The sequence below is a fragment of the Bradyrhizobium sp. UFLA01-814 genome, from assembly GCF_046718885.1.
GTDB lineage: Bacteria > Pseudomonadota > Alphaproteobacteria > Rhizobiales > Xanthobacteraceae > Bradyrhizobium > Bradyrhizobium elkanii.
Map to the genome: position 1 here is coordinate 1 of NZ_JAQOSR010000004.1, position 57,671 is coordinate 57,671.

The 57,671-nt window shown below is 65.1% G+C and carries 49 protein-coding genes, 1 pseudogene and 1 riboswitch (1 of these 51 running past the window's edge); of the genes and pseudogenes, 31 read left to right on the forward strand and 19 right to left on the reverse strand.

All coding sequences use genetic code 11. The features are described from left to right. Positions 1-195: 195 nt before the first annotated feature. Positions 196-423, reverse strand: a complete 228-nt coding sequence (gene rpmE, locus PMN64_RS01945; protein ID WP_016845230.1) for a 50S ribosomal protein L31 — start codon at positions 421-423, stop codon at positions 196-198. 194 nt (positions 424-617) lie between these two features. Here rpmE and PMN64_RS01950 point away from each other — a divergent pair, with 194 nt between their 5' ends. The 6 genes from PMN64_RS01950 (at position 618) to PMN64_RS01975 (ending at position 9,916) form a co-directional block, all read left to right on the forward strand. Further along, complete coding sequence (locus PMN64_RS01950; protein WP_411779493.1) at positions 618-2,474, forward strand: ABC transporter ATP-binding protein/permease; 1,857 nt, start codon at positions 618-620, stop codon at positions 2,472-2,474. Between the two features lie 152 nt (positions 2,475-2,626). Then, a complete protein-coding gene (locus PMN64_RS01955) occupies positions 2,627-3,019 on the forward strand; it encodes a hypothetical protein (RefSeq protein ID WP_411779494.1) in 393 nt (130 codons plus the stop codon). A 153-nt stretch (positions 3,020-3,172) separates the two neighbouring features. Continuing rightward, complete coding sequence (locus tag PMN64_RS01960; protein WP_411779496.1) at positions 3,173-4,663, forward strand: amidohydrolase family protein; 1,491 nt, start codon at positions 3,173-3,175, stop codon at positions 4,661-4,663. 1 nt (position 4,664) lies between these two features. Continuing rightward, complete coding sequence (locus PMN64_RS01965) at positions 4,665-5,594, forward strand: CobW family GTP-binding protein (RefSeq protein ID WP_411779498.1); 930 nt, start codon at positions 4,665-4,667, stop codon at positions 5,592-5,594. A gap of 235 nt (positions 5,595-5,829) precedes the next feature. Next, positions 5,830-6,026, forward strand: a riboswitch (cobalamin riboswitch). A gap of 105 nt (positions 6,027-6,131) precedes the next feature. Beyond that, entirely contained in the window at positions 6,132-8,414 is a 2,283-nt protein-coding gene (locus PMN64_RS01970; protein ID WP_411779500.1) for a TonB-dependent receptor, read from the forward strand. A 2-nt stretch (positions 8,415-8,416) separates the two neighbouring features. After that, positions 8,417-9,916: a PepSY domain-containing protein gene (locus PMN64_RS01975; protein WP_411779501.1), complete on the forward strand. Its 1,500-nt coding sequence runs from the start codon at positions 8,417-8,419 to the stop codon at positions 9,914-9,916. A gap of 7 nt (positions 9,917-9,923) precedes the next feature. Here PMN64_RS01975 and PMN64_RS01980 read toward each other — a convergent pair whose 3' ends face one another. Continuing rightward, positions 9,924-10,397, reverse strand: a complete 474-nt coding sequence (locus tag PMN64_RS01980) for a tetratricopeptide repeat protein (protein WP_411779502.1) — start codon at positions 10,395-10,397, stop codon at positions 9,924-9,926. 76 nt (positions 10,398-10,473) lie between these two features. Beyond that, positions 10,474-12,855 (reverse strand): type II secretion system secretin GspD, encoded by a 2,382-nt coding sequence (gspD, locus tag PMN64_RS01985; protein WP_411779503.1) that lies wholly within the window; start codon positions 12,853-12,855, stop codon positions 10,474-10,476. 336 nt (positions 12,856-13,191) lie between these two features. Between gspD and PMN64_RS01990 the strand changes: the two genes are divergently transcribed. From PMN64_RS01990 to PMN64_RS02035, 10 genes are read left to right on the forward strand one after another with little or no spacing between them, the layout of a single operon-like run. Further along, positions 13,192-14,868, forward strand: coding sequence for a GspE/PulE family protein (locus PMN64_RS01990; protein WP_411779504.1), 1,677 nt, complete (start codon positions 13,192-13,194; stop codon positions 14,866-14,868). 4 nt (positions 14,869-14,872) lie between these two features. Beyond that, positions 14,873-16,084: a type II secretion system F family protein gene (locus tag PMN64_RS01995; protein WP_411779505.1), complete on the forward strand. Its 1,212-nt coding sequence runs from the start codon at positions 14,873-14,875 to the stop codon at positions 16,082-16,084. Positions 16,085-16,101: 17 nt separating this feature from the next. Next, complete coding sequence (gspG, locus tag PMN64_RS02000) at positions 16,102-16,617, forward strand: type II secretion system major pseudopilin GspG (RefSeq protein ID WP_038386650.1); 516 nt, start codon at positions 16,102-16,104, stop codon at positions 16,615-16,617. A 15-nt stretch (positions 16,618-16,632) separates the two neighbouring features. Continuing rightward, the gene (locus tag PMN64_RS02005) at positions 16,633-17,097 is read left to right on the forward strand and encodes a type II secretion system protein (RefSeq protein ID WP_038386656.1); all 465 of its coding nucleotides are present in this window, start codon (positions 16,633-16,635) and stop codon (positions 17,095-17,097) included. Beyond that, on the forward strand, positions 17,063-17,485 hold the full coding sequence (locus PMN64_RS02010; protein ID WP_411779507.1) for a prepilin-type N-terminal cleavage/methylation domain-containing protein: 423 nt from the start codon (positions 17,063-17,065) through the stop codon (positions 17,483-17,485). Before PMN64_RS02005 ends, PMN64_RS02010 begins: the two co-directional genes overlap by 35 nt. Next, entirely contained in the window at positions 17,482-18,189 is a 708-nt protein-coding gene (locus tag PMN64_RS02015) for a type II secretion system protein J (protein ID WP_411779508.1), read from the forward strand. Before PMN64_RS02010 ends, PMN64_RS02015 begins: the two co-directional genes overlap by 4 nt. After that, a complete protein-coding gene (locus tag PMN64_RS02020; protein WP_411779509.1) occupies positions 18,189-19,103 on the forward strand; it encodes a general secretion pathway protein GspK in 915 nt (304 codons plus the stop codon). Before PMN64_RS02015 ends, PMN64_RS02020 begins: the two co-directional genes overlap by 1 nt. A 5-nt stretch (positions 19,104-19,108) precedes the next feature. Beyond that, positions 19,109-20,176, forward strand: a complete 1,068-nt coding sequence (locus PMN64_RS02025) for a PilN domain-containing protein (RefSeq protein ID WP_411779510.1) — start codon at positions 19,109-19,111, stop codon at positions 20,174-20,176. After that, positions 20,173-20,736, forward strand: coding sequence for a type II secretion system protein GspM (gene gspM, locus PMN64_RS02030; protein WP_411779511.1), 564 nt, complete (start codon positions 20,173-20,175; stop codon positions 20,734-20,736). The genes PMN64_RS02025 and gspM overlap by 4 nt, the downstream gene beginning before the upstream one ends. Further along, the gene (locus tag PMN64_RS02035; protein WP_411779512.1) at positions 20,736-21,380 is read left to right on the forward strand and encodes a hypothetical protein; all 645 of its coding nucleotides are present in this window, start codon (positions 20,736-20,738) and stop codon (positions 21,378-21,380) included. Before gspM ends, PMN64_RS02035 begins: the two co-directional genes overlap by 1 nt. A 20-nt stretch (positions 21,381-21,400) precedes the next feature. On the opposite strand, the gene PMN64_RS02040 is transcribed toward PMN64_RS02035, so the two are convergent. After that, positions 21,401-21,892: a prepilin peptidase gene (locus PMN64_RS02040; RefSeq protein ID WP_411779513.1), complete on the reverse strand. Its 492-nt coding sequence runs from the start codon at positions 21,890-21,892 to the stop codon at positions 21,401-21,403. Between the two features lie 242 nt (positions 21,893-22,134). Between PMN64_RS02040 and PMN64_RS02045 the strand changes: the two genes are divergently transcribed. The 4 genes from PMN64_RS02045 to PMN64_RS02060 all read left to right on the forward strand — a co-directional run bounded on the left by PMN64_RS02045 (position 22,135) and on the right by PMN64_RS02060 (position 27,393). Further along, positions 22,135-22,920, forward strand: coding sequence for an EfeM/EfeO family lipoprotein (locus tag PMN64_RS02045; protein WP_411779514.1), 786 nt, complete (start codon positions 22,135-22,137; stop codon positions 22,918-22,920). Further along, positions 22,917-24,293: a cytochrome c peroxidase gene (locus PMN64_RS02050; RefSeq protein ID WP_411779515.1), complete on the forward strand. Its 1,377-nt coding sequence runs from the start codon at positions 22,917-22,919 to the stop codon at positions 24,291-24,293. The genes PMN64_RS02045 and PMN64_RS02050 overlap by 4 nt, the downstream gene beginning before the upstream one ends. Before the next feature lie 241 nt (positions 24,294-24,534). Then, complete coding sequence (locus PMN64_RS02055; RefSeq protein WP_411779600.1) at positions 24,535-26,586, forward strand: alkaline phosphatase family protein; 2,052 nt, start codon at positions 24,535-24,537, stop codon at positions 26,584-26,586. Positions 26,587-26,706: 120 nt separating this feature from the next. Next, the gene (locus PMN64_RS02060) at positions 26,707-27,393 is read left to right on the forward strand and encodes a hypothetical protein (RefSeq protein WP_411779516.1); all 687 of its coding nucleotides are present in this window, start codon (positions 26,707-26,709) and stop codon (positions 27,391-27,393) included. 12 nt (positions 27,394-27,405) lie between these two features. Here PMN64_RS02060 and PMN64_RS02065 read toward each other — a convergent pair whose 3' ends face one another. Then, positions 27,406-28,836 (reverse strand): cytochrome c peroxidase, encoded by a 1,431-nt coding sequence (locus PMN64_RS02065; protein WP_411779518.1) that lies wholly within the window; start codon positions 28,834-28,836, stop codon positions 27,406-27,408. A gap of 306 nt (positions 28,837-29,142) precedes the next feature. On the opposite strand from PMN64_RS02065, the gene PMN64_RS02070 reads away from it, so the two are divergent. Continuing rightward, positions 29,143-30,912 carry an alkaline phosphatase family protein gene (locus PMN64_RS02070; RefSeq protein WP_411779519.1) on the forward strand — a complete coding sequence of 590 codons (1,770 nt, stop codon included), beginning with the start codon at positions 29,143-29,145 and terminating at the stop codon, positions 30,910-30,912. A gap of 87 nt (positions 30,913-30,999) precedes the next feature. Here the strand turns inward: PMN64_RS02070 and PMN64_RS02075 are convergent, their stop codons facing one another. Then, positions 31,000-35,496 (reverse strand): DUF5801 repeats-in-toxin domain-containing protein, encoded by a 4,497-nt coding sequence (locus PMN64_RS02075; RefSeq protein WP_411779520.1) that lies wholly within the window; start codon positions 35,494-35,496, stop codon positions 31,000-31,002. A 445-nt stretch (positions 35,497-35,941) separates the two neighbouring features. On the opposite strand from PMN64_RS02075, the gene PMN64_RS02080 reads away from it, so the two are divergent. Then, the gene (locus PMN64_RS02080) at positions 35,942-36,595 is read left to right on the forward strand and encodes a FecR domain-containing protein (RefSeq protein ID WP_411779522.1); all 654 of its coding nucleotides are present in this window, start codon (positions 35,942-35,944) and stop codon (positions 36,593-36,595) included. Positions 36,596-36,632: 37 nt separating this feature from the next. Further along, on the forward strand, positions 36,633-37,496 hold the full coding sequence (locus tag PMN64_RS02085; RefSeq protein WP_411779523.1) for a tetratricopeptide repeat protein: 864 nt from the start codon (positions 36,633-36,635) through the stop codon (positions 37,494-37,496). 23 nt (positions 37,497-37,519) lie between these two features. On the opposite strand, the gene PMN64_RS02090 is transcribed toward PMN64_RS02085, so the two are convergent. The 4 genes from PMN64_RS02090 to PMN64_RS02105 are packed head-to-tail and all read right to left on the reverse strand — an operon-like array spanning position 37,520 to position 41,128. Beyond that, positions 37,520-38,386, reverse strand: a complete 867-nt coding sequence (locus tag PMN64_RS02090) for an efflux RND transporter periplasmic adaptor subunit (RefSeq protein ID WP_411779525.1) — start codon at positions 38,384-38,386, stop codon at positions 37,520-37,522. Next, the gene (locus PMN64_RS02095; protein ID WP_028333641.1) at positions 38,383-38,589 is read right to left on the reverse strand and encodes a DUF1656 domain-containing protein; all 207 of its coding nucleotides are present in this window, start codon (positions 38,587-38,589) and stop codon (positions 38,383-38,385) included. Before PMN64_RS02095 ends, PMN64_RS02090 begins: the two co-directional genes overlap by 4 nt. Then, on the reverse strand, positions 38,586-40,637 hold the full coding sequence (locus PMN64_RS02100; RefSeq protein ID WP_411779527.1) for an FUSC family protein: 2,052 nt from the start codon (positions 40,635-40,637) through the stop codon (positions 38,586-38,588). Before PMN64_RS02100 ends, PMN64_RS02095 begins: the two co-directional genes overlap by 4 nt. A gap of 2 nt (positions 40,638-40,639) precedes the next feature. Next, a complete protein-coding gene (locus PMN64_RS02105; protein WP_411779528.1) occupies positions 40,640-41,128 on the reverse strand; it encodes a MarR family winged helix-turn-helix transcriptional regulator in 489 nt (162 codons plus the stop codon). A gap of 212 nt (positions 41,129-41,340) precedes the next feature. Here PMN64_RS02105 and PMN64_RS02110 point away from each other — a divergent pair, with 212 nt between their 5' ends. From PMN64_RS02110 to PMN64_RS02125, 4 genes are all read left to right on the forward strand, one after another. After that, the gene (locus PMN64_RS02110) at positions 41,341-41,535 is read left to right on the forward strand and encodes a hypothetical protein (RefSeq protein ID WP_411779529.1); all 195 of its coding nucleotides are present in this window, start codon (positions 41,341-41,343) and stop codon (positions 41,533-41,535) included. A 16-nt stretch (positions 41,536-41,551) separates the two neighbouring features. Beyond that, a complete protein-coding gene (locus tag PMN64_RS02115; protein ID WP_411779531.1) occupies positions 41,552-41,779 on the forward strand; it encodes a DUF6894 family protein in 228 nt (75 codons plus the stop codon). Between the two features lie 105 nt (positions 41,780-41,884). Beyond that, positions 41,885-42,040 (forward strand): hypothetical protein, encoded by a 156-nt coding sequence (locus PMN64_RS02120; RefSeq protein WP_411779533.1) that lies wholly within the window; start codon positions 41,885-41,887, stop codon positions 42,038-42,040. Between the two features lie 29 nt (positions 42,041-42,069). Then, positions 42,070-42,282: a hypothetical protein gene (locus PMN64_RS02125; RefSeq protein ID WP_028333636.1), complete on the forward strand. Its 213-nt coding sequence runs from the start codon at positions 42,070-42,072 to the stop codon at positions 42,280-42,282. A 58-nt stretch (positions 42,283-42,340) separates the two neighbouring features. Here the strand turns inward: PMN64_RS02125 and PMN64_RS02130 are convergent, their stop codons facing one another. Further along, a complete protein-coding gene (locus tag PMN64_RS02130) occupies positions 42,341-42,898 on the reverse strand; it encodes an HNH endonuclease (protein ID WP_139486795.1) in 558 nt (185 codons plus the stop codon). A 191-nt stretch (positions 42,899-43,089) separates the two neighbouring features. On the opposite strand from PMN64_RS02130, the gene PMN64_RS02135 reads away from it, so the two are divergent. Then, the gene (locus tag PMN64_RS02135; protein WP_283067672.1) at positions 43,090-44,850 is read left to right on the forward strand and encodes a chloride channel protein; all 1,761 of its coding nucleotides are present in this window, start codon (positions 43,090-43,092) and stop codon (positions 44,848-44,850) included. Between the two features lie 162 nt (positions 44,851-45,012). On the opposite strand, the gene PMN64_RS02140 is transcribed toward PMN64_RS02135, so the two are convergent. The 6 genes and pseudogenes from PMN64_RS02140 to PMN64_RS02165 form a co-directional block, all read right to left on the reverse strand. Beyond that, entirely contained in the window at positions 45,013-45,990 is a 978-nt protein-coding gene (locus PMN64_RS02140) for a peptidyl-alpha-hydroxyglycine alpha-amidating lyase family protein (protein ID WP_411779536.1), read from the reverse strand. Between the two features lie 108 nt (positions 45,991-46,098). Continuing rightward, on the reverse strand, positions 46,099-47,886 hold the full coding sequence (locus PMN64_RS02145; protein WP_411779537.1) for a flavin-containing monooxygenase: 1,788 nt from the start codon (positions 47,884-47,886) through the stop codon (positions 46,099-46,101). A 111-nt stretch (positions 47,887-47,997) separates the two neighbouring features. Further along, positions 47,998-49,083, reverse strand: coding sequence for a DUF2855 family protein (locus tag PMN64_RS02150; RefSeq protein WP_411779539.1), 1,086 nt, complete (start codon positions 49,081-49,083; stop codon positions 47,998-48,000). Between the two features lie 105 nt (positions 49,084-49,188). Further along, positions 49,189-50,706, reverse strand: coding sequence for an acyl-CoA synthetase (locus PMN64_RS02155; RefSeq protein ID WP_411779540.1), 1,518 nt, complete (start codon positions 50,704-50,706; stop codon positions 49,189-49,191). Positions 50,707-50,721: 15 nt separating this feature from the next. Continuing rightward, a pseudogene (locus PMN64_RS02160) lies at positions 50,722-51,911 on the reverse strand (ABC transporter substrate-binding protein). 29 nt (positions 51,912-51,940) lie between these two features. Then, the gene (locus PMN64_RS02165; protein WP_028340360.1) at positions 51,941-52,912 is read right to left on the reverse strand and encodes an NAD(P)H-dependent flavin oxidoreductase; all 972 of its coding nucleotides are present in this window, start codon (positions 52,910-52,912) and stop codon (positions 51,941-51,943) included. Between the two features lie 177 nt (positions 52,913-53,089). On the opposite strand from PMN64_RS02165, the gene PMN64_RS02170 reads away from it, so the two are divergent. Then, a complete protein-coding gene (locus PMN64_RS02170; RefSeq protein ID WP_028340361.1) occupies positions 53,090-53,977 on the forward strand; it encodes a LysR family transcriptional regulator in 888 nt (295 codons plus the stop codon). A gap of 9 nt (positions 53,978-53,986) precedes the next feature. On the opposite strand, the gene PMN64_RS02175 is transcribed toward PMN64_RS02170, so the two are convergent. Both PMN64_RS02175 and PMN64_RS02180 read right to left on the reverse strand, forming a co-directional pair. Then, positions 53,987-55,549 carry a glycosyl hydrolase family 17 protein gene (locus tag PMN64_RS02175; RefSeq protein WP_304497363.1) on the reverse strand — a complete coding sequence of 521 codons (1,563 nt, stop codon included), beginning with the start codon at positions 55,547-55,549 and terminating at the stop codon, positions 53,987-53,989. Positions 55,550-55,715: 166 nt separating this feature from the next. Continuing rightward, positions 55,716-56,369, reverse strand: a complete 654-nt coding sequence (locus tag PMN64_RS02180; RefSeq protein ID WP_411779601.1) for a DNA-3-methyladenine glycosylase family protein — start codon at positions 56,367-56,369, stop codon at positions 55,716-55,718. 132 nt (positions 56,370-56,501) lie between these two features. Between PMN64_RS02180 and gluQRS the strand changes: the two genes are divergently transcribed. After that, a complete protein-coding gene (gene gluQRS / locus PMN64_RS02185) occupies positions 56,502-57,389 on the forward strand; it encodes a tRNA glutamyl-Q(34) synthetase GluQRS (protein WP_411779602.1) in 888 nt (295 codons plus the stop codon). Positions 57,390-57,506: 117 nt separating this feature from the next. Beyond that, positions 57,507-57,671, forward strand: the start of a protein-coding gene (locus tag PMN64_RS02190; RefSeq protein WP_411779542.1) for an ATP-binding protein. The gene runs 1,197 nt beyond the window's last position; 165 of the gene's 1,362 nt are visible here — the first part of the coding sequence; its start codon is at positions 57,507-57,509; the stop codon falls past the right edge of the window.

The window sequence follows — 57,671 nt, forward strand, 5'->3', positions numbered from 1 at the left end:
AGCGATCCGATCTCACCAAACAGCTCTTGTGCCACGGGGGCCGTCCACATATGGGTCCTGGCTTTCGCCAGGACGACGCATCGGGAGGCTCGCAGGCTCGTTCAGCCCGCCGATCTGCACCAGCGCCAAAAACAAAAACGCCCCCGAGACGGGGGCGTTTTGCGTGTGATCGCCGGGGCGATTGCGAAGCGGACTTTAGTCCTTCTTGAGGAAGCCCGAAAACTTCTTCTGGAAGCGCGAGACGCGGCCGCCGCGGTCCATCAGCTGCTGGGTGCCGCCGGTCCAGGCCGGGTGCGACTTGGGGTCGATGTCGAGGTTCAGCGTGTCGCCTTCCTTGCCCCAGGTCGAGCGGGTCAGGTACTCGGTGCCGTCGGTCATGACGACCTTAATCGTATGATAATTCGGATGAATATCGGCTTTCATGACAGTTCCTTCGGCGCGCCGGCGCCCGTCTCAAGATGTCTGGAATACGGGATTTGCGCGGGTCTATAACCCATGGAGCCCGCCAAAACAAGCCAAGAAAGGGCCTAAGCCCATCACCGGATTGGGACTTTACCGGATTTGCCAGCCGGGGGTCGGCGGGCCTATGTGGAGGGCGATAGAACCGGTCTAGATTGATGAGCGTAGCCGAACAGCTTGAGACCCCGCGTGGCGCCCCGCAGCCTCCGCGCGACGCGTTGCTCGATGAGGAAGCCTTCATCGAGAGCCAGATCACGGAGCCGGCGAAGAGCCGCGCCCGGTTGCGGCCGTTGCTTGCGCTCGCGCCCTATGTGGCGCGCTACAAGGGCCGGGCGATCCTCGCGCTGATCTCGCTGACGATCGCCGCGATCACCACGCTGATCGTGCCGGTCGCGGTGCGGCGGATGATCGACATGGGCTTCACGCCCGAAGGCATCGCGATGATCAACAGCTATTTCAGCGTGATGATCGCGGTCGTCGCGGTGCTCGCCTGCGCCAGCGCCTCGCGCTATTACCTCGTGATGACGATCGGCGAACGCATCGTCGCCGATCTCCGGCGCGACGTGTTCGCGCATCTGATTTCGCTGTCGCCCTCGTTCTTCGATTCCGCACGAAGCGGCGAATTGGTGTCGCGGCTCACCGCCGATACCACGCAGATCAAGTCCGCGGTCGGCGCGTCGGTGTCGATCGCGCTGCGCAATCTGATGCTGTTCTTCGGCGCCGCCGCGATGATGGTGATCACCAGCCCGCGGCTGTCCGGCTTCGTGTTGCTCGCGATCCCGATCATCGTGATTCCGCTGGTGGCGTTCGGCCGCTGGGTGCGGCGACTGTCGCGCACCGCCCAGGACACGCTGGCCGATGCCAGCGCCTATGCCTCGGAGCTGGTCAATGCGATCCGCACCGTGCAGGCCTATACCGGCGAGCGGCTCGCCAGGACGCGTTTTGCCGGCGAGGTCGAGCAGGCCTATCAAGCCGCGCGCAGCTCGACCAAGGCGCGCGCGGTGCTGACGCTGATCGTCATCTTCATCGTGTTCGCCAGCGTCGTCGTGATCCTCTGGGTCGGCTCGCACGACGTGCTGGTCGGAACCATCAGTCCGGGCCGGCTCGGCCAGTTCATTCTCTATACGGCGTTCGCCGCGAGCGGCCTCGGCCAGCTCAGCGAGGTCTGGGGCGAGGTCTCGGCCGCATCGGGCGCCGCCGAGCGGCTGTTCGAGATCTTGCGCGTCAGGCCGCAGATCGCGGCGCCCGCATCGCCGCGCGCGCTGCCGCAGCCGGCGCGCGGCGATGTCGGCTTCGATAATGTCAGCTTCGCTTATCCGACCCGGCCCAATGCGCTCGCGGTCGACGGCGTGTCGCTGGCGGTGCGATCGGGTGAAAAGGTCGCGATCGTCGGTCCGTCCGGCGCCGGCAAGAGCACGCTGTTCCATCTGCTGCTGCGCTTCTACGATCCGACGTCCGGCACGATCTCGCTCGACGGCGTTCCGATCCGGCAGGCCGATCCGGCCGAGGTGCGCGCGCGCATCGCGCTGGTGCCGCAGGATTCCGTGGTGTTCGCCGCAAGCGCCCGCGAGAACATCCGGTTCGGCCGGCCCGATGCTTCCGATGCCGAGGTCGAGCGCGCCGCCGATCTCGCCCATGCCACCGAATTCCTGCGCCGCCTGCCCGAAGGCTTCGACGCCCAGCTCGGCGAGCGCGGCGTGACGCTGTCCGGCGGCCAGCGCCAGCGCATCGCGATCGCGCGCGCGATCCTTCGCGATGCGCCGCTGCTGCTGCTCGACGAGGCGACCTCGGCGCTCGACGCCGAGAGCGAGACGCTGGTGCAGACCGCGCTGGAGGAACTGATGCGCCACCGCACCACGCTGGTGATCGCGCATCGGCTGGCGACCGTCTTGTCCTGCGACCGCATCCTGGTGATGGACCAGGGCAGGATCGTCGAGCAGGGCACCCACGCCGAGCTGGTCGCCGCGGGCGGCCTCTACGCCCGGCTGGCGCGGCTGCAGTTCGAGGGGATCTGAGCGAATTGAGCCTCGGCGCGTTCCGCCTATGCGATTCCTATACGATCGGGCGCGCGCGCCCCTCGAAAACCTATTCCCGCGCAACGATAGTCGTGCCGCGCCTGACCTCCCTCGACAGCCGAAGGAAGTCGGGCGCGCGGGGTGTTCGACTGATGCGCGAGAATGCGACCGAACCGGAGAGCAAGCTGCTCTGTGCCTGGCAGCTTGCCGTGCTGCGCTTCGCAGTGACGCTCGACGACGACGATCGGATGCACGCGCTCGGTGTGGCCGGCGAGGTCGACCGGCTGGGCGGCGCGGCCGATGACGCCTTCCACTTCTTCCGCAGGACGACCGCGGAGCTGTGCGCGGCGATCTCCGGTCAAAGCGCGGATCAGGATTCCGTCATCCGGCGGTTCCTGGCGCAGATCGACAATGTCAGGCTCAAGCGCGCGGTCGAGGCGGCGATCGCCAAGGATCGCACGCCGCCGAAACTCGTGGCGAGCCGCGTGAAGCCCGGCCCCGATCTCTGGCGCGGGCTGGCGCCGCGGCGTGCAACCGGAACGTAGGAAGGGCCTCACTCTGCAATCGCCATCACGGCGCGGCGGATATTCCGTCACAGCATGTCGCCACAACCCTGGCCGGCTTGCTGCGATCAGTGCGATGCGCTTCTCTGTGCTCGACAAGAGACCGGTCGGTTTCGGAATGCGGGGAGTGGCGAGATGGTTGGCTTGGTGATCAGCGGTGGCCGGGTGGTGGATCCGGCCAGCGGGATGGACGCGATCGGCGATGTGGCTGTGGTCGACGGCAAGATCGCCGCGGTCGGCAGCGGCCTCGGCGGCGCCGAGCGGCAGATCGACGCGACCGGGCTCGTGGTGGCGCCGGGTTTCATTGACCTGCACGCGCATGGCCAGACCATTCCGGCCGACCGCATGCAGGCGTTCGACGGGGTGACGACCTCGCTCGACCTCGAGGCCGGCGTGCTGCCGGTCGCGTCCTGGTACAAGCGCCAGGCCGAGAAGGGCAGGGTGCTGAACTACGGCGCCGCCGCCAACTGGGCCTTCGCGCGCATCGGTGCGATGACCGGTTCGAATTCGGAAAGCTCGCTGGAATCGTTTGGGGCCGCGATGCGCGATCGCCGCTGGATCGAAAACGTCGCGACCGAAGGCGAGGTCGGCGGCATCCTCGACCGCCTCGCCATCGGCCTGAACGAGGGCGGTATCGGCATCGGCATTCTCAACGCCTATGCGCCGGGCGCCGGCGTGCAGGAATTGACCGCGGTGTGCCAGCTCGCGGCGGACCATGCAGTGCCGACCTTCACCCACGTCGCCTACATGTCGCGGATCGATCCCGAGAGCGCGGCGGAAGCCTATATCCGCCTGATCGGCTATGCCGGCGCCACCGGCGCGCATATGCACATCTGCCATTTCAACTCGTCGAGCAAGACGGATATCGAACGCTGTGTTGCGCTGATCGCGAAGGCGCAGGCGCAGGGCCTGCCGATCACGGTGGAGGCCTATCCCTACGGCACCGGCTCGACCGTGCTGGCGGCGACCTTCTTCAGCGATCCGAAATTCGAGGAGCGCAACGGCCTCGGTTATGATTCGGTGCAGCGCGTGACCGACGGTCACCGTTTCGGCAGCCGCGAGGAACTGCTGGCGGCACAGGCCGAAGAGCCCTCGACCTTGGTGCTGTGGCACGTGCTCGACATCGAGAACAACGCGCATCATCGCGATCTGCTCGACATGGCGGTGCTGTATCCGGGCGGCGCGATCGCCTCCGACGCGATGCCGTGGACGCTGTCCGACGGCCGCCCCTACACCGGCGACGCCTGGCCGCTGCCCGACGATGCCACCTCGCATCCGCGCTCGGCGGGCTGCTTCACCCGCTTCATCCGCGAATGGGTGCGCGAGCGCAAGAAGGTGTCGCTGCTTGAGGGCATCCGCAAATGCGCGCTGATCCCGGCCGAGATCCTGTCGGCGAGCACGCCGGCGATGCGGGCCAAGGGCAGGCTGCAGGTCGGCGCCGACGCCGATGTCGTGGTGTTCGACTTCGAGACGCTGAGCGACCGCGCGACCTTCTCCGCGATGAATCGTCCGGCGGAGGGCGTGCGGCATCTCGTGGTCAGCGGCCAGCCGCTGATCAGCGATGGGGTGCTCGATGTCGCGGCGCGTCCCGGCCGGCCGGTGCGCCGGCCCGTCACCGGAGGCTGAAGTGCCGGTCCCGATCCTGCTGGTCGCGGGCTTCCTCGGGGCGGGCAAGACCACGGTCGTCAACCATCTGCTGGCGCATGCGCAAGGGCGGCGCATCGCCGCTGTGGTCAACGATTTCGGTGCGATCAATATCGACGCGGAACTGATCGCGGGCGCCGGCGACGGCGTGGTCAGCCTGAGCAATGGCTGCATCTGCTGCACGCTGGAGGGCGACCTGCTGCGCACGCTCGCCACGCTGCTGCGGCGTGATCCGCGTTCCGAATTCATCGTGATCGAGACCAGCGGGATCGCCGATCCCGCCGACATCGTGCGCAACCTGATGGATCCCGTGATCTGGAAGGAGGCGCCGCTGGAGACCGTGCTGTGCGTGGTCGACGCGACGCAGCCTGCGGCGATGCTGAACGATGCGCTGCTCCGCTCGCAGCTGCGGGCGGCGGACGTGGTGGCGCTGAGCAAGGTCGATCTGGCCGATGCCGCCGCGTGCGCCGCGATCCGCGACGCCGTGCGCGCGGTGCGTCCGGCGGCCGTGGTGGTCGATGCGTTGCATGGCGAGGTGCCGGCCGCGCTGCTGTTTCCGGCGGATCTCGATCACCTGCCGGCGCCGCGCGAGACCGCGCCGCGACGGCCGGCGTCCGACCGGTTCGAGACGCTGAGCTGGACCTCGGAGCGGCCGGTGCTGCTGCCGCGCTTGCAGCAGGCGATCGGCAAGCTGGCGCCGAAGCTGGCGCGGGCGAAGGGATTGTTCGAGACGGTGGAGCAGCCCGGCCGGCTGACGGTGTTTCAATTGGCCGGCGGCCGCGCGACCTTGGCCACGGGCGGCGTGCCGGTACCCGGCGTGCCATGCACGCGAATCGTGTTCATCGCTGAGATGGGTGTTCTGTCGCGGGCGGAGATTGATGACGTGATGCAGGGATGTGTCGAAGCCAAGTGATGCGAACCTACGTTTCCCGTCATCCTGAGGTGCGAGCGAAGCGAGCCTCGAAGGGTGCACGGCCCCGCTGGTGGCCGTCGATCCTTCGAGACGCCGCTGCGCGGCTCCTCAGGATGACGGGATTAGAGGGAGCTCCGCGTCAGCCGCAGCAGATGTCGCTGTGTCGTCGCCGCAGCAGCATCTCGCAAAGCATGTGTGCGACAATCGCATCGAATTGACAGCCTTGCCGGCACCACCTATCGTTTTTGCCGACGGTTCCCTTCGGGGATCAAAAGGGAATGCGGTGCGAGGGTAACCCCAATGCCGCAGCTGTCCCCGCAACTGTAAACGGCGAGCCTTTCGTCAATTTGCCACTGGGCTATCAGGCCCGGGAAGGCGTCGACAGGCGATGACCCGTGAGCCAGGAGACCTGCCGTCAGTCGTGGTCACACGCGAGCACATCGGGCGGGGGCGTCCTGGTGGGATCGGAGCACTGCCTTTTGGGCAATGCGCCAGTCCGCGTTCGCGGTGACGTGCCACGTTACCGCGAGTCCTTTCATGTCTCCGTCCTCTCCCGTTGCGCGCAAATGGCGCCTCGGTCTCGTCTGCTCCCTGTCATCGCTGCTGCTGCCGGCCGAAGGCTCGGCACAAACACCGCCACCAACCAGGCTCGATCCGATCGAGGTCGCGCCTTCCGCTGCGGCAAGGCCGAAGCCTGCGGCGCGCAGCCGTGACATGGCCGCCGCGGCGCGGCCACGGCCGAGGCCCGCGACGGCCGCACCAGCCGGCAACACGCCGCGCGCCGCGGCGTCAGGCGTATCGGGGGCGGTATCGCCGACGCTCAATGCCACCACGCAGGGCGGCACCGGTAGTCGTCTCAATCTGACGCCGCTGCAGACGCCCGCCAGCGTCGAGATCATCACGGCGCAGACCATCGCTGAGCGCGGCCAGCATAATGTGGTCGATGCCGTCACCCAGGACGCGGCCGGCTTCATCGCAACGCCGGCGCCCGGCAATGGCGGCCTGTCGTTCAGCACCCGCGGCTTTGCCGGCAGCAACTCGGTGATGACGCTGTACGACGGCACGCGCTTCTATATCGGCTCCGGCACGCTGACGTTTCCCTACGACACCTGGTCGACTCAACGTATCGAAGTGCTGCGCGGCCCGGCCTCGGTGCTTTACGGCGAAGGCGCGATCGGCGGCGTCATCAATGTGATCCCGAAGAAGCCGCAGAGCACGCCCTATAACGAGGCCGAGGTCTCGCTCGACAGCAACATGACCCGGCGGCTCTCGGTGGACAGCACCGGTCCGATCAATCCCAATGTGTCGTACCGCGTCAACGCCACCGGCAACATGTCGGACGGCTGGGTCGATCGCGACAAGACCTCGAATGCGGTGGTCTCCGCGGCCGTGCGGGTGCAGGCGTCGGACAATCTCGCCTTCACGCTGTCGGAGGACTACGGCGACCGCAGCCCGTCACGCTATTTCGGCACGCCGCTGATCAACGGCTCGATCCAGGACGCGCTGCGCTTCAAGAACTACAACGCATTGGACAGCGCGATCCGCTATCAGGACAGCTGGACCCGGTTCAAGACCGAGTGGGACGTCGCCGACGGCATCAAGGTCAACAACACGCTGTATTACCTGACCAGCGAGCGGCACTGGCGTGACATCGAGAACTACACCTGGAATCCGAAGACCCAACTGATCGATCGCACGAGCTATATCGAGATCTTCCACGACCAGAAGCAGCTCGGCAACCGGATGGATACGACCTTCAGCGGTCACGTGTTCGGACTTGCGAACCAGTTCGTCGCCGGGTTCGACGTCAACCGGATCGACTTCACCCATACCAACAATTCGCCCTTTGGCGGTGCGTCGTCGGTCAATCCATACGTGTTCGATCCGGGATCGTTCTTCGCGACGACGACGGCGACCACGCCGGGCTTCAACGCGATTGTCAATCAATACGCGCTGTTCGCCGAGGATCGGCTCTCGCTGACCGATCAATTGTCGCTGGTCACCGGGGTCAGGTATGACCGCCCCGAGGTGGAGCGCACCGACTACAAGACGCCGGCAAACAGTTTTGAGACGAAGCTATCGGGGACCAGCTGGCGCGCCGGCCTCGTTTACGAGCCGATCAAGAACCTCGCGTTCTATGGCCAGTACGCGGTCGGCGTCGATCCGGTCAGCAACCTGATCTCGCTGCCCGTCTCGCAAAAAACCTTCCAGCTTGCGACCGGCGAGCAGACCGAGATCGGGGTCAAGCAGGCGTTCTGGGGCGGCCGCGGCGAGTGGACGCTGGCTGCCTACGAGATCGTCAAGACCGGGCTCACGATTCCCGATCCCGGCAATCCCACCGGAGGCCTGGCATTGCAGATCGGCCAGCAATCATCGCGCGGGGTCGAAGGATCGATCGGGCTCGCCCTGAGCGACGGCTGGCGGGTCGACGCCAATCTTGCGCTGCTGCGCGCCAGATACGACAACAACAGCCAGGTGGTCGGCGGCAAGATCGTCAGCTTCAACGGCAATGTCCCGGTCAACGTGCCGCAGCAGGTCTCGAACGTCTGGCTGACGTGGGATTTCGCGCCCAACTGGTCGGTCTATGGCGGCGTGCAGATCGTCGGCGCAATGTACTCCGATCTCGCCAACACCCAGCTGCGGCCGGGCTACAACGTGGTCAATGGCGGCGTCAGGTGGAAGCCGGATGACCGCACCACGGTCGCGTTCCGCCTCTACAATCTGTTCGACAAGGTCTACGCGGTGACCTCGAACGGCACCGGGCAGTGGCTGCTCGGCATGCCGCGTACCGCCGAGTTGTCCGTCAACGTGAAGTTTTGACCATGCGCAACGCTCTGATCCGGCGCGGGCGGCGGTGGCTCTATGTCGTCCATCGCTGGATCGGCATTGCGACGTGTCTCCTGTTCGCGATGTGGTTCATCTCCGGCCTCGTCATGATGTACGTGGCCTTTCCGCGCCTCACCGACAGCGAGCGCGTCGCCGCGCTTCCTGTCGTCCTCTGGAGCAAGGTGCGGGTCACACCCGATCGCGCGATGGCGATCGCGGGCGTGGAGCGTTATCCGCGTGACCTGCGGCTCGCGATGATGGACGACACGCCCGTCTATCGCGTCACCGGGTGGAAGGGAGGGACGATCGCCATTTCGGCGACCGACGGCAGCGAGATCGACCGCATCACGCCGGACCAGGCGCTGGCCATCGCTCGCCATCATCCGCGCGCGGTGCAACCCCAATTGCTCGACACCGTGACGCGCGACCAATGGTCGGTGACGGCGCGCTTCGATCCGTTGCGGCCGCTCTATCTGATCGGCCTCGGCGACCCTGATGGCACCGAGCTCTACGTCTCCTCGCGCACCGGCGAGATCGCGCTCGACACCACGCGTCGCGAGCGCATCTGGAACTGGCTTGGTTCGATCCCGCACTGGATCTATCCGACCGTGTTGCGCAAGGACGGCCCGCTGTGGCGGGATGTGGTGCTGTGGATCTCGGGGGTCTGTCTTGTGGTCGCGGTCACCGGCTTCTGGATCGGCATTTTGCGCCTGCGGCTGACGCGCCGCTACGCGAGCGGCGCCGTCTCGCCCTATCGCGGCTGGATGGCCTGGCATCACATCGCCGGCCTGATCGGCGGCATCTGCGTCTTGACCTGGATGTTCAGCGGCTGGCTGTCGCTCAATCCCGGTGGCGCGTTCTCCGCTCGCGGCGTCACCCGCGAGATCGCGGTCGGCTATAGCGGCCATGAGACGCCCGACATCGTCGCCGCCTTCCAGTCGTCGCCATCGATGCCGGCGGTGGAGGCGCGCTTCGTCTGGATCGGCGGACACGGGGTGATGTTGCTTGACGACGGTAACGGCGGCCGCAGCATCGCCGATCCTGTGACCGGTGCGCAGATGACCCTCTCGCGCGACGAGATCATCGCTGCCGCTCGACACGCAATGCCCGGCGCTGCGATGACATCAGCGCGGCAGCTCGATGAACCCGACGCCTACTGGTACACGCTGCACCAGGCGCGCGAGCTTCCCGTCTTGCGGATCGGCTTCGACGATCCCGCCCACACCTGGCTGCACGTCTCTCCCGTCACCGGCGAGATCCTCGACCGCAGCGACGACAGCCGCCGGTCCTACCGCTGGCTGTTCAACGCGCTGCACAGCCTCGACTTCCCGCTGCTGCTACGCATCTCGCCGGCGCGCGACGTCGTGGTGTGGCTGCTATCGGCGGCTGGCACGATTATCTCGATCAGCGGGATCGTGATCGGCTGGCGCCGGTTGCGGCGGCGCAAGGTGCGAGCGAGGCCAGTGTCGGCGAGCCTCGTGCGCACGTCTACGTAAGCCGCGATTACTTGACGGTCAGATGCACGTCCGGCGCCGGCCGATCGGGGGCCCATTCCAGCGCGAACCGCTGACCGGCAATGATCTCATAGGTCGAGAGCTTGGATGCGACCGCATCGCGGAACCGGAGATAGGCATCGCGCTGCCGCCCGTTCGAGCGGGCCGCGGCCACATTGAGCCATTTGTAGGCCAGCACGAAATCCGTCGGAACGCCGTGACCCTTGTCGTACATCAGGCCGAGCTGGGCTTGCGCGAACGGGTCGCCCTGCACGGCGCCGCGATAGTAACAGTCGGCGGCGGCTGCGTAGGCCTGCGGCACGCCGAAGCCGTGCTCGTACAAGAAGCCGAGCATGCCGAGAGCGCGTGCATTGCCGCGCTCGGCGGCCGGCGCGAGTTCCCGAGCCGCCCGGACATAGTCGCCGCGATGGAAGGCGGCCGATCCGCGCGCCACGCTGTCGGCGCTCGCGACAGAGGCGGTCATCGCCCAAACCACGATCGCAAGCGAAGCAGAGAGGCCCGTCCGTCGTGCGAGAACGCGGCGCATCCTGCTGCCCGGCTCAGTGATAGCTGGTGGTGATCGGTGCATTGGTCGATGTCGTGGCGATGCTGCCGCGCAATTTCGATCGAAGCTCCTCGGCCACGGTCTGGGCGTCGGAACCGTTGCGGATGATCTGCGGGCGGATGAAGATGATCAGCTCGGTACGCTGGGTGCCGTTGCTCTGATGCCCGAAGGCGTCACCGAGGCCCGGAATCTGGTCGAGCACCGGAAGCGCATTGCGGGCGCCGCTCTGCTGTTCGCTGATCAGGCCGGCCAGCAGAACGGTCTGACCGTTGGCGACCGAGATCTGGCTCTTGACCCGCCGTTCCGAAACCGTCGGCGTCAGGTTGACGGTGCTGCTTTGGGGAACATTGCTGATCTCCTGCTCGACGTCGAGCCGCACGGTGCCGTTCACGCTGACGCGGGGCGAGACCTTCAGGATGATGCCGGTGTTGCGATAGTCGATGGTGTTGACCACCGTGTTGCTCGTGGTCAGCACCGTCGCGCTGCCGGTCGAGACCGGGACGACGTCGCCGACCTGCAAGGTCGCGACCTGGTTGTTGATCACGACCAGCGAGGGATTGGACAGCACCTTGACGCTGGTGACGGCATGCAGCGCATCCAGGATCAGGCTCGGCTGCGTCGCATTTCCGATCAGGAAGTTGAAGCCCGGGAAGCTCTGGTTGATGAAGGCATTGGTGAGCGATCCCGCGACCGAGACCGCGCCGGTGGTCGCGTCCGTGGTGGTCGCGGGCGCGGAAGTGGCCTGGGTGCCGAGGATCGAGCCGGTGTTCGGCTTCAGGCCGAGGTTCTGGCTGGTGAGATAGGTTTGCACGCCATAGGACAAGGTGTTGTTGAGCGTGACCTCGGCGATCGTCGCGTCGATCGCGACCTGGAGCTGCGGCTCGTCGATCTGCAGCAGGGTCGACTCGATGATGCGGTAGTTGGCTTGGTCGGCATAGATCAGGAGATTGTTATTCACGACATCGGGCGTGATGCGGACGTCCTGCATGACGGGCTGCCCGTTGCCGCCGCCGGCACCGCGTCCGGCATCCAGCGCGGCATTGTTGCCCTGGCCCGGATTGTTGGGATTGTTCGCTTGTCCGCCGGCGCCGAATCCCTGGCCCAGGCCCTGGCCTGTTGCGCCTGTCCCCGACGTGCCGCGGGACGCGAAGCCGCTCATGCCTGAATTCGCGCCGTTGTTGTTGTTGAGCGACAGACGGTCGGCGACGCTTGAGGTCGACGAGGTGCCGGAGCCGGGCGCGAGCTGGCTGTCGGCGCTGTCGAGCAGGTTGCCGGACGATCCGCCAAGGAACATGTCGGTCAGGACCCGCGCGATCTGGCGCGCATCGCCGTATTTGACGCGGTAGACATGGACCGAGGTGCGCGCCGTGTCGTTGCGGTCGAGGCGCTTGATCCAGGTCGCGGCCGTGTGCAGCATGTCGGGCTTCTTGGTCACCACCAGCACCGCGTTCAGGCGCGCAATCGGCATGAACTTGATGACGTTCTGGCTGAGGCCGTTCTCGCCGGAATCGACGATCTTCTCCAGCTCGGCAATAACAGGCGCGGGCGAGCCGCTCGAGATCGGGAAAATGCCGACGGATTGGCCGCGCATCCAATCGACGTCGAAACTAAGTACGGTATCGACGGCGGTGCGGCGCTCGGCGCCGGTGCCCTGGATCAGCAGCAGATTGCGCGTCGTGTCGGCGCGGACCGCGCCGGCCCGGGTGGCGAAGCTGTCGGTCAGCTTCATGAGGGTTTGGGCCGACACATATTGCAGGGGGACCACCGAGATGCCGAATCCGGGTTCGGGATTGGCCGCCGCGGCATCGACGCGGCCGCCGCCGACGGCGTCGCCGAGCGGCGTCAGGCGATAGCCCGCCGTATCCTTGAGCAGCACGACGCCGCTCAGGCGGAGTGCGTTTTCAAGCACGAAGACCATGTCGGACTTCGGCACCGGGCGGACCGAGACCAGGCTGACCGTGCCCTGCACGCGCGGGTCGATGGTGTAGCCGACATGCAGGATGTCGCCGAGCACGACCTTGGCGACGGTCGCCACCGGCGTGCTCTCGAAATTCAGATCGAAGCCGTTGCCGTTGGATGCCGGCTGCGGCCGCGCGTCGGCGACGGCCGTGACTTCGCTTCCGTCATACATCGCCGCGCGGACGCTGCCGCTCTGGCTGCCGCCCGTCGCCGCCTGTGCGTTCACCGGTTGCGGCTGGCGCTGCGCCAGATCCAGCGAGCGCACCTTGTCGGTGACGTCGAGTTGGGATGCGTCCACGCTCTCGCCGACCGTCGCGGAATTGCAGGACGCCAACAACCCCAGTGACGTCAAGGCAAAAATGGCTGCGAGGCCGCCACGGATCGTCGGGCAGCGGCCCACTGTGCCTACGCGTTGCATGAAGGCCCTTCGCTTTGACTAACTGAAATTTCGATTGCTTGCGACGATCGGTCCTACCCCGGAGGGACTCTTAGCGATCGAACATGACAGAAATAAATTGGTTACATGATTGTCGTTCGCGACCTGCCCATCGCATCGCACCTAAATAGTGCAGCCGGCGCGCTGCTTGTGTCCGCGATGCCACCCTCAAAGTTTCTTGAGCGGGACGAATGATGTGACTTCGCACAGCTGTCACACTTCGGATCGATAACCGCACAATTGCCGGGAGCCGAACACGACGGCACGCAGCGGCACTTGGCACGAACTGATCCGGGATAGTGTGGCGGGATATCGAGAATGGCCAACGACCTGTCCGTTCGGTTCGTGGATTATCTGCGTCAGAACAATCACCTGGCGCCGATCGAGGGGCCGGCTGAGCGGACCGGGCAGGGCGCCGACGTCAGGCAATTGAAGCTGTGGGAGGTCACCAGCCTCTCCCCGGCCGAATTCGCCGACGAAGCCGCGCGCTTCTTTGCGCTTCCCCGCCTGACGCTCCAGGACATGACCTCGGCCGAGCCGCTGGTCGGGTCGTTCTCGCCGCGCTTCCTGCGCGAGACCATGGTCTATCCGTGCCGGGCGGCCGACGGGACCACGGTGCTCGCGGTCGTCGATCCGACCGATCAGGCGACGCTGCGGGCCGCACAGATCGTGCTCGGCGCTGATATCGATGTGAAAGTGGCTTCGTCGGAGGACGTCGCCATCGTGCTGAACAACTCTTCCAGTGCCGAGGAGGCCGAGGCCGCCGACAGCGCGGCGGCATTGCCCCGGGAAGACGACATCGAGAGCCTGCGCGATCTCGCCAGCGGCGCGCCGGTGGTGCGCGCGGTCAACGATCTCATCGAGAAGGCGGTCGAGCTTCGCGCCAGCGACATCCATATCGAGCCGTTTTCCGCCGGCCTGATGGTGCGCTTGCGGATCGACGGTCTGCTCCGGCCGGCCGCCGCGCTGTCGGGCGTGCTGCCACAGGCGGTGGTCTCCCGCATCAAGATCATCGCCAACCTCAATATCGCCGAGCGCCGCCTGCCGCAGGACGGCGCGGCGCGGCTGCGGGCCGGTCGCACCGACATCGATATCCGCGTCGCGATCATGCCGACGCAACACGGCGAATCCTGTGTCATCCGCATCCTGCCCAAGGATCGCGGCCTGCTGGTGGTCGAAAAGCTCGGGTTCTCGGAGCCCGACGAAGCCAAGCTGCGGCGGCTCTTGAAGCTGCCGCACGGCATGGTCGTGATCACGGGACCGACCGGCAGCGGCAAGACCACGACGCTGGCGACGATCCTGTCGATCCTCAACGAGCCGAGCCGCAAGATCCTGACCATCGAGGATCCGGTCGAATACGAGCTCCCCGGCGTCAACCAGTCCCAAATCAAGCCCGCGATCGGCCTGACCTTCGCCACCGCGCTGCGGTCGTTCGTTCGCCAGGACCCTGACGTGATCATGGTCGGTGAAATCCGAGACTCGGAGACCGCTCACGTCGCGGTGCATGCGGCGCTGACCGGGCATCTGGTGTTGACGACACTGCACACCGAGATCGCGGCTGCCGCGGTGCCGCGCCTGCTCGACCTCGGGGTCGAAGGCTATCTGCTGCGTTCGGTGCTGCGCGGCGTGATTGCACAGCGTCTGGTCCGGCAACTCTGCGAGCGTTGCAAGACGGCGCGGCCGCTGGCAACAGCGGATTTCACCGAGGATCCACGGCTCGCCGCGCTCGGCTTCAAGGCCGAAGAGATCATTCAGGAGCCATGCGGTTGCGAGCGCTGCGGCGGAACCGGCTATCGCGGCCGCCTCGGCGTGTTCGAACTGCTCGAACTGTCCAATGAACTGCGCGAACTGATCGGGGAGCGAACCGACGGGCTGAAGATCGATACGATGGCGATCCGGGCGGGCATGACCACGATGCTCGACGACGGGGTCGCGAAATGCCGCGCCGGATTGACCTCGCCCGCCGAGATCCTCCGCGTCGCAACGGTGCGGTGACGCCGTGCCGAATTATCGCTATCGCGCGTTGACCCAGGCCGGCGAGATCGTGAACGGCACGATCTCCGCCCCGACCGCGGCCGAGGTGGCGCGGCGGATCGAATATCTCAAGCTGCTGCCGATCGAGACCACTGAGGACAAGCGCGCATCCGGCGCCGCCGGCGGCCGCAGCCTGTTCGGCGGGCCGAGCGCGGCCGAGGTCACCACCTTCACGCGCGATCTCGCGCTGCTGCTCAAGGCCGGTGCGCGGCTCGACGATGCCCTGGAACTGCTGTCCGGCGACGCCGACGTCGGCCGGATGCGTCCGGTGGTGGCGAAAATTCGCGCCGCCCTCCTCACCGGCGAGAGCTTTGCCGACGCGGTCGCCGATCATCCAACCCTGTTCCAGCCGATGTACATCGCCCTGGTCCGGGTCGGAGAAATCTCCGGCACGCTCGATTCGGTGCTGGAGATGCTGGGGACCGAGCGCGCGCGTTCCGAACAGATGCGGCGCAAGCTGACCGACGCCATGCAGTATCCGGCCTTCGTGCTGGTCGCGGCGTCCGGCGTGATGCTGTTCTTCTTGCTGTTCGTGCTGCCGCAATTCTCGACCGTGCTCGGCGATTTCGGCGGCAAGTCGGACACGGCACTCGCCAGCTTCATCGCGGTGTCGGATTTCCTGCGCGCCAACGCCACCGCGGCAAGCCTGATCAGTGCGGCGACGATTGCGCTCGCGTGGTGGCTGCTGCGGCAGGCGGGCGTGCGCGCCGCCCTGGTCAACGCCATCTCGCGTGTGCCGGGTATCAGCAGCGCCTTCCAGTTCTATCGCGCCAGCCTGTTCTGCCGCAATCTCGGCGTCCTGCTCGGCAGCGGCGTCAACCTCACCGCGGCGTTGCGCATCCTGGTCGACATCATGTCAGTGACCGGAAGCGAGGCGAACTGGACCGCCGCCGCCGACCGCGTCCGCCATGGCGGCAAATTATCGGAAGCACTCGCTGTGGCGGACAGCCTGCCGCCGATGGCGGTCCGCATGCTGCGGCTCGGTGAAGAGACCGGGCAGCTGCCGGTGCTGGCCAGGCGGGTCGCGGAATTCTACGAAGCAAAATTGCAGCGCAGCCTGGACCGGGTCGTCGGCATCGTCGGTCCGCTGGCGATCATCACGATCAGCACCGTCGTCGGTGGACTGATCGTGTCGGTCATGACGGCGCTGCTCTCGGTCACGCAGCTAGTCGGTTAGAGCAGGGGTCATCGGCCATGATATCGCGCAACACCATCATAAAGGCATTCGCCACGCGAGCGGAACGCGCCCGCACACCGTCGCAAAGCCAGCGGCGTTCGGGGCAGGAGGGCTTCACGCTGGTCGAGATGCTCGTGGTGATCGCGATCATCGGCCTGATCATGGGGCTGATCGGCCCGCGCGTGCTCAACTATCTCAGCGAATCCAAGGTCAAGACCGCGCGCATTCAGCTGCAGAGCTTCTCCAGCGCGCTCGACCTGTTCTATCTCGACGCCGGACGCTTCCCGTCCACGGCGGAGGGGCTTGCCGCGCTGGTCCGGCGCACGCCGGGGGTCGCGGCCTGGAATGGCCCGTATCTGAAGGGCGGCAACGTGCCGAACGATCCCTGGAACCACCCTTATCTCTATCGCTCGCCCGGCGAGCACGGGCCGTATGACATCGTCTCCTACGGCTCCGATGGTCAGGAGGGCGGCAGCGGCACCTCCGCCGACATCTCGCTCGAGAAGACCACCGCGGCCAACAACGACCAGTAAGGATGCACGGCAAGCATGAATGACGCGACGCAGCGCGGTTTCACCCTGCTCGAGATGGTGTGCGTGCTCGCCATCATCGCGCTGCTGGCGGCCGTGTTGCTTCCGTTCATTCCGCACCAGACCTCGCGATCGCGCCTGCAGGCCTATGCGCTGCAGACCGCGACGCTGCTGAAGGCCGATCGGAATGCGGCGATCGAGCGCAGCACCAGCGTTGCGACGCTGGTCGATGCACCGAGCCGGGTGATCCACTCCGGCGCGTCGCGCATGACGGTGCGGATCCCCGAGGACGTGCGGTTCGATGCCGTGCTGCCGCAGAGCTGTCAGCGCCGCGCCGCACTGTCGACCATCCGCTTCTTCGCCAATGGCGGTTCCTGCGGCGGCTCCATCGCGCTGACGCGGCTCGATGCGGGATATGAGGTCCGCGTCAACTGGCTTACCGGAAGGGTTGAAATCGTTGCTCGCGACGTCGCCGCCAACTGACCGCGCTGATGCGGGGTTCACCATCATCGAGGTGCTGGTGGCGCTGGCGCTGGTGGCCGTCTCGATCGTTGCGATCGGCGCCGTCATGGGCGTCAAGACGCGCGGCGTGCGAGCGCTGGAGCAGCACGTGGCGCTGATGCAGGCGGTGCGCACCTTGATGACGGTCGGAATTCCGCCCCGCGCGGAATTGCAGTCGGGCACCTCGACAGGGCAGGCGGAGGGCTATCGCTGGACCATCGACGTCGCTCCGCTCGGTGGCGACTGGAAGGTGCCCGAGGGTAACAACGTGCCCTGGGCTCCGGAGCTGGTGCGGATCCGCGTCAAATCTCCGGGCGGCGCGCTGTCCGACATTCGCACCGTGCGCCTGATGCCGAGGTCGTCGGAATGACCCGGGCATGGGCAGACCAGCGAACGGGCGAGCGCGGCTTCACGCTGATCGAGACCATTGTCGCGCTGGCGCTGATGGGGCTGTTGCTGTCGGCGCTCGCCAGCATCACGGCGCAATGGCTGCCGAGCTGGAACAGGGGCCTCGACCGGATCCAGCGCAGCGAACTGATCGGGATCGCGCTGGAGCGGATCGGCGCCGATCTTGCCGCCGCGGAATTCGTTGCTGCCAACCGCGACAGCCACAAGCCGCTGTTCGACGGATCGGAACTGTCCGTGATGTTCGTGCGCACGTCGGTGGGACCGAATGCCGGGCCGGGGCTTGACGTGGTGCGTCTTGGCGAGGTCAGGGATCGCGGCGAGTTCGTCACGGTTCGCACGCAGACGCGCTTCACGCCGCTGGCCGACGGGGTGTCGCTGTCGGAGCAGGTCCATCTCGGCAGCCCGGTGGTGCTGCTGCGCGCGCCCTATCGGCTGTCCTTCGCCTATGCCGGTGCTGACCGGGCCTGGAAGAGCGCGTGGAAGGACGCCGACAGGCTGCCGGCGATGATCCGGCTGACCGTGCGCGATGCGGCGAGCCAGCGCGTCCTGTCGGTGTCGACCATCGCGCCGGTCCATGTCCAGATTCCGAGCGACTGCACCAAGCCGGACGGCAATTGCGGCGATAAGCAGGGTTCCGGCAGTGCTACCGATCAGGGGAAGACGTGATGCGCGCGTCCGGCAAAATCGGCCGATCGCCGGCCAATCGCGGCTTCGTCATCGTTGCCGTGCTCTGGATCCTGCTGGCGCTGTCGTCGCTGGCGATCATCTTCTCGGCCTATCTGGCCGCGTCGGCGCGCGCGCTGGCGGCCAGCGACCTGTCGCTGCAGACCGAGGCGCTGGTGTCGGCCGGGCTCGAGCTCACCGCCTATCAGATGACGCTGACGGACGACAAGACGAGGCCGCAGTACGGGACGTTTCAGTTCGGGCTGGACGATGCCAGCGTCGGCGTCACCTTCACGTCGGAGGCCGGCCGCCTGGATCTGAATTACGCATCGAAGGAGATGCTGACCGGCCTGTTCGTCGTGCTCGGCGCCAGGAAGGACGCCGCCAGCGAATACGCCGACCGGATCGTCGGCTGGCGAACCCGGCCCGCGCCGGGCAGCGAGAATGTGGAGGCGGCGCGCTACAACGCGCTTGGCTATTCGCCGCGGCAGGGGCTGTTCACCCATGTCAACGAGCTGGCGCTGGTCGCCGGCATCCCCGAAGCGTTTGTCGATCGCGTGTTGCCGTTCGTGACGGTGTTCAACGGCGGTCCGGATGTTGATCCGACCATTGCCGCGCCGGAAGTCGCTCTCGCCGTCGATAAGGCATCGGGGAAGGACCAGGACGGCTTCGGGGCGCGCCCGGCTTCGCCGAATGGAATCGCTGCCGGGACGCAGGCCCCAAACCAGCAAAGCGCGGCATCGACGGCGCAGAGCCCGTGCTACCGGATCGCAATCTCGATCCGCTTCCGCAATGGTCACCGCACCACATCCGAGGCGGTGATCGCACTCGGCGACAAGGTCGAGCCTTATCGGGTGTTGTCCTGGCAAAACGATGTCGAGCCGCGAAACCCGGTTCTGCTGCGCAAGAGAGGATGATGGCAATGCTTGCCGAAGCACGGCAATGGTTCGAGCAATGGATCGGCGCGGTCGCGACCGCCGTCGACGGCGTCGCCGGCAGGTTCATGCGCCGGCGCAGCATCGAGCTCGACGAGAATGACGACGGCACGTTCACCGCCCGCCTCGCGGTCTCGAAGGACGGCTCGCCTTCGATGCCGGTTTCGTTCCGGCTCGATCACGACGCGCCGCAGCCTCCGCTGCCGGCCGACTGGAAGACCGCGTTCGACGGCAGCCGCGTCGAGGTGCGTTTGCGATCGGATCAGATCGTCAGCCGCGTGCTCGATTTCCCGAGCCAGGCAAGCGACTTCCTCGACGGCATGATCCGCGCGCAGGTCGACCGGCTGACACCATGGAGCGCCGCCGATGCCGTCTTTGGCTGGAGTTCGCCGCAGCCGATCGCCAATGACCGTATTGAAGTGGCGTTCGGCGCGACCGCAGCGACGAAGGTCGATCCGCTGATCCGGATGGCGAGGATGCTCGGCGCCGCCTCCGTTGCGGTCTCGGCGCCGGCGGTTGGCGGCGACGGCGCCGCGCAGCAGGTGACGCTACTCGACAAGTCGCTGCGCGGCCTTGCCGGGCCTTCGGTTCCGCGCCTCTTGCGCGCCGGCCTGGTCTCGACAGCGGCCGCGGCCGCAGTCTCGCTGCTGCTGAACATCTATCTCGGCGGGTGGCTGCAATCGGAGCAGGACGACCTGCAACACCGGATCGCCCAGCGCCGCGCGGCGCTGCGTCTCGATGCCAATGGCGACTCGTCCGGGCTCGGCCTCTTGGCCAAGCGCAAGCAGACGACGCCGTCGAGCGTCATGGTTTTGGAAGCGGTCTCGCGCGTGCTGCCCGACACGACCTATGTGACCGAGCTCCGCATCGAGGGCAACAAGGTGCAGGTGGTGGGACTGACCCAGGATGCGCCGTCCCTAATCCGCCTGTTGGAGCAGTCACCGCAATTCAACCGCGCGACGTTCTTCGCGCCGACGACGCGCGCGGCGAACGAATCGGCCGAGCGGTTCCACGTCGAGGCCAACATCTCAGCCTATTTTGGGTCCGGCTCATGAGCGCAGCATCCCGATCGCTGACGGCTGTCAGCACCTCGCCAATGGTCGCGACCGCAAGCTATCTCGGCCTCTTCGTGCTGCTGCTCTTTGTCGTTATCTCATCGCTCTCGGACATCATCAGCCTGCGCAGCGATGTTGCGGCAGCGGCCGGAATGCTGGAACAACTGGAGGGGCGATCCAGGGCGAATACCGCGCCCGGTCAACCCGCCATGCCGACCGGCTCGGCCTATCTCGAGGGGGCGACCGTCACGGTCGCCGGCGCCACCTTGCTGCAACGTGTGTCGGGCGCGGTGATCAAGGCCGGTGGCAACGTGCTGTCGACGCAGCTCGACGTTCCGAACGCGCCGGCCAAGGCCGGCTTCATCAGCATGGTCGCGAGCAGCGAGATCGAGCAGGCGCAATTGCAGCAGGTGCTCTATGATCTGGAAGCCGGCATGCCGTTCCTGTTCATCGACCAGCTGGTCGTGCAACCCGTCGCCGACGGGACCGCCAAGGGCGCCGATCCCGGCAAGCTGCGCGTGCTGCTCGGCGTCTCCGGACAATGGCGAGGAGCCAAATGATGCGACGCTTCGCAGCGACCATCGTGCTGTTGGCGGTGTCGGCCTATTCGGCGCCGGCTGCGGTGCCTGCCCCATCCGGCGATGCATTGGACGCCGGGATGCTTGACGACACCCGTCTCGGCGGTCCGGTGCTGAGTTCACCGCCACCGTCCGAACCGGCGACGTCGGTCCGGGTGGCTCCGTCGCCGGCACCGCCGCCGCGGCCGCTCAGCGCCAATCCGCTGTGGGGCATCCCGCTCAAGACGCTGTCCAACACGCGCGACCGTCCGGTGTTCTCGCCGTCGCGGCGGCCGCCGCCTGCCGTCGTTGCGGAACCGGAGGTCAGCAAGCCAGCGCCGCCGGCGCCGCGCAAGGTCGCGATCGAGCCACCGCCGCTGTCGCTGGTCGGCACGATCGCGGGAGATGACGAAAGCTTCGGGATCTTTCTCGATCAGTCGAACAAGACGGCGCTGCGGCTGAAGATCGGCGACGACTTCCAGGGATGGAAGCTGCGGTCCATCAACGGCCGCGAGGTCACGATGCAGAAGGACGATCAGGGGGCCGTGCTCACATTGCCCCAGCCCGGCGGCGACGAGAGCGGCGATGTCCGCCTCGTTCCGGTCAGCACGGAGAGGAAGCCTTTGGCCGCGCGGCGCCAGATGTGACTGCGTATCCGGCCGTGGCGCTAGTTCAGCGCAAGCCAGCTCTGAAGCGCCGGCGTCACGAGAAGCCCGAGCGCCAGAAACGGGCCGAACGGGATCGAAGTCTGGCGCTTCATCTCGTGACCGGCGAGTTGCAGACCGCCGGCAACCCCGAGTGCCGCGAGTGCCGCGATCAGCAGCAGGGTCGGAATGCCTGTCGCGCCGACCCAGATCGCCGCGGCGGCAAGAAACTTGACGTCGCCAAGTCCCAATCCGTCGACTTGCCGCAAGGCGAAGTAAACACGCTGCAATAGCAGGAACAGGACGCCGACCAGGACCGCGATTCCCATGGCGGCGAAGGCGGCCATCGTGCCTTCGGTGACGGCGACGTTTGCGAGACCGAGCGCCGCGATCGCAAGGTTCAGCCAATTGGGAATGATGCCGTGGCGAAGATCGATCAGCGCGACGGCGCAGCAGAGTATGCAAAGCGCGCCGTAAGATCCGATAAGATAAAGAGCTTCGCGATCAATCTGCATGGCGACGGACAAGTGACAGGTGCGGGCGTTGTGCTGCAACAACTCACGCGCGTTGAACAGTTCAATTTCAATCGGTCTACAGCAGCGCGAACGAGTTTGCGAGATTGTGATCGTCACCGACGCTGGCGAAGCAGAAAAGATGCGACAAAAAGTCCGCGCTGTCACAAATCCGCATAGGATACCGACAATAGTTCGCCCCGCTACATGCCGCGAGCCCTTCGTGGCAGACGAGTGGGTTGACTATGCACAAGATGCAAGTGGCGGCGTGCCTTGCTTTGCTGGCAGCGTTCGCAGGCGTGCGCGCCGCGAATGCCGGCGCTCTCGAGGAGGGCGCCGAGCGCTACCGGCCATATTTGATCGAGGGCGTCGCCAGTGCGCTGACAGGCGCGCGTGCGTTGCGCGAGCGCGCCGCGGCCGCGGATTTGCCTGGAGCGAAGAAGGCCTGGCTGTCGGCGCGCGCCGGCTGGGAGCGCTCGGAGGTGTTCACCGCAGGCTTCGTGCCTGAACTCGATGCGCAGATCGACGCCTGGCCGAACGCCGACAGCGGGTTCCACGCCATCGAGGCGAAACTGTTCGGAGCTGCCAGCACCGACGTTGCCACCGATGCGACCGGCCTTGTCGAGCATCTGAATGATCTCCACGGCAAGCTCAAGGACATCAAGCTGACGCCGCAGGGCCTGCTGGATGGCACGGTGCGGCTCGCCTACGAGGTCGGAGAGAGCAAGGCCGATGGCGGCGAGTCGCGCATCAGCGGCACCTCACTGGACGACATGCGCAACAACGTCGCCGGCATCGACTTCGCCTACCACACGATCTTCTCGGCCGCGCTCAACACGGTCGACGGCAAGCTCGACGAGATGGTGACCAACCGGATCGAGCAGCTCGAAGCGATCGTCGCCACGCCCGACCTGCCGCATGTCAACATTGCCGATCTGCGCCAGACCAGCGAGGAACTGGTCGTTGCGCTGCAGAGCGCCTCGGCAAAGCTCGGGCTGCAGCGGCCGACCCTGGAGGCCCAGGCGCGATGAGATCGCTTCACCTGCGTCTGGCTGCGCTGCTCTCCGGTGTCATCGCCCTGGCACTGCTTGGGCGTGCGGTGGCGTTTCCGGTCGACGGTGACAAGACCGTGTTGCCTGTTGCGACCGAGCTGAACGAGGATGCGCTCGACAAGCCGCGCGAGGTGTTCCAATCCGAGCGGACCGGAGCCAAGTCCTATCTGGTGAATCTCGGCGATCTCGCGTTCAATTCGCCGGGGCTGCTCGGTGACGTGGCGCGGCAGGCCGGCGTGAGCTGCGGCACCTGCCACGTCAATGGCGCGAACAACGCCAAATTCTTCATGCCGAAGATGTCGAGCCGGCCCGGCACGTTCGACACCACCGGTCCGCTGTTCAATCCGAAGGCCAACAATCTGGCGTTCGATCCCGTGCGGATCCCGAGCCTGCGCGGCGCCCGTTATCTTGCGCCCTACGGCGCCGACGGCCGCTTCGCCTCGCTGCGCGACTTCGTCCACAACGTCATCACCAACGAGTTCGCAGGTCCCGAGCCGTCGCCGGCGACGCTCGATGCGATCGTGGCCTATATTCACGACATCGACTTCCTGCCCAATCCGAGCCTTGGTCCCGCCGGACGGCTGGCCGGCAAGATCACCGACGCGGAGCGCGGCGGCGAAGCACTGTTCGCGAAGCCGTTCCCGCACGATCCATCATTGAGCTGCGCGGGGTGCCACGTTCCGTCGTCCGGCTTCGTCGATCACCAGCAGCACGACATCGGTTCCGGCGGCCTGTTCAAGACGCCGACGCTGCGCAACGCCGACTTCAACGCGCCGTACTTTCACGACGGCCGCTTCGACAATTACAGCCAGGTTGTCGACTATTTCGACCGGACTTTTCAGCTCGACCTCTCGACGCAGGACAAGGGCGACCTCGTTGCCTATCTCACGGCGGTCGGCGATGGCGCGCAGCCCTATGAGCGCGACGGTGCCGGTGCAACGCTGAAGGAGATCAACGATTTCTCGATGGTGCTCGCGACCGCGATTCCTGCCGGCGACAAGGACATCGTCGCGCTGGCGGTCGATACGATCGGCCGCGAACTGCGCGAGTTGACCGAGCAATATCCCGACCGCAAGAACACCAGCGTCTCGGGCGGCGAGCAGCAGCGTGTACTCGCGCGGAGCGGCCTCAAGGAGCTCGTGCTCACGCTGCGGCGAATCGAGATGGCGGTTGCGGCAGGGCGCAACGCGGATGCCACAACCGAGTTCAGGAATTATCGCAATCTGATGGCTGCTGCGGTGCCTGCGCTGTTGGCCAGCGCAGAGCCATGGTCGCTATTCAATCAAGACGTGCATGACCAACATTATGCTGCGCTTCGCCAGGTGATGCGCTCCAAGCACCTTTCGCACTGATTGCACTGTAACGCGATGATTTTGCGATCTGCGGCGTGGCGCGGATGCTCGATCAATTTTCTAGCCCTGATTGCATCGTTGAATCGTGGAGCTGCAGCGCAGCAGCAGATGTCTCCACAGAAAATATTTGAACGTTTCGAAATTTCTCGCGCGTTTTCACGTAAGCGAAAACCATGCGTCATATTGTCGCACTAAGCAGTGTGTGTTGCTAACCGCAAACACCCTGAGGTCGACAATGAGTTTGAATTACAAAAAGCACTGGCGAACCAGCACCGCGCTCTGCATCGCGTCAACGGTGCTCGTCGCAACAGCCGCATATGCCGCTCACTATCCGGGCGGCCGCAGTGATTGGGACAAGCGTCCGCATCACAATCACCAGGCGCACGAAGAGGGCGATCGTGCGAAGCACGAGAACCATGGCCATCATGGTGACGGCGATCACGGCGTGAAGACCGCGTCGCCGATCAAGCACGTCATCATTCTGATCGGTGAAAACCGCGGCCTCGATCACACCTTCGGTATCTACAAGCCGAAGGGCAAGGGGCAGACCATCTCCAACCTGTTGTCGAAGGGCATCGTCAACGAGGATGGAACGCCGGGACCGAACTTTGCGCAGGCGCAGCAGTCCTCGGTCGCGGGCCAGCCCTTGTACTATATCGGCGCACCGACGATCGGGAAGTCGCCCTACAACGCGACCAACCCGATGCCGCAGCCGAACACGGCCGGCACGCCGACCGCGCAGAGCGACACCGGCGCTCCGTTCAAGACGATCGCCGAAGCCGGCGTCGAGAAGGACATGGATCCGGCCGATCTCGATATCCTCACCACCGGCTTCAGCGGCCTGCCGACCAATGTGCTGGATACCCGCATTCCCGGCGCCGGCGGTCTGAACGGACCGTTCCAGCTGCAGGGTGAGCAGATCAGCGACGACGACTACACCGGCGACTCGACGCATCGCTTCTATCAGGATTGGCAGCAGGAAGACTGCAGCGCCGCCAATGCCACTAAGAAGAACAATTCGGGCTGCCTGAACGATTTGTTCCCGTTCGTGATGGCGACCTATTCGGCGTCCAACAAGAGCATGGCCAACTCGATGGGCTACTACAACGCCCAGCAGGGGCAGGCTCCGGTCCTGAAGATGCTCGCCGACCGCTTCACCCTGAGCGACAACTTCCACCAGTCGTTCCATGGCGGCACCGGCGCGAACCACTTCATGCTCGGTACCGGCGACGCGGCCTTCTGGAGCGACGGCAAGGGCAATCCGGTGACGCCGCCGGCCAACCTGATCGCCAATCCGAATCCGGTCGCGGGTTCGGTCAACCGCTACACCGTCGATGGCAATTGGAGCAATTGCTCAGACGTGTTCCAGCCGGGCGTCAAGCCGATCGTCACCTACCTCAACAATCTGCCATACGCGGCGGAGCCGAACTGCAAGCCCAACCACTACTACATGCTCAACAACGTCAACCCGGGCTATCTGCCGAACGGCGCGCTGTCGGGTGGCAACAACGTGCCGCCGTCGTCGGTTCCCACGATCGGCGATGCGCTCATGGAGAAGAACATCTCCTGGGCGTTCTATGGCGGCGCGTTTAACGACGCCGTGGCGCTTTCCAACGCCGCGGTTGCCGCCAATCCGTCGAACCCCAACCTCAGCGCCGCTGCGGTCGCCGATCCGGCGCACGCGCTCGGCGTTGCCTACTGCCAGATCTGCAATCCGTTCCAGTATGCGACCTCGATCATGGCCAACCCGGCCGTGCGTCAGGCTCACATGAAGGACACTGCCGATCTGATCACAGCGATCCAGAACAACACGCTGCCTGCGGTGTCGTTCGGCAAGCCGGACGGCCTGCTCGACGGTCATCCGCAGAGCTCGAAGGTCGATCTGTTCGAGGCCTATGTCCTGAACGTGCTCAACTCGCTGGATAATAACCCGGAGCTGAAGGCTGAAACCGCGGTCTTCATCACCTGGGACGAGGCCGGCGGCTATTGGGACTCCGGCTACCAGCAGTCCATCGACTTCTTCGGCGACGGACCGCGCATTCCGACCCTGATCCTTTCGCCCTATTCGACGGGCGGCAAGGTCAACCACAACTACGCCGACCACGTTTCGCTGCTGAAGTTCATCGAACGCAACTGGGCTCTCCAGCCGCTCACGAACCGCAGCCGCGACAACCTGCCGAACCCGAGCTACTCGAAGAACAACGAGTACGTTCCGACCAACAGCCCGGCATTGTCTGACATGTTCGACGCGTTCGACTTCAGCAAGCCGGTCACGTTGTCCTACACCGAGTGATCAAGCTCTCGCCCACAGCGAGGTCTTGACTCCATCCGAGCCCGGCGCCGATCGAACCAATGGTTCGGTCGGCGCTGTCTTGTTCTACCCGCCCACCACCTGATCGGCCGGAGACATGCGATGAAACGCAACGAGAAGACGTGCGCGATCAGCAGCAGCGTCGCGGTCGGCCTGCTTGCCGTCGCCATCCTGGCCGGCGCGGCGATTCCGGCCATGGCGCAGCAGTTTTCCGCCGACCTCGTCGCGAACAAGGACGGTACGGCAGCGGCCATGGGAGCCTTGCGGGTCTCCGGCGGAAAAGCACGGATCGAGACAAGCGCGCTGCCCGACGGCTTCTTCCTGATCGATACGGGCAAGCCCGCGGCCCATTTCGTCCGTCCGGCGGCACGGGTTTACATGGACGCGCGGCAATCGAGCCCGCTCACCCAAATGTTCATTCCGGTCGATCCGGATGATCCCTGCCGGCAATGGCTGGCGATGGCGCAGCTGTCCGCGCCGGTCGATCTCGCGGCGTGGCACTGCCAGCGCGACGGAGAGGAAGCCATCGCGGGGCAGAATACCGACGTCTTTCGAATCGCCGCGCCATCCGGTTTGAGCTTTGTCGGCTGGATCGACCGCGCGCGCAGATTTCCGGTACGGATCAAGACCGCGGATGGGACGGTGATCGCTGCCGATCACATCCGCGACGAGCCGCAGGCGGCGCAAATGTTTGAGATTCCCGCAGGCTTGCGCAAGTTCGACCCGCAAGCGCTGATCCGTCGGATCCAGCAGAGCGACGTATGGGTTGAGCCGCCGGCTTCGGAGTGAGCACGCCGTCCGTTACTGCGACTGCTGGCTTGTTACCGGCAGGATCCGGCCGAGCGCGGTGTAGTGCGACTGATGCACGTTGCTGTTGAACAGCGACCAGGGCTCGGCCTTTTTCAGGGCGACGGGTACGTCGAAGTGCACCAGCTGCGCAAAGTTGCGATACTCAGCCATCGCATCGTCGATACGGCCGGCGGCGACGTCGAGATCGATGCGGCGCAGGGTGAGAACGAGGTCCTTCAGGATCGCGCGCGCCGCCAGCCGCTCGTCCTTGCCACCGATTGCAGTGTTCCTGATGTCCGGGATGCGCTCGGTCAGTTCGCGCAGTTCGGCCCCGACCCCGGTCACGGCCAGTGACACCACCGCGGTATCGGCAGCCGGGATCGCGACCTCGAGGACGCTCGAGAGCTCGAGCACCTCTTTCATCCGGAGCATAACGCCGTCCTTGTCGAACGGGCGTTCGCCGTCGCCGACCGCATTCAGATAGGCCACAAGGTCCTGGGCGTCCTGGGTCGACAGTTCAAGGTCGAACACGCGATCGAAATGATCGACCACCTGCTCATAGCTGTCGTAGCGGCCGTCGTGGAAATACGGGGCGTTGAAGTTGGCGTTCAGCAAAGTGGGGGTCTTGACCAGTCCACCGGATCCGACGTCGTGGCGCATCTGGTCGTTGAAAGTTCCACCCGGGACATGACAGCCGGCGCAGCTCAGCTCGGCCTGCTTCGGGAACGGCTTGAAGAACAGCGCCTCGCCGCGGCGCTCGGCCAGGCTCGCCTGCGCGGCAAGCCTGCCGCCGGGCGCAATCTTCGGATTGGGGAGGAAATCGATATCGTTGATATAGGCGACGAGGCCGTCGAGAACCTCGTCGCGCGGCTTCGGACCGGAAAATTCATTGACGATGACATTATAGACGAAGTCGCGCAGCGAGGTGATGCGCCCGTCATGTCCGTAGGGGGCGAGGAAGCGGGCGCCGCGCAGGCTCGGAATCCTGACCGGATCGAGGATGCTGTTGAACGTCTTCGCGTTGAAGACAAGGCTGGTCGTATCGAAGGTGCCGGGGCGGGAGGATGCGCCCGGAACGAACAGTTTCGGGTTCGATGCGCCGTTGACGTGACAGGTGCCGCAGCTCATCTCGGCCTGACGCGCCTTGCCGCCCAGGACGGAAGGCGAGTTGAACGCGAGATCGCCGAGATTGACCAAATAGGACTTTCGCCCGCCGACGGCTTCGGAATGAAAGAGTTCGCGCGGCCGCGCCAGCGCCTCCTCGGAAAATTCGGTGCCGGCCGGCAGCACGGTCTGGTCGCCGCCGAGCGGGAACGCCGTCGCGCGCAACGGCAGCAGGGCAACGACGAGCGCCAGCCACGCGACCCGTGCCGATCTGACGCCGCGATCGGCATCTGTCGCACGATGCTGTCCGGAGCCGGACGCCAGAATATCCCAAGCCATTGCGCGAAAACGCCCCTGTCACAAATGCATATGCGCTGCCGTGCGTCGGAAGATGTCGCGGAGGTGACAGTTTCCTGTCGGCAGGATCAATGACCATCTGACTGGATAGACGAATTTTGATTGCGGTTTGATGACGCTCGATCAGCGAACTGCAACGCAGTCTGCGTTTGACAGCATGAAAGTCTGTTGGTGCGCGAGCATCTTTCCGCGCGTTTGTGCGCGCGTCGAAAAACAGTCATCCCAGCGAAATGTGTTTTGCATAGCGTGTAGCTCCATTTCTATTTCTTTCTAAATCAGGAGAGCACTATGCGGCTTTGGGGAGCCATTCCGGCGCTCGCGGTTGTTGCTGGCGCCGTTGCCATCTCGCCGGTAGCAAACGCAGAGAATTTGGTCGAAAAGATCGTTGATGAGTTCAAGCACGAGATCAGGGACGAGCTGCGCGATCTGCGTGATCGCGGTCATGAAGGCGTGCGCCAGTACAAGCACATCGTCGTCATCTATCAGGAGAACCACAGCTTCGATAACCTCTACGGCCACTGGGGCGATGTCGGCCGCGACCGGATCAACGGCACATCCGATGCCGATTCGGCGCACACCCTGCAGGTTCGGCAGGACAACCAGACCGTCTATGCCTGCCTGCTGCAGAACGACGTCAACCTGACCTCTCCGTCGCCGCAGCCGACAAGCTGCACCGACAATACGGGCACGGTCGCGATCCTGAGCGCGTTCAAGAACAAGCCGTTCGAGATCAACGAATTCATTCCGACCTCGGCCACCACCTGCCCGAAGCCGCTCGGCGCTTTCGCGGCCCATGGCTTCCTCAACGGCACCGGCGCCCCCGGCGGCTGCACCGCGGACATCGTGCACCGCTTCTACAGCGAGCAGTACCAGCTCAACGGCGGTCGGCAGAACCGCTACATGACCGGCAGCGACGCGGCGGGCCTGGTCATGGGCTATTACGACACCAAGAAACTGCCCATCTACACCTATCTCCACGGTCGCGGCGCGCCGAACTACATCATCGCCGACAGCTTCTTCCAGGGCGCGTTCGGCGGTTCGTTCCTCAACCACCAGTTCCTGGTCGCCGCCGCGGCGCCGCAGTTCGTCGGTGCCCTGAATGACGGCAGCGCCAACGACTTCCACTCGATCGTCGATGCCAACGGCATGCCGACCAGCACGCCGCTCTACACGCCGCTCTCGACCGTGAAGGATGCGCAGCTGACGGCGAAGTGCAATCAGGCCGGCCTGCCGGCGGGCCTCGCCTGCGGCGACTACGCGATCAACACCACGCAGCCGTTCTATCAGCCCTATTCGCCGGGCACCGTCGACATCAAGCGCCTGCCGCCGCTGCACACGCCGAACATCGGCGATCGGCTGTCGGCAAAGCACGTCGATTGGGCCTGGTACTCGGGAGGCTGGTCGAACGCCAACGGCGACGTCGGCGCTTCGGGCTGGACCAACGGCAATGGTACGACCTGCACCGATCCGAACCATGTTTCCACGGCGGTGTTCCCGAACTGCCCGGACGTGGATTTCCAGTACCACCATCAGGCGTTTAACTACTTCGCCAACTACGCTCCCGGAACGCAGGCCCGCAAGGATCACCTGAAGGACGAGGCCGAGTTCATCCAGGCGGCCAAGACCGGCCGGCTGAAGCAGCTCAGCTTCATCAAGCCGATCGGCGAGGAGAACGAGCATCCGGGCTACACCAGCGAGTCCGAAGGCAGCCAGCATCTCGTCGATCTCGTCAAGGCGATCGTGGAGGGGCCGGGTGGCAAGGACACGCTGATCGTCATCACCTATGACGAGTTCGGCGGACAGTGGGATCACGTTCCCCCGCCGCCGTTCAACCGCCATGGTGCCGAAGCCAAGGCTGCGGACCAGTGGGGCCCGGGCACCCGGATTCCGGCGCTCCTGATCGCCAAGCGCTTCAACAAGTCGGGCGTCGCGCATGAGGACTTCGACACCACGTCGATCCTCAAGATGCTCGAAAAGCGCTTCGACCTCGACCCGCTGGTGACCCGCCCGGTCCGTAGCCTCTCGGCGGCGCTGAAGGCCGGCGAGGGCTGGCACTGACACGAGAAACGGTTCTGGCCCGCGTCAGCATCTGACGCGGGCCGGAGTGCCGGCCACGCGCCTAAGGATCGCTACACGAAGGGATCGCTACACGATCAGATCGTGTAGCGGATGGGTCACGACGGTGTCCGGCGTATGGTCCGGGAAGAAATCTGTTTGCGCCGGGATAGCCGGCCCCATTGCCGTCGTTCCACCAGCTGCAACTTCTTGTGCCAGCTGAAATCCGGCGGAATCGTCGTGACCGAACCACGTGGGGCTTTGATCGAATTGTGGAGGAGACGCAGCTCCCTGCTGTTCAAGGCTCGAAGGCTCCGCGAAATGAAAGGACTGCCCGGTCGTTCCGCTGTCTACGAAGGGCAGCATGGCCTGAGATAACGCCGCGTCCTCGTGGCCACTCGTTGATATCGGACTAACATCGGGCGCTGGAGCGCTGGCGCCGACCGGCGGCGCGGGGCTGTCCGGGCTCGCGGCGAATATGAAGGCGTCCATCCCCGCCGTGTGACACTGAATATCGACCTGAAGGTTGGTCGAAGCCGAATCGCCGTCCGCATCGACCGCCGTCACATCGAACAGGAGATCCGCGTTGATGCTCGTCTTTTCAGTATAGCTGATGTTGTTGACCGCGAAGGTGGGACACCCGGCCTCGACCCGATCGTAATCGACCTGGACTTGGCTGAACGACCTGTCAACGTAAAGCGTGTATGTCGTCGTCGTGGCATCAAAGGAGTAGGTATCGATCAGCGAAGCATCCGATGTCTCCTGGACCACGAAGCTGGCGCTGCCGCAGAGCGGCCTGGGCACATCGATGCAGAAGTCGTGAACGTCGGCGCTGCCATCGAGAACCTTGAAGATCACACCGGCGGTGCCGTAGCCCTGCCATTCCGTGAGATTGAAGCTGACCTGCGACTGCTTCTCGGTGAACGCGAGATTCAACTGCTCGGCCGGGTCCATTTGCAGTCCGCTGTCGCCGACCGCAATACCGCAGTCCGATGCCTTGACATCGAGCGGATGGCCGGCGCAGTCGGACCCGGTAATCACCAGTTGTCCGTCCGGAGCAGTCAATGACGGCGTACCGCAGATCGGGGCATCAAAATCCGAGCCGCTGACGGTGACGTCCTTCGACGGCCCGGCGTGCTCGAGATCAAAGCAGAAGGTTCCATCCGGATCGATCAGCAACTTGAAATAAGGATCGTCCAGCCTGCCGCCGCAATCGGTTAGGTACGCGTCGAGTTCGACGCCGCCGCCCACCTCATGGGTCGTATAGTAGAAGTTGTAGTCATCGCCATGTCCGGTGACGTGCACCGCGGTAATGCCGTTGCCCAGGCATGACGTGGCCAGATCATATCCCGTGCAGCCGACTGGACCGTTGTGGATGGCAACGAACATCGCGGCATCGCCATCCGCGCCGAAATTAATATCGTAGGTACCTGTCGCAGTCTGATGGTCCTGAGCGGCGACGAAGGTCTCCGGGAAGCCGCAAATGGTCGGGTGATCGTCCGTGATCGTCAGTTGCTTGCCGAGGTCGATGCATGCGCTCTGGAAGTCGCCGTCCTTGTCCGTGATGGTGGCAACCAGGCTGACGACGCCGGCGGTCAGCGACACGGCTTCGCCACTGTCAGGGTTGTCGCAGGACGGATGCGTCACCGCGCGATATTCGGTGAAGGTGACGCATCCCGTGACCGGATCAACCGCGATGGTGAATGCCAGCGCCCCGTTCGCTGTGCCGACATGGCCTTCGATGGTGTTGCCGTTCAGAACCAGCACGTCGGAGCAGCCGGTATGCGAATCGATCAGACCGGATGGGGTGCAGTCACCTCCGTTGATCGTCAGTGCGTAGTGAGTTGTCGCGCCGTCGGCGCCCTGGAGCGAGGTGAACGCCGTCGAGAAATCGGCGGAAATTTTCGTCAGCGCGGCGTCCGGCGCCGAGCCCGCGATGTGGTCGTCCAGCGCCGTTGCCGTCAGGTGAGTCTCGCTCAGCGTCAACGACGGAGCGGTGCAATTGGCCCGGATGCAGGGGCCATCGTCGCTGATGCTTAGCTTGGTGCCGAGGTCGAGGCTGGCGCTCTGGAAGTCGCCGTCCTTGTCCGTGATCGTGGCGTTCAGGCTCACGATGCCCGCGGCCAGCGATACGGCTTCGCCGCTGTCCGGGCTGGTGCCGAGCGGCTGCTCCACCGGCCGGTAGTCGGTAAAGGTCACGCGTCCCGTGGCTGGATCAAGCGTGATGGTGAATGCCAGCGTGCCGTTGGTCGCGCCGACGCGGCCTTCGATCGTGTTGCCGTTCAGAACCAGCAGGTCAGCGAGGCCGGTATGCGAGTCGATCAGCCCCGACGCCGTGCCGTTGCCGCCGGTGATCGTCAGCGCGTAGCGGATGGTCGCGCCATCGGCGCCTTGCACCGAAGTGAACGCCGTCGAGAAATCGGCGGAAGTCGTCGTCAACGCCGCGTCCGGTGCCGAGCCCGCGATGTGGTCGTCCAGCGCCGTTGCCGTCAGATGCGTCTCGCTCAGCGTCAGCGATGGGGCGGTGCCCGCCGCCTCGATGCGCGGGCCATCGTCCGTGATTGTCAGCTGCTTGCCGAGATCGATGCTGAGATCCTGGTACTGGCCGTCGCTCTCCGTGACCGTCGCGATCAGGTTGACGAGGCCGGTCCCCAGCGCGATCCCTTCGCCGCTGTCAGGGCTGGTACCCGACGATTGTTCGACCGCGCGGTGCTCGACGAAGGTCACGCGGCCCGTGGCCGGGTCAACCGTGATGGTGAACGCGAGCGCTCCGCTTGCTGTGCCGACATGGCCTTCAATGGTGTTGCCGTTCAGAACCAGCAGGTCAGCGAGACCGGTATGCGAGTCGATCAGCCCTGACGCCGTACCGTTGCCGCCGGTGATCGTCAGTGCGTAGCTGACCGTCAGACCCGGTACGGTGACGAATGCCGCCGAGAACTCGCCCGAGGTCGTCGTCAACGCCGCGTCCGGCGCCGAGCCGGCGATGTTGTCGTCCAGCGTCGTCGCTGTCAGATGAGTCTCGCTCAATGTCAGCGATGGCGCCGTTCCGACCCCGATCAACGGGCCGTGGATGACGAGTGTCACCGTCTGCGGGGTACCGCCTATCGTGGTCACCGTGAAGCTGTCGGTCAGCGTGTCGCCGACATGGAGGGCTTGCACGGAGCTGTTGGCGTTGTCGAGCGTATAGGTCCACACGCCGGCCGTTGTCAGCGTGAATGAGCCGTAGCCACCAACGCTTGTCGTCGGCGCGTTCACGGCGGTGAAGGTATTGACGGGATCGTCGACATCGGTGTCGGTGAGCGTGCCCTTTGCGATGAGCAGGCCGGGCGAGGCATGACTGACGCCGACCGCACCCACCACCGAGCCGGCCTTGGTGCCGGAAATGATGGAGGCGTCATCGGCGCCCAGGATGCTGATGTCGAAGCTCTCGCTGGCCGAGAGCGAGCCGTCCGAGACCGTGATCACGAAGCTCTGGGTCGTGTTGGCCTTCAGCGCGTTGATTGCGCCATTGTTCGGAACGAAGGTGTAGTTTCCGGTGGCGCTGTTGAGATAGAGCGTGCCAAATGTACCGACGCTCGACACGTCGTATGTCGCCTGTCCCAGCACCGTATTGCCTGTGGCGCCTCCGCTGATGCCGAATTTCAGTGCGCCGCCCTTGATGCTGGTCGCGGAAAAGGTCCCGCTTGCCGCATTGAAGTCGTCAAATATCACCGTATCGATTTCAGTCGGCCCCGCTCCGAGATTCAGCTTCGGCGGAGCCGGCGGCAGCTTGAAGAGATCATTTTTCGCGAAGGTCGCCACCGGCAGCGGCCCGAGCGTATCTTGCACCGGCGACAGCGGGGACTGCTGAATAAAATTGATCGGCAGCAGCAGCTGGCCCCCTTCGAGAGCGGGCATGCCGGACCCTTTCGATGCCGGTCCTTTCTCGAAATAGGCAAGCGTCTCCTGTTGGGCCTCCCGTAATTCCTCCATGTGCGCAGGGGAATTCGTGGCATGGTTTACGCCGACGGAGGATCCTCTTCTGCTCAGAACGACCGTTTCTTCGGGATCCTCGACGATGATGTGACGGGGGATCGCCTCCTTGGTCACGAGTTCGAACACGCCGTGGTGGAGGTCCTTGTACTTGATGTTGTCGTCGTCCAGGAAGGTGACGTTCGGCTCCGCGGCCCGGGCGTCCTCCAGCAGTGAGAAGGTCAGGGCGGCCAATGACAGCATGCCGAGGCCGCTGGCCCGAATGGTGCCGACCGGTGTGTCCGCAGTCAGGACGCCAGACCCTGCCAGCCGGCTGCCGATGAGGCGGAAGAGGCTTCTGGCTTTTGCGAACGGGCCCGGCCGCAGGCCCGCACCGGAGTCCTGAGCGATGTCGCCCAACTCCAACCGGGTGCCGGCCGGCAAATTGAGCACCCTGCCATCGACCAGGCGGATTTCGATCCGCCCGCCGTCTCCGACCTCGATGACGTCACCCTGGCGAACGGGATCGCCAGCTATGATTTGAATCGGTATGCCGCGGGCGCGCGCGATCGTGCCGCAGCCGATCGTCGTCCAAACAGTGCCAACCACGCGGGGCGGCTGGCCAAAAACGGCCATGCACGCGTCCCCGAACTCTACGCCGGACGCAACTGACATTGGCTTTTTGCCTGTTGGGCAGTTCGAGCGGGAGGTGGTGCCGCAGTCTTTTTATTTTGGCTTGGTTCGGCCACGCGGCGAAAAACCCCGCGCCGTCAGCCATAGGCTTGTCCGCTGAAACGTCCTGATTGAAACCAAATTCGGCAGTAAAAATCGAATTCCAATACTGTGGGGAGCAATACGAAAATGACAGCACAGCTGTCCTTTATCGCGCGTGCAGCCCCGCAAAATTAATAGTATGATTACCATGCAAATTGTCCACTTATTAATTTTTAGTCGAACTGCGTCAGGCATTTAGGCCTGTCTGCGACAACTCGTCTGGCACTCAAGGTCCTGCAGTCTCGGCCCGGCGGTTCCGACCACCCATCGAGCCACGACACGACAAGGCCTTCTCGAGGAGGGGATCGTGCGCATCCATTTGATTGTTCAATTGCTTGCAAGCGTCGTCCTGGCGCTCGCAACGCTCACGCCCGGCCAGGTGCAGGCGCAAACCGAACCGGCCCAGCCCGCGGTCGACAATATTCAATTGAAATTCATCGGAAGGGTCGTAGCCGCCACCGGTTCGGTCACGATCGAGCATCCGAGTGCAGTCGTCGTTCAGGCGGGGCTGCCCGGCAAATTGCCTCAGGCGCAGGTTGGCGACCCCGTTTATCTGGGCGACGTGGTGCAAACTGGAGCTGACGGACGCGTCGGGATCAATTTCACCGACGGCACTTCGTTCAATCTGTCGAGCAACGCCAAGATGGCGATGACCGAGTTTGTGTACGATCCGAACGGCAAGTCAAACTCGACCTTACTCAAACTGACCAACGGGACGTTCACCTTCGTTGCCGGCAACATTGCGAAGACCGGCGACATGAAGATCGACACTCCCGTGGCAACGATGGGCATTCGAGGCACCACGCCACGCATCGAGATATCGGACGATGGAACGGTGAAGTTCGCCACGCTCGTTGAAGAGGGCAAGAGCAAGGTCAGGAAGGTCGGGACACGAACGCCGCAGCAACCGGAGCAAAACACCCTCCACAAGTTCAATCCGAACATCTGTCGAGGGTGCTAGGCCAGGCGCAGCCCGTTTCGTGCAAGCAAGGCCCGATATGAAACTTCGTGCAAGCGCCGGCGCAATTGTCAGCCTGACATCGCTTCTCGTTGCGACGCTCCCCGCGTTGCCTGCGATCGCGCAGAACCCGAAGAAGGACAACTATCTCCGCACTATCGGATTGTGCAGCGGCCTTGATCGCACACCGGCCGACGCGCGCGTTGCTGCCTGCACGGCGCTCATCGATGCGGGTCAGGACATGACCCCTGCCGGCCTCGCGATCGCCTACAACAACCGTGGCAACGCCTACGCTGCCAAGGGAGACTACGACGGCGCCATCCGGGATTTTGATCGATCGATCGAGCTCAATCCGACCTACACCAAGCCGTTCAACAACCGCGGCGTGGCCTATCTCAGGAAGCGCGAATATGATCGCGCAACCGACGCCTTCGATCAGGCGATCAGGCTCAACCCGAGTTACGGCGAGGCCTTCGCCAACCGCGCCGGCGCCTATTTGAAGAAGAACGATTATGCGCGCGCGGTGCAGGACTACGATGAGGCCATTCGCCTCAAGCCGAACCTGGACGGGGTGTGGAGCGGACGCTGCTGGAGCCGGGCCATCCTTGGCGAATTGCAGGCGGCGCTGGAGGATTGCAACAAGGCCCTTCAATCGGGGCCCGCCAACGCCGCGACGTATGACTCGCGTGGCCTGATCTATCTAAAGACCGGCGAGCTTGGCGCGGCGATCGCCGACTACAGCTCCGCACTTCGCATCGATCCCAAGCTCGCAAGCGCACTCTATGGGCGCGGGTTGGCGAAGTTGAAGCGGGGCGACAAGGCCGGCGGCAATATCGACATCGCGGCAGCCAAGGCGATCCAGGGCAGCATCAGCGACGATTTCACGCGCTACGGCGTGCAATAGGCGAGTGCGGCCCGGCTGGCTAGCTAGTCCATGATCTCGACCGTCGCCGAACGGCCGGCGACCAGCGCGATGCGATCCGGCAGATGGTCCAGCGCGATGCGCACGGGAATGCGCTGCGCGAGCCGAACCCAGCTGAAGGTCGGATTGACGTTTGCGAGCAGGCTCGCGCCCGCCGCGCGGTCTCGATCCTCGATGCCGGCCGCAATGCTCTCGACATGTCCGGTGAGCCGCACCGGCTCGCCCATCAGCCGGATCTGCGCCTTGTCGCCGACGCGAATGCGCGCGAGCTTGGTCTCCTCGAAATAGCCTTCCACGTGCAGCGTGTCGGTGTCGACCAGCGCCATCACGCCCTTGCCCGCGGTGACGTAGGCGCCCGGCCGCAGGTCCATATTGGTGATGGTGCCGTTCACCGAAGCGTGCACCTCGCTGCGATCCAGATTGAGCTGCGCGACGGCGCGGTCGGCGACCGCCTGGTCATAGGCCGCCTTGGCCTGCAGCTGCGTGGCCAGAACCTGCTCCTGCTTCTGCTGCGACACCGCATCGGTGGTCAGCGAGCTGTAGCGTTTGAGGTCGGCGTCAGCCTGATCCAGCGTCGCACGATGGCCGGCGACCGCCGCATCGGCCTGCTGCAACGCCAGGGCAAAGCGTGCGCGATCGATCCGGAACAGGATGTCGCCGCGACGCACCGGCTGATTGTCTTTGACCAGTACGTCGGTGACGAAGCCGGAGACGTCGGGAGCCACCTGGATCACGTCGGCGCGGACCCTGCCGTCGCGGGTCCATGGCGATTCCATATAGTAGACCCAGAGCGCGCGAGCGACAGCGAGTGCGACGATGACGGCGACCGCGGTCAGCGCAACCCGGCCGAGCCAGGCGAAATTCCCTTTCATGGCAGAAACTCCGAAAGATAAACCACGACGCCGAGCAGGCATACATACAAGGCGAAATTGAACAGCGCGCGATGCCAGACCAGCCGGTAGAACCCGAAGCGCTGCATGATCCGGCTCACCACCGCGCTCAATGCATAGGCAACGATCAGCCACAGCAGCAGCGCCGGAACGAGCACGCCGTAAATGTCGAGCTCATATCTCATGCGGCAAAGCTCTCCTCGGGCTGCGATCGATAGGCGGGCGCATCCGGAAACAGGCCGCGGCGGATGCCGACGAGGCCGAGCAACGCATCGTCCCGCGCGCGCTCATTGGGATCCTTGACGACCGCGGACAGCGCTGCATCGATGGACGTCAGCAATTCGGCCGACATTGCCTCGTCCGCATGGGCGCGAAACGCCGCCGCGAGGTCGTCCAGCATGTTGTCGATGGCACGCACGGTCAACGCGGCGAGGCCGTAACGGGCCCGCCGGAGGTCGATGATGTTGAGCCCGATGCGCAACTGGACCAGGCTGTCGGCATCGCGGCGGTCGCTCTCGGAGATGAAGGCGATCCGCTGGACCAATAGGCCGAGCCGATGCAGCATCACGCCGGCAAACTGCGCGCGATCGCCGTGGCCGCGTCGCTCGGCCGCGACCGCGAGCGTCTGCCAGCTCGACGTCATCAGCCGCTTGGCGATCCATTCGGCGCCGACGCCGCGCGCGATCCGTGTCACGATCTCCGCGATGACAACACCGAGGAAGAAGGCGACCGACGTGTTGGCGAAACTGGCGAAATCCGCGCTGTAGGTCGACTGCAGCGCGAGCAGCGTCGCGGTGTTGGCGGCGAGCGCCATGCCGATCGGCGCGGTTTTTGGCCGTGCGATCAAAAAACCGTACAGGAGGAAGGTCGGCGCCAGCGCTGCGATCAGGACCTCGACATGGGATATGCCCGGCACCAGTGCGAACTGATAGATCGCGACGACGACGATCGCGACCAGCGAAAACAGCCCGAAGGCCCGGATGCTGCGCGCCGGCTCGTCCTGCGCAGCGAAGAACGAGCAGGCGACCGCCGCCATCATCGGCGCCGAGGCGCCATCGGCCCAGCCGGTCGCAATCCACAGACCGCAGCAGATCAGGATGGCCACCGCCGCCCCCGCGGCGGACCATAGCGCCATGCCGTGGTCGCGATGACGGACCGGCGCGGCTCCCGACTCCGGGTGAAACGCCAGCGGGACGGTGGAGATGTCCCGGCCCGCGGCAATCGCGTCACCTATTGCGCGGCAATCGGCCGAGATGTCGACAAGCTCGCGGAGCCGGAGCAGCAGGCTGATCGTGATGATGCGCTCCCTCGACACGACGCCGTCGAGCGCGGATTGCCGCTCGGCGATTGCAGCGCGGATCTGCTCGCCGGATTGCCGCTGGCGGTCCTCGTCCACGATCCATGCGGCGAGATCGTCGATCAGGCGCCGTAGCTCCGGTTGCCTTTGCAGCGCCGCCTCGCCGAGTGCGGCAAGCCGGTCTTCGATCGACGTGATGATCGGCAACAGCATCAGCATGCGCAGCCGGACCTCACCGAGGCCACGCACGGTGCCGACGTCGGCCAGGCGGTCATAGGAGACATGGGTCGCCAGCGTATCGATCTCGACGATGTCGGTCGCAAGACGCAGGCGTTGGGCCCGGTGCGTCTCGCTGGTCCCATGGTCAAGCAGCACGTCGCGCGACAGGCGGCGCGCATCCGCTAGCCAGCTCCTGACGCGGCCGCCGACAGCCGGCGCGACGCTGCGCGGAAACACCACTGTCGACACCAGGCTCGCGCAGATGATGCCGAGCGAAATCTCCTCGACCCGTGCCAGCGCGACATCGAATATGCTGCCAGGGTCAGCCACCGACGGAAAGCCGATCAGTGCGACGGTATATCCGCCCAGCATGAAGACATAGCTGCGCGGCGTACCGTCAAGCAGCGACAGATAAAGGCAGAGCCCGACCCAGAGCGCGATCGCGAGGCACAGCAGTTCCGGCGCATTGACCAGGTTCGGCACCAGGGCGACCGTGACGCTCGCGCCGACCAGCGTGCCGATCACGCGGAAGAACGCCTTCGAGCTGGTCGCGCCGGCCAGCGGCTGGGAGGTGATGTAGACCGTCGCCATCGCCCAATAGGGGCGCGGCAGATCGATCGCCAAGGCGATGACGAGCGCCAGCATCGACGCCGCGAACGTCTTCAACGCGAAGACGAGGTCCGCGTGGCGGACCAGGAACGGCTCTTCCGCGCGCATGACTATTTCGCCTCTGGAGCAGTCTTGGCTGGTGCAGTCCTGGCGTCCTGCAGACGGCTCGCCCGCTGCTCGATGAGCTGCAGCGTCTCGAAGGTTACCGCAAGTTCCGCGCTGCCGATATCCTTCAGCAGGCCGGCCCGCACGCGGCGCAGTACCCGGTTGATCTCCTCGACCTTGGCTTCGCCGGTCGTCGTGAGATGCAGCGTCTTGGCGCGCCGGTCGGTCGGGTCCTCGCGACGCTCGACGAAGCCTTCGGACTGGAGCAGATCGATCAGCCGCACCAGTGAGGGCCCCTCGATTCCTAGTTCATCGGCCAGCACGCCCTGCCGGACGGTTTCCCCCTGGCGCGACAACACCAGCAGCGGAATCGCCGTCGCGTAGGACAGGCCGTGGTCGGATAAGGCCTGATCCGACTCGCGGCGCCAGATCCGGGCGAGCCTGGTCACCAGGCGACCGATCTCGGCGTGGATATGGGGCTGCGAAGGCGGCATGCGAATTAGATAGGATGCGAACTATTAGGATGCAATAATATAGCTCCGAACGTCGCGGATATCACGCAAATGCGATCCTGCGTGAGGGAGCGTCAATACTGCTGCACGATCGACCTCGATGCGCTGGTTATGGTCGGTTGCGGGCGGACCTTGAGCGCGGCCGGTTAGGAACGCATCGGGATACAGACGCTTTTGTTCCTGAGGAGATTGTCATGAACAGAAAGCCCGTCACGCCGGATTCCGGACGCCCGAGCGACTGGGGTTCCCACGCGCAAACCGACAAGCCGTGGGAGGGAAACCCGGAGAAGGAGCAGCGCTCCGGAGACGCGAAGCGCTCTGGAGACGCGAAGGGCTCCGGAGATGAGAAGCCGGACCTGGAAAAGTGGCATGAATCGAACACGCAGTGATGCGCGGAGATAGCGAATGCCCGCCTTTCACTTCGCGATCGTGAATGATGAGCGTGTGATCGATGCAACCGGTCAGCCGGTTGCCGACCGCGATGAAGCCATTGCGGTGGCCAAGCGGCTCGCCATCGACCTTGCCGAAACCCGACAGGAATATCTGGGACGCGGCTACTTCATCTCGGTGATCGGCAGCGACGCCCGCGAAATTCACCGCGAAAGCATCGACAGCGCCGCGAAGAGCGGATGAACGATGCCGCCCCGGCGGGCGGCAAGAGAGCAAGGCTTCGAGAACAAGGCTTTGAGAACAAGGCTTTGAGAACAAGGCTTCGAGAACAAGGCTTGGAGAGACCGAATGGATATGGGCCTTGAGATCATCTACGGCATCGGAGCGCTCGTGCTGCTGACCGCTTTGATCTTCGGCGTGCTTCAGCACCATTTTCGCAGCAGGCGCGCGGTGCAGGCCAGCGACGAGGTGGTCCGCGAAAGATACAAGCGGAACGAGACCTGACGCTGCGCCGCTGGCGCAAGGAGGAGACGATGGGATTGGCTCAATATGCGGTGATTGCGGCCGGCGAGGAATGGGGCGTCCTGCACGACGGCAATCTCAACGGCGGATACGCCACCAAGGAAGCTGCATTCGAATCGGCGGCGGCCGCCGCGGCTCTGGCGATCAGGATGGGGCACGAGGTCCACGTCAGCGTTCCCGGACGCGAGGAGGGGGAAGCGGCCCTTACCAAGCGACCCGCCTGATCCAAATCACAGCAGTACGGCTGGCATTCGGTGTGAGGACGGCGCGGACCAGCGCGCTCTACGGATCGAGCTCAGTATCCCAGTAGAGATAATCGAGCCAGCTCTCGTGCAGATAGTTCGGCGGAAACAGCCGGCCGTTGCGATGCAGCTGATGCACGGTCGGGGCATAGGGCGTTTGCTTCGGAAACATCTTGGCCTGCTGCGGCGTCAGATTGCCTTTGCGCAGATTGCAGGGCGAGCAGGCGGCGACGACATTCTCCCAGGTGGTCTGGCCACCCTTGCTGCGCGGAATGATGTGATCGAAGGTGAGGTCGTCGGCCGACAGGCAATATTGGCAGCTGAATCGGTCGCGAAGGAAGACGTTGAACCGGGTGAAGGCAGGGTGGGTGGTCGGCTTGACGAAGGACTTGAGGGATACGACGCTCGGCAACTGGATTTCGAAGGAAGGACTTCGTACCGCGCGGTCGTAATATTCGACGATGTTGACACGATCGAGGAACACCGCCTTGATCGCGTCCTGCCAGGACCAGAGCGACAGCGGGTAATAACTCAGCGGCCGGAAGTCCGCATTCAAGACCAGCACCGGCCAACCGCCTTGCGAGACATGTGCGTTCAAATAACGCTCCTGACTCCCATTAGCTGCGAAGCAGCATGCACTCACATACTACAGGCAGCGTGACGGGATTGTGAAGAGCAATGAGCGGCTTATCCGCCGCGCCCTGCCATGTTCCTGCCCCGATTGCCTCCCGCCCGCGAGGCCCGTAAAGGGAGCCGCAAGGCCCTGTCGGCCAGTGACGGACCCTGCCGATGACCACGACGTCGAGCTATCTTGAGGCGCCGCGCCGGTTGCGCGCGTTCGTGCGCGCGCACGAGACGAGCCTTGTGGTGCTGGCGGTGCTGATCGGCGCCATTGGCGGCCTCGTGGTGGCGGTCATGAGCGGCCTCGTCACGGTGCTGCATTCGGTGCTGTTCAATCTGCCGCTCGGCGACCGGTTGTCGAGCCAGCCCAGCATCGATCCCGTGCGCGCGCTCGTGGTTCCCACGATCGGCGGCCTGCTATTGGGATTTGCGTTCCTTCTGTTGCTCCGGGTCCGGCCGGCCCGCGAAATCGACCCGATCGAGGCCAACGCGCTTTACGGCGGGCGGATGTCGTTCCGCGGCAGCGTGATCGTGGCGCTGCAGACGATCTGGTCGAGCGGCGTCGGCGGTTCGGTCGGGCTCGAGGCCGGCTATACCCAGCTCTCCAGCGGCCTCGCCGCCTCGCTCGGCCGCGGCTTTCACCTTCGCCGCAACGACCAGCGAATCATGGTGGGCTGCGGCGCGGCGGCGGCGATCGCCGGCGCCTTCAGCGCGCCGCTTGCGGGCGCGTTCTACGCCTTCGAACTTGTGATCGGCGGCTATACGCCGGCCAGCCTGACCCCGGTCGGCGTGGCGGCGGTGACCGGCTACTTCGTCGCCCATGCCTTCGAGCCGCTGCCGCTCGGCGTCGGCGTCGGAACCGTCGGCGATGTGCTCGGACGGGATCTTGCGATTGCCGCGCTGCTCGGCATGGTCGCGGCCCTGACCGGGATCGCGATCATGCGCGGGGTGACGCTGTGCGAGGCGCTGCTGACCAAGAGCCGGCTCTGGCCGCCGCTGCGGCCGGCGCTCGGCGGGCTTGCGGTCGGCGCGATGGCGCTCTTGACGCCGCAGGTGATGTCGTCGGGCCACGGCGCGCTGCGCTTCGCCGGCATCGTGGCGATGCCGCTTGCCTTCATCGCCGGCGTGTTCGCGCTGAAGGCGGTGGCCTCGATCATCTCGCTCGGCTCGGGCTTCCGTGGCGGCTTGTTCTTCGCCACGCTGTTCATGGGCGCGCTCGGCGGCCGGCTGTTCGCCGCCGGCGTCGATATCGTGTGGCCGGGGCTGAATCTCGACCCCAATGCCTATGCGGTGATCGGCATGAGCGCGCTGTCGGCCTCGGTGATCGGCGGCCCGCTCACGATGTCGTTCATCGCGCTGGAATCCACCGGCAACCTCTGGCTCACCACCGCGGTGCTGGTCGCGGTCATCATCTCGACCACGATCACGCGCGAGCTGTTCGGCTATTCGTTCGCGACCTGGCGTTTGCATCTGCGCGGCGAGACCATCCGCAGCGCCGCCGATATCGGCTGGATCCGCGATCTCACGGTCGGCAAGATGATGCGGCAGGACATGACGACGGTGAACGCCGCGATGCCGATCGAGGCGTTCCGCGAGGAATTCCCCCCGGGCTCGAAGACCCAGGTCGTCGCGGTCGACGGCGAGGGGCATTACGCGGGGCTTGCGCTGGTCGCCGAAGCGCACGCGCCCGATCTCGAGGCCGACAAGGGACTTGCCGCCATTCTGCGCTACGCCGACGTGGTGCTGCATCCCGGCATGAACGTGCAGGAGGCGATCGCGGTGTTCGACGCCGCGGAAGCGGAATCCCTCGCCGTGGTCGAAGGCGACGGCGACCGGCGGCCGATCGGCCTGCTCACCGAAGCGCACGCCATGCGGCGCTATGCGGAAGAATCCGAGCAGCGCCGCCGCGAGGTGATCGGCGAGATTTGATTGCGCGGGAGCGCTTTTCGCCCGTCATCCCGAGGTGCGAGCGGAGCGAGCCTCGAAGGATGCACGGCCCCGCTGGTGGCCGTCGACCCTTCGAGACGCGCGCGATGCGCGCTCCTCAGGGTGACGGTGATATTGTAGGCGCTCTGCTTCAATACAGCGCGGCTACGCCGTCACCCGTTCCAGCTTCTGCAGGCAGCGTGTCACGCGCACCGCCGCCGGCATTTCAGTGTCCGGAAAGCTGGTCTTCCAGTCGGTGACGCCGACTTCGCCGACATAGATGTCGCCGCGGGAATCCAGCGCGATGCCGTGCGGCGCCAGGAATTTTCCGGTCTCGACGCCGGGGCCTTGCTCGCCGCCGAGCCGCGCGATGCGCTTGCCGGTGTGATCCACGATCGACAGCCGCGGGCCGAGATTGGGCACCTTGCGGTTGACCGCCATGCCGGGGCCGAGCTCGCCGATCACGAAATTCGGCTGCTTGCCGCCGCCACAGCAGCACAGCGCGCAGGGCCGGTGCAGATTGTTCCACTGTGTCTCGTATTTGCCGTTGCCGTCGAATACCTGGACGCGGTGGTTCTCGCGGTCGGCGACGTAGACCCAGCCGTCGGCGTCGGTCGCGATGTTGTGCACGATGTTGAACTGGCCGGGATCGGTGCCGGGCTCCCCCCAGGTTCTGATCAGCTTGCCATCCGGCGTGTATTTGTGGACGCAGGCATTGCCGTAGCCGTCGGAGACATAGATCTCGCCCTTCGGCGACAGCGCGGTGTGGGTGCAGCGATGGAACGGCTCGCCGCTCATGAACGGCGCCGGCTTGTTCGGGATGCCGATCGTCAGCAGCACCTTGCCGTCGGTCGAGCATTTGCGCACGGTGTGGTCGCCGTCATCGGTGCAATAGAGATTGTCGTCGGCGTCGATATGCAGGCCGTGGGCGCGTGAGAACACGCCTTCGCCCCAGCTCTTGATGAAATTCCCTGCGCGGTCGAGCACCACCATCGGATGGTTCCCGCGGTTGAAGACATAAACGCGGTCCTTGCTGTCGACCGCGACGGAGGCGACATCGGTCAGGCTCCAGCCGTCGGGGAGCTTTGCGAAGTTGTCAACGACGCGGTAGCGGTGTTCGCCGGTGCCGAGGGTGGTTGGCATAAGATGTCTCCCCAAGATCGTCATTCCGGGGGGCGATGCGCAGCATCGAACCCGGAATCTCGAGGTTCCGGGTCTGCGCTTCGCGCATCCCGGAACGACGGCAGGTTTCTACGAAAGATCCGCCTGTGGCCCGACGTCGCGCGGCAACAGGCCTTCCTCGATCGCCTTGATCTGCAATGCGAGATAGCGCGAGTTGATGCGGCATTGTGCGAGGCTGCCGGCGATGAACCACAGGCCGGGCTGCGGCGTGCGGGTGTACATGTTGCGTAGCTCCTGGCCGTCGCCAAAGCCCCAGATCGGGCCGACGCGCGCGGCCATTGCCTCGCCGAACAGTCTTTTCACCAGCTCTTCCTGCGGTCGGTAGCCGGTCGCGAGCACGATCAGGTCGGCGGCAACGATCTCGCCGTTTTTCAGCCGCGCGCCCTCGCTCACGAATGTGTCGATGTCGGCGAATTGCTGCAGGGCGACCGCACCGCTCGCGACGAGATCGGAGCAGCCGACGTTGAAGTAATAGCCGCCGCCGCGGGTCAGGTACTTGAACTGCCAGCCGGTGCCGCCGTCGCCGAAATCAAGCTTGAAGCCCTTGCGCGCGAGGCCGTCGAGCAGCGGCTTGTCGAGCTCTTTCGACTGCTCGGTCATCAGCACATGGCTGCGCTTGGCGAGCACGAGCGGCATCGAAGTCGCGATCAGATCGTTATCCTCGAGCGTACCTTCATTGTAGGCGGCATAGGCAAGCTGCGCCGACGGCTCGATATTGGTGATCAGCGTCGAGGAGCGCTGCACCAGCGTGACCTCGGCGCCCGAGGAATGCAGGTCCTGCGCGATGTCGTGGCCGCTGTTGCCGGTGCCGATCACGAGCGCCCGCTTGCCGCTCCAGCCCTCGCCGTCCTCGTAGCGGCTGGAATGCATGACCTTGCCGGAAAAATTCTTCAGGCCCGGGATGTCGGGCAAATTGGGGATGCCGCTGACGCCGGTTGCCATCACGACATGGCGCGGCTGCATCTTGCGGGTCGTGCCGTCGGCTCGGCGCAGCTCGACGGTCCAACGCCCCGTTGCGTCGTCATAGCTGCCGCCGACAAATTCCGTGCCGGTCCAGAAGTTCAGCTCCATGGCATCGACATAGGATTCGAACCAGTTGGCGAGCTTGTCCTTCGGGATGTAGGTCGGCCAGTTCGGCGGGAACGGCATGTAGGGCAAATGATTGACCTGCACCTGGTTGTGCAGGGTCAGCGCGTGATAACGCTTGCGCCAATTGTCGCCGACGCGTGCTTCGCGGTCGACGATCAGCGCGTCGATCTTGAGCTGTTGCAGCCGCGCGGCGATCGCAAGCCCGGCCTGTCCGCCGCCGACCACCAGCACATCAGGGTCGCGGTCGGCATATTCGGCGGATGCCTTGCGCAGGTCGAGCCAGTTGGGGCCGCGGAAGTCGCGCGAATAGGCCTGTCCGCGCGGCCTGGTGTGGCCCTGCTGTTCCTCAAAACCCTTCAGCTCCTCGAGCGCCGTCAGCAAGGTCCAGGCCTTCAGCCGATCGTCGTCGGCGGCATCGGGGATCAGCCGCACGATGCCGTGGCCGCGGCCAACCGCTGTCTCGAATTTGAAGATCGCCTCGATCGCATGGGTGCCGGCGCGTGTCACCCGGCGTGGCGCCGCGCGCCCGGCATCGATGCGGAAGTCATGCGGCGCGCTGTGACGCGCATGCGCCGGCAGCTCCTCGATGATCGCGAAGGCCCGGTTGACGGTCTGGATGTTCCAGCTCAGCGCCAGCACGTCGCGCCAGTAGCTGTCGGGATGGAACAGCGGCTTCAGCAGCACATCGTCGGGGCTGGCCAGCGCATCTTCGAACTGCACGAGCCAATTGTCGGCGGCGACCGAAATATCGTCCGTCTTGTCGAGCATTGAGCGTTTCTCGTCATCGGCCGCCTTGCTGACGTTTTCTTGGCGGCGTTCCCTTTCCGCAAAGCCTATACCTATTCGAAGGCACGCAGAAAGGGCGCGACGGGATAGCGCCTATTCGGCCAGCGATAGGATCAGGCCTTGATCCGGCGGAACGCGGCCCTGCAGGGTATCGAGATAGGCCTCGCGCACCGCGGCCGGGCCGCGCCGCTCGACCACATCAAGCCATTTCGGCAGATGCGGCACGAGCTCGGCCCATGCGGCGCCAAAACGCTGGTCGATGCCGCCGGGACCCCACTCCTTGGCGCGCTTTCGGATCTGGTCCGGGGCGAAGAACCACACCGGCTTGGCGCCGGGCAGCGTGGGCTCCTCCGCCTCGCTGGCGCGATGCGTCAGCCCGACCCGGCCGGAATAGACCATCTGCGCGCCGAAGTGCCGGTGCAGATTTTCGCGCAGCGAACTGTTGCCGGCCATGTCGACATAGGCTGTAGGCTCGGCCGACGGGATCGCGATGACCTGATCGTAGGTGACGACCTCGTCGTAGCAGCCGAGCGAGCTGACGAAATCGACATTGCCCCTGGAGGTCAGCCCGATCACCGGGATACCCCGTTTGTGCACGAGATGGGCGAGCCCGAACGCGGTCTTGCTCGAGGCCGACGACAGGATGACGCGGCGTGCGCCGTAGAACGCATTCTCGGCCAGGAAGTCGTCGACCAGGAACGACAGCATGAACAGCGGCAGCAGCAGCGCGCGGAAATCGCCCTGCCGGCCGGCATAGGTCGGATCGCCGGAGACGCGGGCATAGGCATTATAGACCGGCGAGACCTCCTGCCGGTGCGCGGCGCCGTCGCGCAGGCCGCGCTTGCTGACGTCGGCCGCCTCGATCACCAGATGGGTCGCCATCGGGAAATAGCCGAACAGCGTTTCGCCGGCTGCGATCATGGGATGTTTCGATGCGAGCACCTCGCCAAAGCCCCACACCGGGATGATGCCGTAGCCGTCGGGCGCCGGGAACAGGTGCCAATATTTCAGCTGCTCGCCGATCACGGCATAGGTGATGTTGTTGGCGGTGAAGGCGAAGCGGGTCACCTTCACCAGCAGCGCGTCGGCCGGCAGCGCCGCGGCGTCGGGCAACTGCGTCTCGATCACCTTGCATTGCTGCAGATCGTTGCGGATGACGATGAAGTCGGTCGAGTTCATGGCGGATGATCCGGGCGTTTGGTGCACCTGCATCGTTGCGTCGATCGCCGGCCGTTTGCAACAGCAACTAAGTTTCAAACGCCGTTCGCTTCGCCGTCAAATCGCTCAGCCGAGCTGTCCTTCGCGGTAGAGGTCGCGCAGCTTGCGCTTGAAGATCTTGCCGGTAGCCTCGCGCGGCAACGCGTCCATGAAACGGATCTCCTTCGGCACTTTGAAATTGGCGAGCTTGTCGCGCAGGAAATCCTGGATCGCCGCAACCGAAAGCGTACTGCCTGCTTCCGGCTCGACGCAGGCGAACAGCCGCTCGCCGTACTCGTCGTCCGGGACGCCGAACACCGCGCAGTCGCGGACGCCTGCCATGCCGATCAGGGCATTCTCGATCTCGGCGGGATAGATGTTGACGCCGCCCGAGATCACCATGTCGCGCTTGCGGTCGCACAGGAACAGATAGCCGTCCTCGTCGAGATAGCCGACATCGCCGACGCTGATCAGGCCGTCGTGATCGGCCTCGGCGCGTGCCTTGGCATTGCCGTGATAGTCGAAGTCCGAGATCAACGTCTGACGCATGAAGATCTCGCCGGGCTCACCGACGTCGCATTGCGTCCCGTCGGGCCGGAAGGTCTTGACGATGCCGCCTTCGATCGCGCGGCCGACGGTGCCGGGCTTGGCCAGCGCTTCGGCTGACGAATGCCAGACCGGGATGCCGGTCTCGGTCGAGCCGAGATATTCGTTGATGACCGGCCCCCACCACTCGATCATCGCGCGCTTGACGTCGACAGGGCAGGGCGCCGCGCCGTGGACGATGAAGCGCAGCGACGACAGGTCGTAGCGGCGCCGCGTCTCCTCGGGCAGGCGCAGCAGCCGCACGAACATCGTCGGCACCATATGCATGTGGGTGACACGGTGGCGTTCGATCAGTTGCAGCAGATCCTCCGGATCGAAGCGCGGTTCGAGCACGATCACGCAGCCGTTGCGGAACGCGAGCATCCCGTAGGAGTGCGGCGCCGAATGGTACATCGGGCCGTTCATCAGGATCACTTGATCCTCGTTCGGCTTGACGCCGTAGGTGATGGCACCGACGCGCGCGGCCGCCGCCTGCTGCTCTGATGGCATCGGCTTGCGCTTGACGCCCTTCGGCAGTCCTGTTGTGCCCGACGTGTAGAACATCGGCGCCGCACCGATCGGCGCGTCGGTCAGCGGTTGGTGCGTGTCGCGCCAAACGTCCCAGTCGGTCATGCCGGCGGGCACGCGGGTGAGCGTCGGCGCCACGCCATAGGCCGCGGCGATCTCCGGCGGCGTCGTCACCACCAGCAGCTTGATTGCCGGCGGCAAGCCGTCGCGGATCTGCGGCAACAGATCGGCGTGGCAGACCAGTGTGTCGGCGCCGCTGTCGGACAGGATGTAGCCGACCTCGTCGGCCTTCAGATGCCAGTTGATCGGCACCACCGGGCTGCCGAGCGCGGCCGAGGCCGCGACCACCTCGAACAGCGCGAAATCGTTGCGCAGCATCATGCCGACCGGCTTGCCGCCCTGCACGCCAAGCGCCCGGAGGCCGCTGGCCGCCCGCGCGATGCGGGCGTGAATGTCGCCGTAGCTGATCTGTCTGTCGCCGCTGATGATCATGTCGCGCCTCGTCTCCTAGCGATCGTCCAGGATCTCGCCGAAGCTGATCCAGCTCTTGCCGTTGAACCGGCGCAGCCGCAGCTGCTGGAACGGCAGGTAGTCGTCCGGCCCGGTCGATACCGTCATGCCCGGCAACAATAGCGGCAGCGGAACGTCGTGCAATGACGCCGCCTGGCGCATGATGTTCTCGCGGCTGAAATCGTTGTTGCACGCCTTCAGTACGGCCATCAGCAGCGTCGCATAATGATAGCCCGCCGAGTAGTTCGAGTTGCTGAGATCCGCATTGGGCAGGTACTGCTTCATGAAGGCAAGATAGTCCTTCACGGCCGGATCGTCGGCCCATTGCGCGTCCATCGTGTCCTTCTGGTTGCTGGACGAGATCAGGCCGACCGCGTTCTCGAGCCCAGCGGGCTCCAGGAACGAGATCGACGACGCGGAGGTCGGCACCAAGAACAGATCCGGCTTCCAGCCGATCTCGGCCACGCCCTTGATCATCTGCGGCGTGAACTTGCCGAGCACGACACCGAACAGCACATCGGCGCCGGACGCCTTCAGGGTTGCGAGCTGCGAGCTGATGGTGGCGCCGAAGTCTCGTAGCTCGCTTCCGCGACGATCATGCTCGCGGCCTTGCCGCCGAGCGCACGCTTGAAGCCGGCGACATAGTCGCGGCCGAAATCGTCGTTCTGCGCGAGGATCGCGATCTTCGCGTCAGGCTTGGCCTGCAGCACATATTTGGCATAGACCACGCCCTCGGATTCGTACGATGCCATGCCCGGCATGGTCCACGGATAGGTCTTCGGGTCGGCCCATTTGGTCGCGCCGCTCAGCACGAACAATTGCGGGATCTTCTTGGTGTTGAGATAGCGGTGCACGGCGTTGTTGGTGGCGGTTCCGAGCGAGCCGAACATCACCAGCACCTCCTCCTGCTCCACCAGCTTGCGGGTCTGCTCGACGGTCTTCGGCGGCGAATAGGCGTCGTCCAGCGTGATGAATTTCACCTGCCGGCCGTTGATGCCGCCCTCTGCGTTGACCTTCGCGAAAAACGCCTCCTGGGCGCGGCCGATGGTGCCGAAGCCGGAGACCGGTCCGCTATAGGGCAGCGTCTGGCCGATCCGGATCGCCTCGTTGCCGTTGTCGGCGGCGGCCGTGCTGGTGATCGCGCAGACCGCAAGCGCGGCTGCCAGCGCATGTTGCGCTCGTTTCATGGTTCACTCCCGGACTTTGTGAAACAGCGTCAGGCGCTGGCGCGCAGGAAATCGCTGCGCGCCGCGGCGAACTCGGACTTGAGCCGCGTTACCAGTTCGCCGACCGGCGGGGCATCGGAGATCTGGCCGATGCCCTGGCCCGAGCCCCAGATGTCGCGCCAGGCCTTGGCCTTCATGTTGCCGCCGGAGCCGAAGTTCATCCTGGATTTGTCGGCGACCGGCAGGTTGCCCGGATCGAGGCCTGCCGCCGCGATCGACGGTCCGAGATAGTTGCCGTGCACGCCGGTGAACAGGTTCGAATAGACGATATCGTGCGCGGCGTATTCGGTCAGCGCCTGCTTATACCGGATATCGGCGTTGGCTTCCTCGGTCGCGATGAAGCGGGTGCCGATATAGGCGAGGTCGGCGCCGAGCGCGAGCGCGGATGCGATGCTCCAGCCGTCGGAGATCGCGCCCGACAGCAGGATCGTGCCGTTGAACCATTGCTTGACCTCGCGCACCAGCGCGAATGGCGACAGCGTGCCGGCGTGGCCGCCGGCACCGGCGCAGACCAGGATCAGGCCGTCGACGCCCTGCTCGGCGGCCTTGCGCGCATGCTTCACGTTGATGACGTCGTGGAACACCACGCCGCCATAGGAGTGCGCGGCCTCGACGATTTCGGACGGCGGGCGCAGCGAGGTGATGATCACGGGCACCTTGTGCTTCACGCAGGTTTCCATGTCGCGCATCAGGCGGTCGTTGGACGCGTGGCAGATCTGGTTGACGGCGTAGGGCGCGACCTTCTTCTCCGGATGCAGCGCCTGGTACTCGCCGAGCTCGTTCTCGATCTGGGTCAACCATTCGTCGAGCTTCTCGACCGGACGGGCGTTCAGCGCCGGGAACGAGCCGACGATGCCGGCCTTGCACTGCGCGATCACGAGCTCGGGCCCCGAGACGATGAACAGCGGGGAGCCGACGACCGGCAGTTCAAGCCTGTTGGCGAGCGAAGCGGGCAGCGTCATTTTCGGATCCTCCATGCGCCGCCCGGCCGGCGGCCGGGACGGATCGCGATTTGTTATGATGGCTGGAGCAGCGGCTCTCTTGGCGCGGCAATATAAGGCTGGACGGCTGCGCCATGGCGTTCAATATTGAACATCGGATCGACCAGAAATGAACGATGTCGCAGGAAGGGGAGCGGCATGGACTGGGAGCTTTGCAAAACATTCGTGGCGGTGGCGGAGACGCGCAGCCTTGCCGGGGCGGCACGGCGGCTGCGCATCAGCCACCCCACCGTCGGTCGCAATGTCGCGGCGCTCGAGCGGCAACTCGGGACCCGCCTGTTCGCGCGTTCCAATGACGGCCTGTCGCTGACGTCGCATGGCCGTAAATTCCGCGAGCACGCCGAAGCGATGGCCGCGGCGGCCCTCCGCGCGGAGGCGGCCGCGTCGGCCACCGGCGAGCAGGCGCGCGGCATCGTGAAGCTGTCGATCGGCGCGACGCTGGCCGCGCACTGGCTGATGCCGCGCCTCGGCCCGTTCCTGCGCGATCACGCCAACATCCAGCTCGAGATCATCACCCATCCGTTCCCGGCCAGCGTGCGCCGCCGCGAGGCCGACGTGGTGCTAAGGCCGGTCGATGCGGGCGAGGAGAACCTGATCGGGCGCAAGATCGGGCGGCTCGGCACCGGCTTCTACGCTTCGCGCGACTATGCGGCAGGGCGCAAGCTGCCGGAGCGGCGGGACGAGTGGCGGGGCCACCATGTGATCGGCTTTGCCGACCAGGCCTCGAACGCGCATCTGGCGCGCTGGAGCGATGTCATCACCCGGCAGGGCACGCTGGTGATGCGCTGTTCCTCGCAGGGCGACATGCTGGCAGCGGCGCGGGCCGGGCTCGGAATTTGCGCGCTCTCCTGCCTGGTCGGGGCCGACTACCCCGATCTGGTGCGGGTCGCGCCGCAAAAGCTCTCGAGCCTCTCCGATCTCTGGCTGCTCGCCCATCCCGATCTGGTCGAGCTTCCCGCGGTGCGCGCCGTCATCGGCTTCGTCACCGATTGCGCGCGCGAGGACCGCGTCAGGCTGCGTGGCTAGAGCATGTTGTCAGGCACGCGCCCGCAACAGCGTCACCGCGAGCAAGACAAAGGCAGCGCAGGTCCACAGCGACTGCCAGTTCTCCGGCCCTTCGTTGAATCCTGTGTAGATCGCCGTTGCAACGAAAATGCCGGCAAAGATCGACTCTGCCAGTGGGCGGATTCCCTTGGTGGGAGGATTGAGCAGCGTCACGGCGGCAAAAGGCACCGCCGCCATGGTCAGAGGCGCAAAGGGAAAGTCAATGAAGCGCGGGTCGAACACGAGGCCGATTGCGGTCGCCGTGCCGATCACGACGGTGATCATCAAGGCCAGTCCGTGCATGGTCACCAGCACCGATTCAGTGTGGTGGCCCTTCGGACCCAACACTTCGAAAAAACTGGGCGGTGCGCGGCCCGACATCAGGGCGTTGGCGCCCAACACCGGCGAAGCCGTGGCCGCCACCAGCAGCGAGCCCCACACAAGCCAGCCTCCCGTTCCGTAGCTTTCATAGACCAATCTTTGCTCGGCGACGCCAAACAGGATGCCAGCCGTGGTCGCCGATAGCGCGACTGCAAGCCATGACACGAATGCGGGCTTTCTCGGCTTGCGGCGCAAGGTCAGCCAAGCCGCGCCGAAGACGAGGATCGCCAGGCCCATTCCGCTGACCATTTGCAGCTTCCAGAGCGGAAAATTGCTGACCGGCCGGCCCGGCGGGTATTTCGGCATGCGCTGCTCGGAATCGAACAGCCCCCAGGAGCCGCCGACCGTGCCCTCGATCTCCCGCTTCCAGCCTTCATCATAGGCCTCGAACAGGTTGACGCGGAAATGCTCGCGCCGGGCAAGGTCGAGGACCTCCGAAACCACTCGCGCCTGATTGATGCGGGACGGCAGCGCGGACTCGCGCATGCGCCCCTCGCTGGGCCAACCGATCTCTCCGATAAAGATTTCCTTGCCCGGAAAAGCCGCCGCGATCTGCCGGCGCATCTCGTCGGCATGAGCGGCGGCATCTTCCGCCCGGATCGGAACATTCTCCCAATATGGCAGGATATGAACCGTGACGAAGTCGACGGCGTCGGAAAGTTCGCGATTGCTCAGCCAGAATTCCCAGACGTCGGCGTAGGTGACCGGGACGGAGACCTGCGCCTTGATCGAGCGGATGATGGCGGCAAGGTCGGAAGCCGACATTTCCTTGCGCAGCAAGACCTCGTTGCCGACCACGAGTGCAATGATCGTGTCCGGATATTCCTTGGCGAGGCGGATCGCGGTTGCGACCTGCGTTGCATTCTTCTTCCGATCCCGATCGAGGAAGATGCCCTGAATGACCTTCAGCCCCGCCCTCGCCGCGAGTGCGGGAATCTGATCGAGACCAAGATCGGTCGCGTAGGTGCGGATACAGTCGGAAATCTTCGCAAGTTGGGCAAGGTCCTCTGCGATCTGTTCCGGCGAGACCTGTGTCGCCGGCGAAAGTGATGTCTGATTGTTGCGGAACGGCGCGTACGAGATGCACTGGACCTTGTCGTTCGGATCGATCGGCGCGCGCGGCAGGTTGACCGGGATGCCGAGCCACCACCACACCGCGGCGATCGCGCCCAAGGATACCGAGAGAAGCGTCAGCGGGATACGGAGAGAAATCAGGTCCGTCTCCTTGCAATAAGGACGTGCTGCGCGTGCTAAATGGGCGAGGCCGGCAAATTGAAAAAGTATCTGTCCGCTGATTCTATATCACGCGATCACGCAGTTGGTGTGTTTTTCTCGACGACTACTTTGCGCCGGCGATCACGCCCTCGCGATTTCTGAGCACGCGATAATACGCCCACCACAGATGCGCTGCGGCGCCGCGCAGCGGACGCCAGGGCTCCGCAAGCGGCGCCATCTGCTTCGGCGTCGGCCGCTCCTTCAAGCCGAGCCCGACCTTGACCGCTTCCTGCACGGCGAGGTCGCCCGCGGGCCAGGCATCGCCATGGCCGAGGCAGAACAGCAGATAGACATCGGCGGTCCACGGGCCGATCCCGGGCAGCGCCGTCAGCGTGTTGTGCGCCGCATCGGCCTCCTCATTGGCAAGGACGTCGAGGTTCAGCCGCTCCTCGGCGAGCTCGCGCGCGATGTGCTTCAGCGTCTTGATCTTGGCCGCCGACAGCCCGAGCCGGCCGAGCCGGTCGGCCCGCGCCTTGCGGATCGCGTCATGGTGGAACGGGTCGAACGCCGTGCTGACGCGCCCCCAGATCGCCGCCGCACTCGCGGTCGAGAGCTGCTGGCCGCAGATGATCGCGGCAAGCCCGGCAAATCCGGACTCGCGCTGCCGGATCGCCGGCATGCCGGTCAGCTCCAGGATCGGGCGCAGGCGGCGGTCCTGGTCGACCAGTTTGTGGATCGCGTCGTCGAGGTCGGCCTGGGTTTCGAGATGAATCAGCATTTGCGGGGTCTGCATCGGCTTGTCAGGCGCGGGCTTGACCCGCGCATCGATCTCCTATCGTAACAGAGTCTTGTCCAGGCGCATGAACCAGAGTCGCCGGGCAAGCCCGGCAATGACGCGTGACCGATGACCATGCCACCCGTTTTCCGCTTCGCGCCGAGTCCGAACGGCTACCTGCATCTCGGCCACGCCTATTCGGCGCTGCTCAACCACGACCTCGCGCGGCAGTCGGGCGGACGCCTGCTGCTGCGGATCGAGGACATCGACGCGACGCGCTGCCGGCCGGAATTCGAGCAGGCGATTTATGAGGATCTGGCCTGGCTCGGCATCGCCTGGGAGACCCCGGTGCGGCGGCAGTCCGAACATTTTGCCGCCTATGGCGCGGCGATCGACCGCCTGTCGGCCCACGAGCTGGTCTACCCGAGCTTCGAAAGCCGGACCGAGATCGCGCGGCTGGTCGCGGAGCGCGAGGCCGGGGGCGCGTGGCCGCGCGATCCGGACGGCGCGCCGCTTTATCCGGGGCTGGCCAAATCGCTGTCGGCCGAGGCGCGCGACCGGCTGATCGGGCAGGGCGTGCCGTTCGCGTTGCGGCTCGACATGGCGTCAGCCCGCGCGCGCAGCGGCGAGCTGCGCTGGCAGGACGCGGGTGAGGGGTCGGCTGGCGAGAGCGGAGACGTCGTGGCACGGCCTGAGGCCTGGGGCGACGTGATCCTGGCGCGCAAGGAGACTCCGACCAGCTACCATCTCTCGGTCGTGATCGATGACGCCCTGCAGGGCGTTACCGACGTGGTCAGGGGCGTTGACCTGTTCTGGTCGACCAGCGTACATCGGCTGTTGCAGGAACTGCTCGGTCTGCCCGTGCCAAACTACCGGCACCACCGGCTGATCCGAGATGCGGCCGGCCAAAAGCTGTCGAAATCGACTCAGGCGACCGGACTGCGCGAATTACGGGCGGCTGGGGCGAGCCCGGCCGATATCCGCCGCCTAGTCGGTTTGCCCTGGGATTTTGGCCAGGTTTGATCGCAAAGGAGTGCGGTTACCATCATGGCGCTTTGCGCGGACGCGCGGCAAACGCTGCCGTGACTCCGGCACGCCTGGCATGCCATGTTGTTGACCGGGGCGGGGATCACGGAGACCATGGCGTCAAAATCGCGCGCACGGCGCAGCAAGCGGCCATCCAAAGGGACGCCGCCGAAGACGCGCGCCGCCAAATCGCGTGCTGCCAAGACACGAACTGCCAAGACACGAACTGCCAAGGCAGGTGCCGCCAAGACGCGTACGGTCAAGGCAAGCGCCACCAAG

Bases quoted from the DNA above. Each gene is read 5' to 3' on its own strand.
- rpmE (WP_016845230.1), bottom strand. From the start codon at position 423: ATGAAAGCCGATATTCATCCGAATTATCATACGATTAAGGTCGTCATG.
- PMN64_RS01950 (WP_411779493.1), top strand. From the start codon at position 618: ATGAGCGTAGCCGAACAGCTTGAGACCCCGCGTGGCGCCCCGCAGCCT.
- PMN64_RS01955 (WP_411779494.1), top strand. From the start codon at position 2,627: ATGCGCGAGAATGCGACCGAACCGGAGAGCAAGCTGCTCTGTGCCTGG.
- PMN64_RS01960 (WP_411779496.1), top strand. From the start codon at position 3,173: ATGGTTGGCTTGGTGATCAGCGGTGGCCGGGTGGTGGATCCGGCCAGC.
- PMN64_RS01970 (WP_411779500.1), top strand. From the start codon at position 6,132: ATGTCTCCGTCCTCTCCCGTTGCGCGCAAATGGCGCCTCGGTCTCGTC.
- PMN64_RS01975 (WP_411779501.1), top strand. From the start codon at position 8,417: ATGCGCAACGCTCTGATCCGGCGCGGGCGGCGGTGGCTCTATGTCGTC.
- PMN64_RS01980 (WP_411779502.1), bottom strand. From the start codon at position 10,397: ATGACCGCCTCTGTCGCGAGCGCCGACAGCGTGGCGCGCGGATCGGCC.
- gspD (WP_411779503.1), bottom strand. From the start codon at position 12,855: ATGCAACGCGTAGGCACAGTGGGCCGCTGCCCGACGATCCGTGGCGGC.
- PMN64_RS01990 (WP_411779504.1), top strand. From the start codon at position 13,192: ATGGCCAACGACCTGTCCGTTCGGTTCGTGGATTATCTGCGTCAGAAC.
- gspG (WP_038386650.1), top strand. From the start codon at position 16,102: ATGATATCGCGCAACACCATCATAAAGGCATTCGCCACGCGAGCGGAA.
- PMN64_RS02005 (WP_038386656.1), top strand. From the start codon at position 16,633: ATGAATGACGCGACGCAGCGCGGTTTCACCCTGCTCGAGATGGTGTGC.
- PMN64_RS02015 (WP_411779508.1), top strand. From the start codon at position 17,482: ATGACCCGGGCATGGGCAGACCAGCGAACGGGCGAGCGCGGCTTCACG.
- PMN64_RS02020 (WP_411779509.1), top strand. From the start codon at position 18,189: ATGCGCGCGTCCGGCAAAATCGGCCGATCGCCGGCCAATCGCGGCTTC.
- PMN64_RS02025 (WP_411779510.1), top strand. From the start codon at position 19,109: ATGCTTGCCGAAGCACGGCAATGGTTCGAGCAATGGATCGGCGCGGTC.
- gspM (WP_411779511.1), top strand. From the start codon at position 20,173: ATGAGCGCAGCATCCCGATCGCTGACGGCTGTCAGCACCTCGCCAATG.
- PMN64_RS02035 (WP_411779512.1), top strand. From the start codon at position 20,736: ATGCGACGCTTCGCAGCGACCATCGTGCTGTTGGCGGTGTCGGCCTAT.
- PMN64_RS02040 (WP_411779513.1), bottom strand. From the start codon at position 21,892: ATGCAGATTGATCGCGAAGCTCTTTATCTTATCGGATCTTACGGCGCG.
- PMN64_RS02045 (WP_411779514.1), top strand. From the start codon at position 22,135: ATGCACAAGATGCAAGTGGCGGCGTGCCTTGCTTTGCTGGCAGCGTTC.
- PMN64_RS02050 (WP_411779515.1), top strand. From the start codon at position 22,917: ATGAGATCGCTTCACCTGCGTCTGGCTGCGCTGCTCTCCGGTGTCATC.
- PMN64_RS02060 (WP_411779516.1), top strand. From the start codon at position 26,707: ATGAAACGCAACGAGAAGACGTGCGCGATCAGCAGCAGCGTCGCGGTC.
- PMN64_RS02065 (WP_411779518.1), bottom strand. From the start codon at position 28,836: ATGGCTTGGGATATTCTGGCGTCCGGCTCCGGACAGCATCGTGCGACA.
- PMN64_RS02070 (WP_411779519.1), top strand. From the start codon at position 29,143: ATGCGGCTTTGGGGAGCCATTCCGGCGCTCGCGGTTGTTGCTGGCGCC.
- PMN64_RS02075 (WP_411779520.1), bottom strand. From the start codon at position 35,496: ATGGCCGTTTTTGGCCAGCCGCCCCGCGTGGTTGGCACTGTTTGGACG.
- PMN64_RS02085 (WP_411779523.1), top strand. From the start codon at position 36,633: ATGAAACTTCGTGCAAGCGCCGGCGCAATTGTCAGCCTGACATCGCTT.
- PMN64_RS02090 (WP_411779525.1), bottom strand. From the start codon at position 38,386: ATGAAAGGGAATTTCGCCTGGCTCGGCCGGGTTGCGCTGACCGCGGTC.
- PMN64_RS02095 (WP_028333641.1), bottom strand. From the start codon at position 38,589: ATGAGATATGAGCTCGACATTTACGGCGTGCTCGTTCCGGCGCTGCTG.
- PMN64_RS02100 (WP_411779527.1), bottom strand. From the start codon at position 40,637: ATGCGCGCGGAAGAGCCGTTCCTGGTCCGCCACGCGGACCTCGTCTTC.
- PMN64_RS02105 (WP_411779528.1), bottom strand. From the start codon at position 41,128: ATGCCGCCTTCGCAGCCCCATATCCACGCCGAGATCGGTCGCCTGGTG.
- PMN64_RS02110 (WP_411779529.1), top strand. From the start codon at position 41,341: ATGAACAGAAAGCCCGTCACGCCGGATTCCGGACGCCCGAGCGACTGG.
- PMN64_RS02115 (WP_411779531.1), top strand. From the start codon at position 41,552: ATGCCCGCCTTTCACTTCGCGATCGTGAATGATGAGCGTGTGATCGAT.
- PMN64_RS02120 (WP_411779533.1), top strand. From the start codon at position 41,885: ATGGATATGGGCCTTGAGATCATCTACGGCATCGGAGCGCTCGTGCTG.
- PMN64_RS02125 (WP_028333636.1), top strand. From the start codon at position 42,070: ATGGGATTGGCTCAATATGCGGTGATTGCGGCCGGCGAGGAATGGGGC.
- PMN64_RS02135 (WP_283067672.1), top strand. From the start codon at position 43,090: ATGACCACGACGTCGAGCTATCTTGAGGCGCCGCGCCGGTTGCGCGCG.
- PMN64_RS02140 (WP_411779536.1), bottom strand. From the start codon at position 45,990: ATGCCAACCACCCTCGGCACCGGCGAACACCGCTACCGCGTCGTTGAC.
- PMN64_RS02145 (WP_411779537.1), bottom strand. From the start codon at position 47,886: ATGCTCGACAAGACGGACGATATTTCGGTCGCCGCCGACAATTGGCTC.
- PMN64_RS02150 (WP_411779539.1), bottom strand. From the start codon at position 49,083: ATGAACTCGACCGACTTCATCGTCATCCGCAACGATCTGCAGCAATGC.
- PMN64_RS02155 (WP_411779540.1), bottom strand. From the start codon at position 50,706: ATGATCATCAGCGGCGACAGACAGATCAGCTACGGCGACATTCACGCC.
- PMN64_RS02165 (WP_028340360.1), bottom strand. From the start codon at position 52,912: ATGACGCTGCCCGCTTCGCTCGCCAACAGGCTTGAACTGCCGGTCGTC.
- PMN64_RS02170 (WP_028340361.1), top strand. From the start codon at position 53,090: ATGGACTGGGAGCTTTGCAAAACATTCGTGGCGGTGGCGGAGACGCGC.
- PMN64_RS02180 (WP_411779601.1), bottom strand. From the start codon at position 56,369: ATGCTGATTCATCTCGAAACCCAGGCCGACCTCGACGACGCGATCCAC.
- gluQRS (WP_411779602.1), top strand. From the start codon at position 56,502: ATGCCACCCGTTTTCCGCTTCGCGCCGAGTCCGAACGGCTACCTGCAT.